At 68.6% G+C, this 54,653-nt stretch carries 56 protein-coding genes and 1 pseudogene (1 of these 57 running past the window's edge); 25 read left to right on the forward strand and 32 right to left on the reverse strand.

All coding sequences use genetic code 11. The annotated features are described in order from the left end of the window. Nucleotides 1–695, reverse strand: a pseudogene (locus AC1D2H_RS19865) (hypothetical protein); the annotation flags it as partial. 147 nt (nucleotides 696–842) lie between these two features. Then, entirely contained in the window at nucleotides 843–1,697 is an 855-nt protein-coding gene (locus AC1D2H_RS19870; RefSeq protein ID WP_478012174.1) for a phytanoyl-CoA dioxygenase family protein, read from the reverse strand. Between the two features lie 84 nt (nucleotides 1,698–1,781). On the opposite strand from AC1D2H_RS19870, the gene AC1D2H_RS19875 reads away from it, so the two are divergent. Then, nucleotides 1,782–2,312 carry an SRPBCC family protein gene (locus tag AC1D2H_RS19875; protein WP_477930833.1) on the forward strand — a complete coding sequence of 177 codons (531 nt, stop codon included), beginning with the start codon at nucleotides 1,782–1,784 and terminating at the stop codon, nucleotides 2,310–2,312. Here AC1D2H_RS19875 and AC1D2H_RS19880 read toward each other — a convergent pair. Beyond that, nucleotides 2,239–3,153 carry a DMT family transporter gene (locus AC1D2H_RS19880; protein ID WP_478012175.1) on the reverse strand — a complete coding sequence of 305 codons (915 nt, stop codon included), beginning with the start codon at nucleotides 3,151–3,153 and terminating at the stop codon, nucleotides 2,239–2,241. The two genes, AC1D2H_RS19875 and AC1D2H_RS19880, sit on opposite strands and share 74 nt — an antisense overlap. A gap of 126 nt (nucleotides 3,154–3,279) precedes the next feature. Between AC1D2H_RS19880 and AC1D2H_RS19885 the strand changes: the two genes are divergently transcribed. Together AC1D2H_RS19885 and AC1D2H_RS19890 are read left to right on the forward strand one after the other, a co-directional pair. Beyond that, nucleotides 3,280–3,726, forward strand: a complete 447-nt coding sequence (locus tag AC1D2H_RS19885) for an Lrp/AsnC family transcriptional regulator (RefSeq protein ID WP_478012176.1) — start codon at nucleotides 3,280–3,282, stop codon at nucleotides 3,724–3,726. 132 nt (nucleotides 3,727–3,858) lie between these two features. After that, nucleotides 3,859–4,467: a hypothetical protein gene (locus AC1D2H_RS19890; protein WP_478012177.1), complete on the forward strand. Its 609-nt coding sequence runs from the start codon at nucleotides 3,859–3,861 to the stop codon at nucleotides 4,465–4,467. A gap of 6 nt (nucleotides 4,468–4,473) precedes the next feature. Here AC1D2H_RS19890 and AC1D2H_RS19895 read toward each other — a convergent pair whose 3' ends face one another. Beyond that, entirely contained in the window at nucleotides 4,474–5,187 is a 714-nt protein-coding gene (locus AC1D2H_RS19895) for a hypothetical protein (RefSeq protein ID WP_478012178.1), read from the reverse strand. 209 nt (nucleotides 5,188–5,396) lie between these two features. On the opposite strand from AC1D2H_RS19895, the gene AC1D2H_RS19900 reads away from it, so the two are divergent. The 6 genes from AC1D2H_RS19900 to AC1D2H_RS19925 all read left to right on the forward strand — a co-directional run bounded on the left by AC1D2H_RS19900 (nucleotide 5,397) and on the right by AC1D2H_RS19925 (nucleotide 8,712). Beyond that, nucleotides 5,397–5,921: a hypothetical protein gene (locus AC1D2H_RS19900; protein ID WP_478012179.1), complete on the forward strand. Its 525-nt coding sequence runs from the start codon at nucleotides 5,397–5,399 to the stop codon at nucleotides 5,919–5,921. Beyond that, complete coding sequence (locus AC1D2H_RS19905) at nucleotides 5,918–6,607, forward strand: DUF4386 domain-containing protein (RefSeq protein WP_478012180.1); 690 nt, start codon at nucleotides 5,918–5,920, stop codon at nucleotides 6,605–6,607. Before AC1D2H_RS19900 ends, AC1D2H_RS19905 begins: the two co-directional genes overlap by 4 nt. Before the next feature lie 9 nt (nucleotides 6,608–6,616). After that, on the forward strand, nucleotides 6,617–7,309 hold the full coding sequence (gene pyrF, locus AC1D2H_RS19910; RefSeq protein ID WP_478012181.1) for an orotidine-5'-phosphate decarboxylase: 693 nt from the start codon (nucleotides 6,617–6,619) through the stop codon (nucleotides 7,307–7,309). 74 nt (nucleotides 7,310–7,383) lie between these two features. Next, nucleotides 7,384–7,854: a group II truncated hemoglobin gene (locus tag AC1D2H_RS19915; protein ID WP_478012182.1), complete on the forward strand. Its 471-nt coding sequence runs from the start codon at nucleotides 7,384–7,386 to the stop codon at nucleotides 7,852–7,854. Nucleotides 7,855–7,889: 35 nt separating this feature from the next. Then, nucleotides 7,890–8,276: a VOC family protein gene (locus tag AC1D2H_RS19920; protein ID WP_477930847.1), complete on the forward strand. Its 387-nt coding sequence runs from the start codon at nucleotides 7,890–7,892 to the stop codon at nucleotides 8,274–8,276. A 16-nt stretch (nucleotides 8,277–8,292) separates the two neighbouring features. Further along, nucleotides 8,293–8,712: a hypothetical protein gene (locus AC1D2H_RS19925; protein ID WP_478012183.1), complete on the forward strand. Its 420-nt coding sequence runs from the start codon at nucleotides 8,293–8,295 to the stop codon at nucleotides 8,710–8,712. 12 nt (nucleotides 8,713–8,724) lie between these two features. Here AC1D2H_RS19925 and AC1D2H_RS19930 read toward each other — a convergent pair whose 3' ends face one another. Both AC1D2H_RS19930 and AC1D2H_RS19935 read right to left on the reverse strand, forming a co-directional pair. Next, nucleotides 8,725–10,968: a penicillin-binding protein 1A gene (locus AC1D2H_RS19930; RefSeq protein WP_478012184.1), complete on the reverse strand. Its 2,244-nt coding sequence runs from the start codon at nucleotides 10,966–10,968 to the stop codon at nucleotides 8,725–8,727. A 51-nt stretch (nucleotides 10,969–11,019) separates the two neighbouring features. Next, entirely contained in the window at nucleotides 11,020–11,463 is a 444-nt protein-coding gene (locus AC1D2H_RS19935) for a tetratricopeptide repeat protein (RefSeq protein ID WP_478012185.1), read from the reverse strand. Nucleotides 11,464–11,688: 225 nt separating this feature from the next. Between AC1D2H_RS19935 and AC1D2H_RS19940 the strand changes: the two genes are divergently transcribed. From AC1D2H_RS19940 to AC1D2H_RS19955, 4 genes are all read left to right on the forward strand, one after another. Continuing rightward, nucleotides 11,689–12,075, forward strand: a complete 387-nt coding sequence (locus tag AC1D2H_RS19940) for a hypothetical protein (RefSeq protein ID WP_477930852.1) — start codon at nucleotides 11,689–11,691, stop codon at nucleotides 12,073–12,075. Continuing rightward, nucleotides 12,075–13,151 carry a sensor histidine kinase gene (locus AC1D2H_RS19945; protein WP_478012186.1) on the forward strand — a complete coding sequence of 359 codons (1,077 nt, stop codon included), beginning with the start codon at nucleotides 12,075–12,077 and terminating at the stop codon, nucleotides 13,149–13,151. The genes AC1D2H_RS19940 and AC1D2H_RS19945 overlap by 1 nt, the downstream gene beginning before the upstream one ends. Further along, nucleotides 13,151–14,173: a LytS family sensor histidine kinase gene (locus tag AC1D2H_RS19950; protein ID WP_478012187.1), complete on the forward strand. Its 1,023-nt coding sequence runs from the start codon at nucleotides 13,151–13,153 to the stop codon at nucleotides 14,171–14,173. The genes AC1D2H_RS19945 and AC1D2H_RS19950 overlap by 1 nt, the downstream gene beginning before the upstream one ends. A gap of 78 nt (nucleotides 14,174–14,251) precedes the next feature. Further along, the gene (locus AC1D2H_RS19955; protein WP_477930858.1) at nucleotides 14,252–14,992 is read left to right on the forward strand and encodes a LytR/AlgR family response regulator transcription factor; all 741 of its coding nucleotides are present in this window, start codon (nucleotides 14,252–14,254) and stop codon (nucleotides 14,990–14,992) included. Here AC1D2H_RS19955 and AC1D2H_RS19960 read toward each other — a convergent pair. After that, nucleotides 14,979–15,812: an amidohydrolase family protein gene (locus AC1D2H_RS19960; protein ID WP_478012188.1), complete on the reverse strand. Its 834-nt coding sequence runs from the start codon at nucleotides 15,810–15,812 to the stop codon at nucleotides 14,979–14,981. The genes AC1D2H_RS19955 and AC1D2H_RS19960 overlap by 14 nt on opposite strands. Beyond that, nucleotides 15,809–16,654: a transposase gene (locus AC1D2H_RS19965; RefSeq protein WP_477930861.1), complete on the reverse strand. Its 846-nt coding sequence runs from the start codon at nucleotides 16,652–16,654 to the stop codon at nucleotides 15,809–15,811. The genes AC1D2H_RS19960 and AC1D2H_RS19965 overlap by 4 nt, the downstream gene beginning before the upstream one ends. A gap of 75 nt (nucleotides 16,655–16,729) precedes the next feature. On the opposite strand from AC1D2H_RS19965, the gene AC1D2H_RS19970 reads away from it, so the two are divergent. The 3 genes from AC1D2H_RS19970 (at nucleotide 16,730) to AC1D2H_RS19980 (ending at nucleotide 17,990) form a co-directional block, all read left to right on the forward strand. Next, nucleotides 16,730–16,969 carry a hypothetical protein gene (locus tag AC1D2H_RS19970; protein WP_477930863.1) on the forward strand — a complete coding sequence of 80 codons (240 nt, stop codon included), beginning with the start codon at nucleotides 16,730–16,732 and terminating at the stop codon, nucleotides 16,967–16,969. A gap of 24 nt (nucleotides 16,970–16,993) precedes the next feature. Next, nucleotides 16,994–17,602 carry a UPF0149 family protein gene (locus tag AC1D2H_RS19975; RefSeq protein WP_477930865.1) on the forward strand — a complete coding sequence of 203 codons (609 nt, stop codon included), beginning with the start codon at nucleotides 16,994–16,996 and terminating at the stop codon, nucleotides 17,600–17,602. Nucleotides 17,603–17,666: 64 nt separating this feature from the next. Next, on the forward strand, nucleotides 17,667–17,990 hold the full coding sequence (locus AC1D2H_RS19980; protein WP_477930867.1) for a hypothetical protein: 324 nt from the start codon (nucleotides 17,667–17,669) through the stop codon (nucleotides 17,988–17,990). Here the strand turns inward: AC1D2H_RS19980 and AC1D2H_RS19985 are convergent. After that, nucleotides 17,987–19,771, reverse strand: coding sequence for an ABCB family ABC transporter ATP-binding protein/permease (locus AC1D2H_RS19985; RefSeq protein WP_478012189.1), 1,785 nt, complete (start codon nucleotides 19,769–19,771; stop codon nucleotides 17,987–17,989). The genes AC1D2H_RS19980 and AC1D2H_RS19985 overlap by 4 nt on opposite strands. A gap of 74 nt (nucleotides 19,772–19,845) precedes the next feature. Here AC1D2H_RS19985 and AC1D2H_RS19990 point away from each other — a divergent pair, with 74 nt between their 5' ends. Next, nucleotides 19,846–20,250, forward strand: a complete 405-nt coding sequence (locus tag AC1D2H_RS19990; RefSeq protein ID WP_477930870.1) for an acyl-CoA thioesterase — start codon at nucleotides 19,846–19,848, stop codon at nucleotides 20,248–20,250. Between the two features lie 21 nt (nucleotides 20,251–20,271). Here the strand turns inward: AC1D2H_RS19990 and AC1D2H_RS19995 are convergent, their stop codons facing one another. The 10 genes from AC1D2H_RS19995 to AC1D2H_RS20040 form a co-directional block, all read right to left on the reverse strand. Continuing rightward, complete coding sequence (locus tag AC1D2H_RS19995; protein WP_478012267.1) at nucleotides 20,272–22,041, reverse strand: rhamnogalacturonan lyase B N-terminal domain-containing protein; 1,770 nt, start codon at nucleotides 22,039–22,041, stop codon at nucleotides 20,272–20,274. Between the two features lie 168 nt (nucleotides 22,042–22,209). Next, a complete protein-coding gene (locus AC1D2H_RS20000) occupies nucleotides 22,210–22,869 on the reverse strand; it encodes an SGNH/GDSL hydrolase family protein (protein WP_478012190.1) in 660 nt (219 codons plus the stop codon). Nucleotides 22,870–22,934: 65 nt separating this feature from the next. Next, entirely contained in the window at nucleotides 22,935–23,699 is a 765-nt protein-coding gene (locus tag AC1D2H_RS20005; protein ID WP_478012191.1) for an enoyl-CoA hydratase, read from the reverse strand. Between the two features lie 10 nt (nucleotides 23,700–23,709). Next, nucleotides 23,710–24,243, reverse strand: coding sequence for a DUF1569 domain-containing protein (locus AC1D2H_RS20010; protein WP_478012192.1), 534 nt, complete (start codon nucleotides 24,241–24,243; stop codon nucleotides 23,710–23,712). Nucleotides 24,244–24,246: 3 nt separating this feature from the next. Then, complete coding sequence (locus tag AC1D2H_RS20015; protein WP_478012193.1) at nucleotides 24,247–25,461, reverse strand: acetyl-CoA C-acyltransferase; 1,215 nt, start codon at nucleotides 25,459–25,461, stop codon at nucleotides 24,247–24,249. 14 nt (nucleotides 25,462–25,475) lie between these two features. Beyond that, on the reverse strand, nucleotides 25,476–25,967 hold the full coding sequence (locus AC1D2H_RS20020) for a DUF4442 domain-containing protein (protein WP_477930880.1): 492 nt from the start codon (nucleotides 25,965–25,967) through the stop codon (nucleotides 25,476–25,478). Nucleotides 25,968–25,975: 8 nt separating this feature from the next. Next, nucleotides 25,976–28,372, reverse strand: coding sequence for a 3-hydroxyacyl-CoA dehydrogenase/enoyl-CoA hydratase family protein (locus AC1D2H_RS20025; protein ID WP_478012194.1), 2,397 nt, complete (start codon nucleotides 28,370–28,372; stop codon nucleotides 25,976–25,978). Nucleotides 28,373–28,403: 31 nt separating this feature from the next. After that, the gene (locus AC1D2H_RS20030; RefSeq protein ID WP_477930884.1) at nucleotides 28,404–28,829 is read right to left on the reverse strand and encodes a DUF2147 domain-containing protein; all 426 of its coding nucleotides are present in this window, start codon (nucleotides 28,827–28,829) and stop codon (nucleotides 28,404–28,406) included. Nucleotides 28,830–28,867: 38 nt separating this feature from the next. Continuing rightward, on the reverse strand, nucleotides 28,868–30,658 hold the full coding sequence (locus AC1D2H_RS20035) for an acyl-CoA dehydrogenase C-terminal domain-containing protein (protein WP_478012195.1): 1,791 nt from the start codon (nucleotides 30,656–30,658) through the stop codon (nucleotides 28,868–28,870). A 38-nt stretch (nucleotides 30,659–30,696) separates the two neighbouring features. Continuing rightward, on the reverse strand, nucleotides 30,697–31,410 hold the full coding sequence (locus AC1D2H_RS20040) for a TetR/AcrR family transcriptional regulator (RefSeq protein WP_477931078.1): 714 nt from the start codon (nucleotides 31,408–31,410) through the stop codon (nucleotides 30,697–30,699). 364 nt (nucleotides 31,411–31,774) lie between these two features. Here AC1D2H_RS20040 and AC1D2H_RS20045 point away from each other — a divergent pair, with 364 nt between their 5' ends. From AC1D2H_RS20045 to AC1D2H_RS20070, 6 genes are all read left to right on the forward strand, one after another. Continuing rightward, nucleotides 31,775–32,332 carry an HNH endonuclease gene (locus tag AC1D2H_RS20045; RefSeq protein WP_477930887.1) on the forward strand — a complete coding sequence of 186 codons (558 nt, stop codon included), beginning with the start codon at nucleotides 31,775–31,777 and terminating at the stop codon, nucleotides 32,330–32,332. 126 nt (nucleotides 32,333–32,458) lie between these two features. Further along, a complete protein-coding gene (locus tag AC1D2H_RS20050) occupies nucleotides 32,459–32,938 on the forward strand; it encodes an outer membrane lipoprotein (RefSeq protein ID WP_477930889.1) in 480 nt (159 codons plus the stop codon). A gap of 42 nt (nucleotides 32,939–32,980) precedes the next feature. Continuing rightward, a complete protein-coding gene (locus AC1D2H_RS20055) occupies nucleotides 32,981–33,256 on the forward strand; it encodes a hypothetical protein (RefSeq protein WP_477930891.1) in 276 nt (91 codons plus the stop codon). Then, nucleotides 33,253–33,735, forward strand: coding sequence for a hypothetical protein (locus tag AC1D2H_RS20060; RefSeq protein WP_478012196.1), 483 nt, complete (start codon nucleotides 33,253–33,255; stop codon nucleotides 33,733–33,735). Before AC1D2H_RS20055 ends, AC1D2H_RS20060 begins: the two co-directional genes overlap by 4 nt. Before the next feature lie 72 nt (nucleotides 33,736–33,807). Then, on the forward strand, nucleotides 33,808–34,266 hold the full coding sequence (locus AC1D2H_RS20065; RefSeq protein ID WP_477930895.1) for a DUF1203 domain-containing protein: 459 nt from the start codon (nucleotides 33,808–33,810) through the stop codon (nucleotides 34,264–34,266). A 96-nt stretch (nucleotides 34,267–34,362) separates the two neighbouring features. Beyond that, entirely contained in the window at nucleotides 34,363–34,956 is a 594-nt protein-coding gene (locus AC1D2H_RS20070) for a PEP-CTERM sorting domain-containing protein (RefSeq protein ID WP_478012197.1), read from the forward strand. Here AC1D2H_RS20070 and AC1D2H_RS20075 read toward each other — a convergent pair. From AC1D2H_RS20075 to AC1D2H_RS20100, 6 genes are all read right to left on the reverse strand, one after another. Next, a complete protein-coding gene (locus tag AC1D2H_RS20075; protein ID WP_478012198.1) occupies nucleotides 34,953–35,708 on the reverse strand; it encodes a nitrilase-related carbon-nitrogen hydrolase in 756 nt (251 codons plus the stop codon). The genes AC1D2H_RS20070 and AC1D2H_RS20075 overlap by 4 nt on opposite strands. Then, nucleotides 35,705–36,934: a saccharopine dehydrogenase family protein gene (locus AC1D2H_RS20080; RefSeq protein WP_478012199.1), complete on the reverse strand. Its 1,230-nt coding sequence runs from the start codon at nucleotides 36,932–36,934 to the stop codon at nucleotides 35,705–35,707. The genes AC1D2H_RS20075 and AC1D2H_RS20080 overlap by 4 nt, the downstream gene beginning before the upstream one ends. Beyond that, nucleotides 36,931–37,476 carry a GNAT family N-acetyltransferase gene (locus tag AC1D2H_RS20085; RefSeq protein ID WP_477930902.1) on the reverse strand — a complete coding sequence of 182 codons (546 nt, stop codon included), beginning with the start codon at nucleotides 37,474–37,476 and terminating at the stop codon, nucleotides 36,931–36,933. Before AC1D2H_RS20085 ends, AC1D2H_RS20080 begins: the two co-directional genes overlap by 4 nt. A 63-nt stretch (nucleotides 37,477–37,539) precedes the next feature. Then, nucleotides 37,540–37,899, reverse strand: coding sequence for a hypothetical protein (locus AC1D2H_RS20090; RefSeq protein WP_477930904.1), 360 nt, complete (start codon nucleotides 37,897–37,899; stop codon nucleotides 37,540–37,542). Between the two features lie 12 nt (nucleotides 37,900–37,911). Continuing rightward, on the reverse strand, nucleotides 37,912–41,586 hold the full coding sequence (locus tag AC1D2H_RS20095) for a M48 family metalloprotease (protein WP_478012200.1): 3,675 nt from the start codon (nucleotides 41,584–41,586) through the stop codon (nucleotides 37,912–37,914). 55 nt (nucleotides 41,587–41,641) lie between these two features. Continuing rightward, complete coding sequence (locus tag AC1D2H_RS20100; RefSeq protein WP_477930907.1) at nucleotides 41,642–43,636, reverse strand: SDR family oxidoreductase; 1,995 nt, start codon at nucleotides 43,634–43,636, stop codon at nucleotides 41,642–41,644. A gap of 191 nt (nucleotides 43,637–43,827) precedes the next feature. Here AC1D2H_RS20100 and AC1D2H_RS20105 point away from each other — a divergent pair, with 191 nt between their 5' ends. After that, nucleotides 43,828–44,538, forward strand: coding sequence for a phasin family protein (locus AC1D2H_RS20105; RefSeq protein WP_478012201.1), 711 nt, complete (start codon nucleotides 43,828–43,830; stop codon nucleotides 44,536–44,538). A gap of 21 nt (nucleotides 44,539–44,559) precedes the next feature. Beyond that, nucleotides 44,560–45,801 carry a patatin-like phospholipase family protein gene (locus AC1D2H_RS20110; RefSeq protein WP_478012202.1) on the forward strand — a complete coding sequence of 414 codons (1,242 nt, stop codon included), beginning with the start codon at nucleotides 44,560–44,562 and terminating at the stop codon, nucleotides 45,799–45,801. A 4-nt stretch (nucleotides 45,802–45,805) separates the two neighbouring features. Here AC1D2H_RS20110 and AC1D2H_RS20115 read toward each other — a convergent pair whose 3' ends face one another. The 7 genes from AC1D2H_RS20115 to AC1D2H_RS20145 form a co-directional block, all read right to left on the reverse strand. Next, nucleotides 45,806–47,374 (reverse strand): M20/M25/M40 family metallo-hydrolase, encoded by a 1,569-nt coding sequence (locus AC1D2H_RS20115; protein ID WP_478012203.1) that lies wholly within the window; start codon nucleotides 47,372–47,374, stop codon nucleotides 45,806–45,808. 206 nt (nucleotides 47,375–47,580) lie between these two features. Further along, nucleotides 47,581–49,419: an ABC transporter ATP-binding protein gene (locus AC1D2H_RS20120; RefSeq protein ID WP_478012204.1), complete on the reverse strand. Its 1,839-nt coding sequence runs from the start codon at nucleotides 49,417–49,419 to the stop codon at nucleotides 47,581–47,583. Further along, nucleotides 49,367–51,103 (reverse strand): ABC transporter ATP-binding protein, encoded by a 1,737-nt coding sequence (locus AC1D2H_RS20125; protein WP_478012268.1) that lies wholly within the window; start codon nucleotides 51,101–51,103, stop codon nucleotides 49,367–49,369. The genes AC1D2H_RS20120 and AC1D2H_RS20125 overlap by 53 nt, the downstream gene beginning before the upstream one ends. 92 nt (nucleotides 51,104–51,195) lie before the next feature. Next, nucleotides 51,196–51,789, reverse strand: coding sequence for a GNAT family N-acetyltransferase (locus tag AC1D2H_RS20130; RefSeq protein WP_478012205.1), 594 nt, complete (start codon nucleotides 51,787–51,789; stop codon nucleotides 51,196–51,198). 2 nt (nucleotides 51,790–51,791) lie between these two features. Next, nucleotides 51,792–52,106, reverse strand: a complete 315-nt coding sequence (locus AC1D2H_RS20135; RefSeq protein ID WP_477930920.1) for a hypothetical protein — start codon at nucleotides 52,104–52,106, stop codon at nucleotides 51,792–51,794. An 8-nt stretch (nucleotides 52,107–52,114) separates the two neighbouring features. Next, nucleotides 52,115–53,533 carry a sodium:solute symporter gene (locus AC1D2H_RS20140; RefSeq protein ID WP_478012206.1) on the reverse strand — a complete coding sequence of 473 codons (1,419 nt, stop codon included), beginning with the start codon at nucleotides 53,531–53,533 and terminating at the stop codon, nucleotides 52,115–52,117. 169 nt (nucleotides 53,534–53,702) lie between these two features. Continuing rightward, on the reverse strand, nucleotides 53,703–54,653 hold the final stretch of the coding sequence (locus AC1D2H_RS20145; protein WP_477930923.1) for a CehA/McbA family metallohydrolase. Its footprint extends 1,431 nt past the window's final position; only the last 951 of its 2,382 coding nucleotides appear in the window; its start codon lies off the right edge, out of view; it ends in the stop codon at nucleotides 53,703–53,705.

A 54,653-nucleotide genomic window follows, 5' to 3' on the forward strand; every position in this document is an offset into this window, starting at 1 on the left:
CTGAGCGGCTGGGCGTCGACCGGCGCGGCGGCGACGGTGGTCGGCGGCGGCAGCGTGGCGACCGGGGTCGCCGGCGCGGAGCGCAGCACCATGTCGGGTCGCGCGGCTGGCACCGGGGCCTGGGCCACCACCGGGCGCGGTTCGACGGCCGGGCGGCTCGTCGTCACAGGCAGGCCAACGCTCGGCGTCGCAGGCTCGATGGGCGCCGGCGCGGCAGCGACCGTGGTCGTCGCGCTGTCCGGGGCTTGCGAAGCTGCAGGCGTCTCGACCGCCGGCGTGGCCGCGGCCACTTCGGTCTGCGGCTCGGCACTGCCCACCACCATGGCAGGCGGCGTGACGGGTGCGCTGCTCGGCCGGTTCATGGCCCAGATGGCCACGGCCGCGATGATGGCGGCGCCGGCACCGGCGGGGATCATCCAGCTCATCTGGCGATCCCGCTGGATGGCAGCCGCCGAGGCGACGCTCGGCTGGGGCCGGGCGAAAACGGGGTCGACGCGCGGCGTGTCGGTCGCTGCCGTTGCCTGCAGCGGCGCGTGGATGGAAATCTTGGCGCCCGCCCCTGTCGGCTTGAATCGCGCCGGACCCACGGCGGGCCTGGCTTGGCCGGTCTTCAGGGCATCGGGCAGATGCTCGGGCTTGGTCTCTTCCAGGTGGCTGGCCCAACCCTCGGCGTGCATCGATTTCGGGAATTTCATATCTGCCTCCAGATCGTCGTGGTCGACGTTTGCGGTGGAGACAACTTTGAGGTGACCCGACGGCGCGCCCTGCCGGTGCAGGCACCTTCGCCTTGTAGGACAAAGGGCCCGGGATGTATGCGCTTGTGAGCGTTGTGAGCAGAGGGGCTAGAAACCCCGCACCGGCAACCTCTCGTCACGCTGCAACCAGTTGCGCGGCGAGTAGCGGCTGGCGGCGTCCGTCACGTGCAAGGTGTAGGCGTGGCGCGACTGGGCGGAGCGGTTGGCCGCGGAGTAATGCGGCAGCAGGCCGTGGAAGACGACGAGGGAACCGGCCTCGACTTCCAGCGGGATGGCCTGCTTCGAGTCCGCCGCCGGCCAGGGCGTGGCGTCGATCTGCTCCATCCAGGCCTTGCGACCCTCGCGCACAAAGCGCTCGCGCAGCACGCCACGCTGGCCCTTGTGGCCGCCGGGCTCGGTCCACAGACAGCCGTTCTGCAGCGTCGCGTCTTCCAGCGCGAACCAGAAGGTCGTCACCGTGACGGGGTCGCTCTCGAAGAAGCTGGCGTCCTGGTGCCAGCGCACCTCGCCGCCGATGCCGGGCTGCTTGAAGATGAACATCGACTGCCAGACCTGCGGCCTGGCCAGGCCCAACTCGGCCGCCACGCCGCGCAACGCCTCGCCTTTGGAGAAGGCGCTGAAGACCGGGTCGAGGTCGTGCATGGCATGGCCGATCTTGTTGATGGCCAGCTCCTTGGGCACGCGCAGCCGGCCCTGCGCGTCGAAGGCCTCCTCTTCGAAGAAGCAGCGCATCTGGTCGCCGCTGTCGAGGAAGTAGTCGTCGACATGGCGCTGCTGCTCCTCGGTCGTGAAGACGGGGCGCTGCTCGCCCGGGTCGAAGGCGTCGACGAGGTCCAGCGCGCGCTGGCGCAGCGCGGCGATGTCGGCGGCGTTCTTGAAGCCAGGGATGACGAGATAGCCCTGTTCGGCGTAGGTGGCGGCGAGGTTGGCGTCAACAGTCATGAGGAAGCGTCCGAAGTTGTGCGGATTGTGTGGCCGGCGCAGGCCCCCCACAGTCCGCCCATCTCAATTCCCGGGAGACTCCCAATGAAAGCGCTCAAGGTCCTGCTGATCGCGGTGGTCGCGCTGTGCCTGCTGCTGGGCGTGGGCGGCCTGCTGCTGTCGCCCAAATACACGCTCTCGCGCACGGTGAAGATCAACGCCGCGCCGGACAAGATCTACGCCCTCATCGCCGACCCGCGCGGCTGGAAGCAGTGGAGCGCCTGGAACCAGCGCGACCCGGCCATGGCCATCGAATACAGCGGCCCGGCCTCGGGCGCCGGCGCCGTCTGGGCCTGGAAGAGCAAGAGCCAGGGCGACGGCCGCATGACCTTCACGACGGCCGAGGCGCCCAAGCGCCTGGGCTACGAGCTCTACTTCCCCGACTTCAACACCACCTCGACCGGCGACTTCCGCCTCGACACCAACGGCGGCGCCACCCAGGTGACCTGGTCCATGGACGGCGACATGGGCAGCAATCCGATGTACCGCTGGATGGGCCTGTTCATGGACAAGATGGTCGGGCCGGACTTCGACGCGGGGCTGGCAAACCTGAAGGCGCTGGCCGAGAAACCCTGAAGAGGCCCGCAGCACCGAGCAGGATGGCCGCCGCACCCAGCCATTGCAGCGACGCCAGTTCATGCCCCAGGGCCAGCCAGTCGACGAGGATGGCCACCACCGGGTAGAGGAAGGACAGCCCGCCCTGCAGGGCCGTCGGCAGGCGCTGCACGCCGGCATACATCAGCGCATACATCAGGCCGGTGTGCACGACACCCAGCACGACCAGCGGCATCCAGCCCCGCGCCGTCTGTGGCAGCTGGCCGAAGTCGGCAAACGGCGCCAGCATCAGCAGGCCCACCGCCACCTGGATCAGCGCGATCAACGGTGCCGGCATGCCGCTCAGGCGCTTGGCAACCACGGCGGCCACGGCCCACAGCGCCGCCGCACCCAGGGCCATCGCCACGCCCAGCCCGAAGTCGCCGCCGACATAACCGGCGTTGGGCTTGGCCTGCACGATCAGCACCATGCCCGCAAAGGCCAGGGCCACCCAGGCCAGCCGCGCCGCGCTCAGCCGCTCGCCGAAGAACACCACGCCCAGGCCCATCAACAGGAAGGGCTGCAGGTTGTAGACCGCCGTGGCCACGGCCACCGAGGCCCGGCCATAGGCGCCGAACAGCAGCACCCAGTTCAGCACGATGGCCACGCCGCCCAGCACGGCCAGCCCCAATTCCCGCGCGCTCGGCCGGCGCCACAGGCCCAGCACCGTGCAGAGCAGCGCCAGCGTCAGCAGGCCGAAGCCGCAACGCCAGAACACCACGTCCAGTGGCGCCAGGCCGGACAACAGCACGAAATAGCCGATGGAGCCCAGCAGGCTCATCGCGCTGCCCATCTCGAGGGCGCCACGGGTGGTGGGGGACATGACGTTGGATTGCAATGACGAAGGACGCCATTGTTTCAAGGTCAACCCGATCGATACATGCATTCGAGACGGCGGATTGATGACTTGGCAGAATCGACAACGGCATTTATTTATCACCACCGAATAATGATCAACGACACCGACCGCCTGCTGCTGGCCGCCCTGGCCGCCGACGCCCGCGCGCCGCTGAAGGACCTGGCCGAGGCGATTGGCCTGTCACCGCCCGCCACCTCGGAGCGGCTGACGCGGCTCAAGGAGCGCGGCGTGATCCGCGCCTTCACCATCGACATCGACCCGCTGGCCCTGGGCTTCACGCTGCAGGCCATCGTGCGCGTGCGGCCCATGCCCGGTGCACTGGCCCAGGTGCAGCAGCGCATCGAGGACATGCCCGAGGCCTTGGAGTGCGACAAGGTGACCGGCGACGACTGCTTCGTGCTGCGCCTGGCCCTGCGCTCCATCGAGCATCTCGACCAGGCCCTGGACCGCCTGGCCGACTGCGCCCAGACCAGTTCCAGCATCGTTAAGGCCCAGCCCCTGCGCCGCCGCGTGCCGACGCTGAAACTGGCCGGCTGACGCCAGCCCGATCCTCAATTGGCAGCCACCTCCCCCCTGAAAGCGGTGGAAGCTGGCGCTGCCCCGATTGACCCTGAGCCGGCAGCGGCGCAACGTCCGATGGCTCGTTCCTGCCTCCCGGAAAGGATTGCCATGACGTCCCTCCTCCTCCGCGCACGCCTCTGGCTCGCTGCGCTGCTGTTCGCCCCCACGCTGCTGCTGGCCGCGCCCTATGAGGTGATCGGCTCCATCGGTACCAACCAGACCGGCGGCCCCTTCATCACCAATCTCGGCAATGGCACGTCGCGCTGGGTCACGCCGCTCGACTGGACCAACAACAACGCCTTCGCGACCGGGCCGCTGTTCTTCATCGTGACCTCGCAATGGGTCAACGGCTCGCCGGTCAATGCCAACGCCATGCAATGGGACAACGCCGCCGGCCTGTTCCGCCAGGGCAATCTGACGGCCGAGGCCGACAACGAGGACCGCTTCATCAAGCTCAGCGACACCGACATCAGCTTCGCAGCGCTCAACCCGGTGTTCGGTGTCGGCGCCGGTGACAGCCTCGCGGCCTTCGCCCTCGGCTCGTTTGCGCCCGGCCAGACCCTCAGCGCCGCCATCAACTTCGTGCTGACCGACTCCATCAGCCAGATGTGGTTCAACGGCGTCTTCGTCCAGCAGCGGCTGCCCCTGCCGGGCAGCCTGCCGCTGGTGCTGGCCGGTTTCCTCGCGCTGTCGATGGCGCGCCGCGCCAGGCGCTGAAACCCGTCAGCTCGGCTCCCAGGCCAGCGCCAGCGCCAGGGCGGCCTCGGTGACGGCCCGTCCCAGCGGCGTGGCCGGGTCGGGGCGGCGCAGTCGCGGCTGGCTGCCGCTCAGGTCCAGGCTGCCGACGACGGTGCCCTGATAAAGCATCTCGTAGCCCGTGGCGGCCGTCTGCGGCTGCACATTGCCATCGAGCAGATGGACCGAGCGCAGCCCCACCGTCAGCTCGCCGCGGCGGTAGGCGCCTTCGCGGCTGAGCTTGCCGCGGCGCATCTGGCCCTCGCCGATCTGCAGCATGGCGGCCGGGGCGCTGCCCCAGCGGCAGCTCAGCACCCAGGGCTTGCTGTCGGTCAGGCGGCCGTTGGCGCTGGCCTCGGGCGTCCAGGCCTCGCAGACGGCCGCGCTGTCGCCCGCCGGGCCCTGCCAGCTGAAGTTCAGCGGCGCACGCAGATTGCCCGGCAGGGGTTCGAACAAGGCCAGCCGGTCGGCGCCCCGCTCGTAGCGCACGCGCTGGCCGCTCAGCGAGAAGTCGCCCTTGCGCGCCCAGCCCGGCTTGCCAAAGCTCTCCACCGCCACGCCTGCCACCGACGCCGCCTGGGCCATGTGGGCGTCGCGCCCTTCCCGCCCACGCGTCTCACGCCCCTCCCGCACCGTGGCGCAACCGGCAAGCAGCAGGGCCAGCAGGGTCGGGACGGCAACGATCAAGAGGCGATGGCGCATGGGCGAGGACCAGGGTCGTGGCGAATGCCCCGACTCTAGGGCCGCGCCCGCTGGACAGCTGTTACCCGGCGTTGCTTCCGTTAAACGCCACACCGGCTGTCGGCCCTCGCTGCGGCTGGTCACCACGCCGCAACCGCCCGTCGCAGCGGCGTCGTGACCCGGCGCCGGCACCGGCAAGCTGCGCCGCTGCTTCGTCACACTCCACCACCATGCAAGCATCGACCGCTGCCCCACCGCGCCTGACCCTCGCCGCCCTGGCCTTGCTGGCCGAGACTGTTCACCTCAGCTGGGAGGCCCTGCACGGCGGCATCGTCACCCACCATCTGCTGCAGCGCCCCGACCTGCCCGGCCTGTCCAACGCCTGGGGCCTGCTGTTGCTGCCCGCCCTCGCCGCCTGGGCGGCCGGCCGCCTGCCCCGTGCCGGCGCCACTCGACGCGAATGGGGGCCCGTCGTCATCGGCTTCGCCCTGCCCTTGCTGCTGGGTGCCTCGCTGGCCCTGAGCTTCGCGCTGCATCTGCAGGAGCTGACCGCGATCATCTTCATGGGCCTGCTGCCGCTGCTGGCCCTGCTGCTTCCCGCCCATCGAGCCGAGAGCCTGTTCGGCTTCGTGCTCGGCATGAGCTGGACCTTCGGCGCCGTGCTGCCCACCGTGATCGGCGGCGTCATCGCCGGCCTGTCGTGGCTGGTGCGCGGTGTCGCCCGCCGCGCCTGGCATGCAGCGAGGCCCGCATGAGCAACAACGTCAGCGCGCGCGAACTGCGCATCTCCGGGCTGTGCTATCTCGCCATCATTGCGCTGGGCCTGTACAGCGAAGCCTGGGTACGCGGCAGCCTCGTCGTGGCCGGCGACGCCGCCGCGACGGCCCAGCGCATCGCGGCCAACCCGCTGCTGTGGCGCAGCGGTCTGGTCGCCGACCTGCTGATGCAGGTGCTGGACCTGCCCATCATCGTCATGATGTGGCGGCTGCTGAAGCCGGTGAACGAACCGCTGGCGCTGACGGCCACCGGCCTCAACCTCGTGCAGACCTGCGTGCTGGTGGCCAACCGCGTGCAGGCGCTGGCCGCGCTGGAGGTGCTGACCAGCCCTTCCATGGCCGCGGCCTTTCTGCCGGGCCAGCGCGATGCCCTTTCTCTGTTTGCCGTGAACCTGCACAGCCAGGGCTTTGGCATCGGCCTGATCTTCTTCGGCTTTGCCTGCGTGCTGCGTGGCTGGCTGATCGCCCGCAGCGGCGTGCTGCCGCGCGTGCTCGGTGTGCTGATCGGCGTGGCCGGCGTCTGCTATCTGGTCAACAGCTTCGCGCTGCTGCTGTCGCCTGCCTTTGCCAAGTTGCTGTTTCCGGCCATCCTGCTGCCGGCCCTCGTGGGCGAGCTGGCGTTCGCGCTTTGGCTGGCGCTGAAGGGGCAACCGCGTTTGGCATAGTTGCGCCGCATGTCCAATTCCGTCATCGTTGCCCTCGACTTCGAATCCGCCGCCGAGGCACGCGACATGGTGCGGCGGCTCGGCCCCGCGGCCGATCACTACAAGATCGGCCTGCAGTTGCTGACCGAGGCGGGGCCCGAGCTCGCCCGCGAGCTTGCGGCGGCCGGCAAGCAGGTTTTTCTCGACCTCAAGCTGCATGAGATTCCCAACTCGGTCGCCGGCGCCGTGAAGGCCGCCGGCCGCATGGGCGCCACGCTGGTGACGGTCCATGCCTCGGCCGGCTCGGCCGCGCTGCGGGCGGCGGTGGCCGCGGCCCAGCCCTATCCGCAGTTGCGTGTGCTGGCCCTGACGGTCATCACCAGCCTGTCGGACACCGATCTGCCGGAGCTCGGCCTCGCGCCTTCGGTGCAGGACCAGGTGCTGCGCCTGGCCCGGCTGGCGGCGCAAGCCGGCTGCCACGGCGTCGTCGCGTCGGCCCGCGAGGCGGCCTGGCTGCGCGAGGCCTTGCCCGTGGGCATGCTCATCGTCTGCCCCGGCATCCAGATGCCCGCATCCACGGCCAACGACCAGGTGCGCACCGCGACGCCGGACGCCGCGGCACGCGCGGGAGCCACCCATGTCGTCATCGGCCGCGGCATCACGGCCGCAGCCGATCCCGTCCAAGCCCTGCGCCTGGCGCAGCACGCATTCGCGGCCGTCTGATTGCGGGCAAACACCCGCTTGTCATCGCCAGCGCCGTCCCCAAGTCGCGCCCATCTCCAAGACCGAGGCCTTTCATGAACGAGCCCCAAGTCCCGACCCTCTACGACTGGCTGGGCGGCCTGCCCGCCCTGCTGCGGCTGACCGAGCGCTTCTACCAGCGCGTCAAGGACGACGCCCTGCTGGCACCCGTCTTCGCCCACATGAACGGCGAGCACCCGGCCCATGTGGCCGCCTTCCTGGCCGAGGTGCTGGGCGGCCCGGCCCATTACTCTGCCGAGCATGGCGGCCACCCGCACATGGTGCGCCAGCACCTGGACCGCCACCTCAGCCAGGCCCAGCGCCGCGCCTGGGTCGCGCTGCTGCTGGACACTGCCGACGAGCTCGGCATGCCCGATGACCCGGAGTTCCGCTCCGCGCTGGTGGGCTATCTCGAATGGGGCTCGCGCCTGGCCGTCCTCAACTCCCAGCCCGGCGTGACGGTGGATGTCGATGCGCCCATGCCCAAGTGGGGCTGGGGCGAAGTCAAGGGGCCTTGGCAGGGCTGAGGCGTGCTGAAATCGCGCGACTTCAAGGAGAACCCATGAAACGCGTGACCGGCATCGGCGGCATCTTCTTCAAATCACCCGACCCCAAGGCCCTGGCCGAGTGGTACGCCAAGCACCTCGGCTTTCCCGTCGAGGCCTGGGGCGGCGTCACCTTCCCCTGGGCCACGCCCGACAACCCGGGTGGCGCGGGCGGCACCAACTGGTGCCCCTTCAAGGCCGACACCGGCTATTTCGCGCCGAGCACGGCCGCCTTCATGCTGAATCTGCGCGTCGCCGACCTGCACGGCCTGCTCGCGGTCCTGCGCGAAGAAGGCTGCAATGTCGTCGGCGAACCGCAGGACTCGGAGTACGGCAAGTTCGGCTGGGTCATGGACCCGGATGGCAACAAGCTCGAGCTGTGGGAGCCGCCGGCCGGGCAGTAGTCCAACGGGAAGATTGATGACCCGCGGCTGGCGCCTGGGTGCACTGCTGCTCGGCCTGGTGGTCACGCCGGCCTGGGCGGGCGGCTCACTGGGCACGGATGACCTCGCGCCGCTGCTGCGCCAGCGGCCCAAGGAGATGGCCGCCATCCGAGCCGAATACGAACTGTCGGACGCCGCCTTTGCCTGGGTGCGCCTGGGACCGCATTTCCCGCACCTCGCCGGCGAACGTGTCGGGCCCTACCAGGTCAAGGTGCATCGCCGCGCGGCGCAGGAGTCGCACGAGCGCATCTTGTGGATCTGCACCAAGGCGCGCTACCTGGACAGCCGCGGCCGCGAGTTGCCCGAACGGGCGATCTTCGATGCCGTGCGCGTCAAGGAAACGATCACCGCCATCCGCGTGCAGGACGCCAACGCGCCCCAGTCCTGCCCGCATTGAAGTGGCCGACCGCTACTGGTTGATCGGCGGCGCCGAAGGCGCCGGCTCCGACGCCGCCTCCTCAACCCGCGGTAGCGGAGGTGGCAGGCCGATGCGCGTGATCGCCAGGTCGCCGGCGAACTCGGAATAGAACCAGTTGCCGTCTTGCTGCACCAAGCCCTCGGCCGGCGGCGCCAGCTGGGTGTTGGGCTGGCCCTTCAAGGCCACCGCCATCGTCGCGGCCCAGACCGGCAGGGCCAGGCCGCCGCCGCTCTCGCGTTCGCCCAGGGACTTGGGCTGCGGATAGCCTATCCACACCGCCCCGGCCCGCGTGGCCTGGAAGCCGCAGAACCAGGCGTCGATGGCATCGTTGGTCGTGCCCGTCTTGCCGTAGAGGTCCCAGCGGCCGAGCAATGAGCTCGCCCGCGCGCCGGTGCCTTCGCGCGCAACGGCGGCCAGCAGCTGCGAGGTCATGAAGGCATTGCGCGCGCTGACGGCCGTCTTGAAGCGCGGCGCCTCGGCCTTCCACAGCACCGCGCCCTGCGCGTCCTGCACGCGATCGATCAGCCAGGCTACCGGCATCTGGCCGGCGTTGGCAAACGCCGCATAGCCTTGCGCCATCTGCAGCGGCGTGACGGAGCCGGTGCCCAGCGCGATGGTCAGGTTCAAAGGCTGCTTGTCCTCGTCGACGCCGAAGCGCGCGGCCCAGGCACGGGCGCGCTGCGGACCCAGCGCCTGCACCAGGTGGATGGTGACCATGTTCTTGGAGCGGGCCAGGCCCTGACGCAGCGTCAACGCCTCCTCGTACTGGCCGTCGTAGTTGCGCGGCGACCAGTCGCCCACTTCCACCTGCTGGTCGCTGACCAGCGTGCCGGCCCAGGCGCCCTGCTCGATGACCGCGGAGTAGATGAAGGGCTTGAAGGCCGAACCTGGCTGGCGCCAGGCCTGGGTGGCGGAGTTGAACTGGTTGCGCGCGAAGTCGAAACCGCCCACCAGCGCGCGGATCGCGCCGGTGCCCGGGTCCAGCGTGACGACGGCACCTTCAGCCTGCGGCGTCTGGCTGAGCTGCCACTGCTTGCCGGACTCCAGCACCCGCAGCACGGCGCCACGCTTGACGTTGGCCAGGGAGCGCAGCGCCTGGCCTTTCAGCGTGATCTTCTCGCCGTCGGCCATCACCAGCTCGGCCGCGCCCTTGTCGACCTTGAGCAGGATGGCGGTGCGCAGTTCGCCTAGATCGGGGTGGGCGTCGAAGCCGGCCTCCAGTGCCTCGTCGAGCTCGTCACCTTTGTCGTCAGGCAGCTCCAGCGTCGCCTCGGGGCCGCGGAAGGGCTGGCGGCGTTCCAGCTCGAACAGCGCATGGCGCAGCGCCTCCTGGGCCGCCGACTGCTCGGCATAGCGCAGCGTCGTGTAGACGGTCAGGCCGCGCGTGTAGGCCTCCTCGCCGTAGCGCGTGACCATCTCGGCGCGCACCTGTTCGGCGGCATGGTCGGCCACGCCGGAGAGGCGCTTGGGCCGGCGCACGTCCAGCGGCTTCTCGCGCGCCGCCTGGGCCTGCTCGGCGGTGATCTGGCCCACCGCGACGAGGCGGCCCAGCACGACGGCCTGGCGGCGCTTGGCACGCTCCGGGTAGAGGGCGGGGTTGAGGCGATTCGGGTCCTTGGGCAAGCCGACGAGCACGGCGATCTCGCCGGTGCTGAGCTTGTCCAGCGACTTGCCGAAATAGCGCTCCGCCGCGGCGCCAAAGCCATAGGCCTTGTTGCCCAGCGAGATCTGGTTCATGTAGATCTCGAGGATCTGATCCTTGGTCAGGTTCCTCTCGATCTTGATGGCCAGCAGCCCCTCCTGGGCCTTGCGCGCAAAGGTCTGGCGGTTGCTCAGGAAGATGTTGCGAGCCAGCTGCTGGGTGATGGTGGAAGCGCCCTGCAGCCGCGTCGGGTGCAGGATGTTGTGCAGCATGGCCCGGCCGATGCCGCTGTAGTCGATGCCGGAGTGCACATAGAAGTCGCTGTCCTCGACGGCYAGCAGCGCGTCCTGCAAGGGCTTGGGGATGTCCTTCAGCGCCACGAAGCGGCGCCGCTCGGCGCCGAACTCGCCGAGCAGCTGGCCTTCCTCGCTGAGCACGCGCAGGGGCTGGTGGGGCTGGTAGTCGGTCAGCGCATCCAGCGCCGGCAACTGGGCCCAGATCAGGGCCGCGACGATGGCGCCCACCAGCAGCAGGGCCAGCGGCGCGCCGACCAGGGCGGCAAGCCAGGGGCGTTGGAGCAGGTACTTCAGCATGGCGCGCATGGTAGGCGCAGCGCGCCTACCCACTGTGTAGGTGGCGAGCTGTTATTTGGTCGCCGCGGCGATGGCCTTCTGCAGGTCCTCGCGCTGCTCGCAGCCGCTCGGGCAGACCTTCTCCAGCACGGCCAGGCGTTCGCGCGCCTTGGGCAGGTCGCCCTTCATCACATAGAGCTCGCCGAGGTATTCGTTGGCGCCGCGGTGGTTCGGGTCGATGCGCAGGGCCTGCAGGTATTCGGCCTCGGACTCGGTCAGCTGCGGCGTGGCCTGCTTGCGCAGCGTGTAGCCCATCAGGTTGTGCCAGTCGGCATTGCCGGCCTGGGGCTGGGCGCGCAAGGCGGCGAGGGCGCCGACCCAGTCCTTGCCCGCGATGAGGCGGCGCGGCGTGGCCAGCGGGTCGGCTGCGGCGGGCTTGATCTCCGGCGGTGGGCTCATGTCGGCGGCCCAGGCGGAAGGGGTCAGCAGCAGGGCGGTCAGGACGAAGCGGCGCATCGGGCGTCTCCGGGCAAGGCAAGGCCGCCAGCTTAGCGCCCTCCGCCGCGCCGCCGGGCTGGCCGCGCGTCTGCACTGACCCGCCTGACGGAAGTCATGGGGGGTTCGCGCCGTCGGCCGGCACGCGCGCTTCGTCGGCTGATTCCCGAGCTTGGTCCGGCGGCTGCTGACCCGGGCCGCGGCGATCTCTAACTTTGCGTCATTGCCCACCCCCGAGGAGTTCCCATGAAAGCCATCCTGCCCCTGCTGCTGCTCGCCGCCGTCACCGCTGCGCCGGCCTGGGCCGCGCCCGCCAATCCGGCAACCTGCCCCGAGGCCGGCGAGCAGTTGGCCGAATACCTGGCCAGCGCCAAGCAGCGCATCGGCCACGACGGCGAGGTGCACGTCGAGTTCGAGGTGGATGCCGAAGGCCGCGCGCAGGTGATCGCGCTGGACGGCTCGCGCCTGTATCGCAGCCCGGTGCGCATCGCGATGACCACGCTGGAATGCCAGCGCGGTACGCCGCAGCGCTACGTCATGAACATCCGCTTTGCCGACGCCGCACCCCGGGCCGTCGCGGCCGCCGCGTCTTCCAGCCTGGCCCAGGCCAAGCCCGGTGACACTCCGCGTTGATGGCCCCTGCTTCTGCCCCTGATCGCGTCGCCCTGCTGCGCTGGCGCGCCGTGCTCGCCGCTGCCGCGCTGAGCGCTGCGCTGGCCATGGCCCTGCTGCTGCCAACTGCCGTGCGCTGCGCGCTGTGGCGCGAGCACGGCTGCGGCGGCGGCGTGGGGCTGAAGGGCGGCCTGGGCCTGGCCGTGCTGCTGTGGGGGCTGTGGCTGGCGGCCGCGTTGACCCAGCCCCTGCTGCCGCGCGCCGGCCGGGCACGGCGCTGGGGGCTGGCCGTGCAGATCGGCGGGCTGACGCTGCTGTTCGCGACGCTGAACGGTTTCCTCCACACCGTCGGCGCGCCGGATGGCCGCCTCAACGCCTACACGCTGCAGATCCTCATCACCTTTGCCGCCTGCGTCTGCCTGGGCCTGGAATACCGCCAGCGCGGCTCGCGCGGCCAGGCCGATGCCGAACGCCTGCAACGCGACGAACAGACCCTGGCCCGCCAGCTCGACGAAGCCCGGGCCACCCTCTTGCAGGCCCAGGTCGAACCGCATTTCCTGTTCAACACCCTCGCCCATCTGCGCCGCCTGGCACGCACCGATGCCCAGGCCGCTCACGCCATGCTGGCCGACCTGCGCCGCTACCTGGCCGCCGCCCTGCCCGAGCTGCGCCAGGCAGAGGCACCGCTGGCGCGCGAGCTGGAACTGGTGGCCGCCTTCCTGGCCCTGCACCAGCGCCGTATCGGGCCGGACCGCCTGGTGCTGCGCTACGAGATCGCGCCGGGGCTGGACGACGTCATCGTGCCCTCCACCTGCCTGCTGACGCTGGCCGAGAACGCCATCAAGCACGGCATCGCCCCGCAAGTGGGCGGCGGCGAGATCTGCGTGCGCGCCGGGCCCGATCCCGACGAACCGGGCATGCTGCGGCTGGAAGTGGCCGACACCGGCGCCGGCATGAGCAGCAGCAGTGGCAGCGGCACGGGCCTGGCCACCTTGCGCGCGCGGCTGGCCGCCGCCCATGGTGCCGAGGCCAGGCTGAGCTTGCACCTCAACCAACCGCGCGGCCTCATCGCCCGCGTGCAACTGCCCTTGCCATGATGAGCAAGTCGCTGCTGCGCCCCAGCGACGCCGGCTGGATGCTGCTCGTCGGCGCCGCCACGCTGGTGGCCAATGGCACGCCGCTGGACAACGGCATGTCGGGCAACGACGCGCTGAGCGCGCTGGCCTACAACGTCATCCAGTTCGGCATCCCCGCCGTGCTGCTGCTGCGCCTGGCCGACGCCCTCGTCGATGCGGGCCGCCTGCCGGCCTGGCCGGCCTATATGGGCGTCGTCGGGCTGACCGTCTTCGGCGGCGTCTGGCTCATCGCGCCGCGGCTGTATCCGCTGCTGGGCAAGGCCGACTGGTGGACCTGGGAAAACGATTTCGCACTGGCCAGCACGACGCTGATCTGGCATGGCCTGGGCGTGGCCGTCTATGTGCAGCTGCGCTTCTCGCAGCGTGCCCAGGCCCGGCTGGCGTCGCTGCAGGATGCGGCGGCCCGGCGCGAACGCCAGCTCGCCGCCACGCAGCTGCTGGCCCTGCAGGCGCGCGTCGACCCGGCCCTGCTGTCGGAGCGCCTGGCCGCCATCGACGAGGAACTGCTGAGCCAACCCTTGCGTGCCCAGGCTCGGCTCGCCGCCCTGATCGAGCTGCTGCGCGCGCTGCAGCCCCACGTCGAAGCGGAGGTGTCGACGCTGGCCCGCGAGATCGTCGCCCTGCGCGCCTATGCGCGGCTGGTGGCCACCGATGCCCAGCACACCGAGAGGCTGCACCTGGCCGGCCTGGCCGAGCCCCCAGACTGGCCGCTGGCACCCATGGTGCTGCTGCCGCTGGTGCGCCCGCTGCTGGACGAAGGCACGACGCTGTGGAGCCTGTCCCTGCATGCCGGTGCCGGCATGGCCGAGCTGCGTCTGCAGGCGCTGGGGCCGGACGCCGAACGCACGCGGCACGCGGCCGAAGCGGTGCCGGTGGCCGAGCTGGCCCAGCGGCTGCGCGCCGTGCATGGCGACGGCGCCGCATTGGAATTGATTGAAGAAGAATTGCCGCTGTTCCGACTGCGCTGGCCCAGCCCGACATGAAGAAGCCCCCACGCTCGCTCCGCTCACTGCCCCCCGAGGGGGCGCGTCAGTGCCTTCGGGCGGCCGGGCGCCACTGACATGACCCGCATCCTGATTGCCGAAGACGAGGCCCTGCTCGCCGCCGAGATCCGCGAGGAGCTGCTGCGGCAGTGGCCCGAGGCCCAGGTCGTCGGCATGGCGCGCGATGGCCACGAGGCGCTGCGCCTGGTCGAGCAGCTGGCGCCCGAGGCCTGCTTCCTGGATGTGCAGATGCCGGGGCTGTCCGGCCTGGAAGTGGCCCAGCTGATCGGCCGCCGCGCCCATGTCGTCTTCATCACGGCCCACGAGCGCTATGCGGTGCAGGCCTTCGACGAAGGCGCCGTCGGCTACCTGCTCAAGCCCCTGGACCCGGTGCGCATGGCCAAGACCCTGCTGCGGCTCAAGGAGAGGCTGACGCTGCCACCTGCCGACCTCGGCGGCCTGGCTGCCCGCACCGCGACGGTGGCCGCCGTGGAGCCGCTGCGCTGGATCACCGTGCAGCGCGGCCGCGAGCTGCAGCTCATCACGGTGGAGGACGTCGCCTATTTCCGCGCCGACCACAAATACGTCGCCGTCGTCACGGCCGACAGCGAGGCGCTGATCTCGGTGCCGCTGAAGGACCTCGTCGCTCGCCTGGACGGCGAGCACTTCTGGCAGGTGCACCGCTCCACCATCGTCAACGCGCGGGCCATCAAGTCGGTGAGCCGATCGCTGAGCGGCAAGCTCAGCATCGCGCTGAAGGACAGGCCGGAGACGCTGGAGGTCAGCCCGGCCTACGCCCATCGTTTCAAGCAACTCTAAGTTTGAAAAGCTCGGCGGCGTTGCCCCAGGCGATGCGCTGAGCGACCTCGATCGGCAACTGGCCCAGCCACGCGCGGTAGTCGGCGAACAGTGCCTCGTAGTGCTGCAGGCGCTGGACGACCCACGTGTCGGAACCGATCAGGAAGCGGCTCGGGTGTTGGACGAACAAGGCGCGCCAGTCGTCGCTGAGACGGCCGTCGAAGGTGATTCCAGGCCGGTAGGACAGCTCGCCGCGCAAGCCCGGATGCTTGGCCAGCAGCTCCCTCACGCGCGGCAGCGGTTCGCCGGAGATGCCGGAATGCGCCCAGATCAGCGATGCGCCCGGCGCATGGCCGAGCAGCTTGTCGACGGCGACGTCGTCCACATGGGCCAGCACCGTCAGGCCACGCTCGCGGGCCAGCTTCATCAACGCGACGGCCGTCGGGCCATCGGCATTGGCACTGTCGTAGAGGTGAAATTCGCCCAGGCCGCGGAAAGGCCCGGCCGGGCTGCCGCGCTTGAGCAGCTCGAGCACCATCAAGCGGATGCTGTCGTCGGCGAACCAGCCGGTGTAGTCGGCGCGGTTGCGGTAGAGGCGGATGAAGGGCACCCATTGCGGCCCGGCCTCGGCCACCAGGCGCAGCGTGCCGTCGTTGGGCCGGCTGTTGACCAGCGCGCCGCGGACGCCGGCGCGGCTCATGCGCGCGAGCACATCAGCCGGTGGATGGGGCGCCTGGGCGTCGTCGTTGTAGTGCAGGTGTGCGTCGAAGAGCGGGCCGGCGTAGTCCGCTGCCCGCGCCGTGATCGGCAGGCCGGCCAGCAGCAGCGCGCGGCGCCTCAAACCGCTCTTTCGGCGGCGGCGATCAGCCGACTGATCCGCGACACCGACAGACCGAGCTGGCCAGCCAGGTCCGTCATCGCCACGCCGCCCTCGGCATGCGCCAGCCACAGCGCCTGTTCGCGGATGCCGCCGGCGCGCTTCAACCACTCGCCGAAGCCCGTGCGTGCGACGCGGCGCGGCGCGATGGCCGCCGCCCGCATGCGGGCGGCGAAGGCGGCATCGCCCAGGAAGATCTGCTCACGCAGCCGCCCTGGCCAGAGCTGCAGGCCGGGGTCGGACGCGACCAGGCGGGCATAGCGCTCGCCGGCCAGGCGGTGCTGGGCCGGCGTCGTGGCGGGCCGGCCCAGCAGATGGCTGTGCAGGCCATCCACATCCAGCCATTCGGGCGCGTCCTCCATGCCCGCCAGGGCGCGAAAGCTGGAGCCCGTCCAGCCTGCCGCGCCGCGGGCCAGCCCCATGCGGACCGGGTTGAGGTCGATGTAGCGGCAGGCATCCAGCAGATAGCGCTCGCGGTCGACGAGCACGGCATGGAAGCGCCCCTGGAACAGCGGCCCGCGAAAACCATGGCGCAGCTGGCTGTGCTGGGTGTAGACGCCGTTGACATGCCGCATCAGCTGCGACAGATTGGCGCGGCGGGTGAACAGCAGCAGGTGGTAGTGGTCGGGCAGCAGGGCGTAGGCCAGGGCCTGGGCGTCGAAGCGGTGCAGGGCCTGGGCCAGCAGCGAACGCATCTCGGCACGGTCGGTGTCATCGACGAAAGCCTGCTGCCCGCTCTCGAACGGGCAGTGGGCGCCGACCAGATAAACGGCGCCGGCAATCTCGAGTCGAGCGGGCCTTGCCATGCGCCACCTTAAGTCTCGCCGCCCGGAATGGCAAGATGGCGGTTTGCCGCACCCCTCATTCGTCCGGCACGCCCCATGAAAACGCACCAAATCGAAATCCAGAAGTTCAAGGCCGCGTCCGCCAACCAGCACGGCCAGATCCTGTTCAAGGTGGACGCCACGGTCGCCCCCAAGACGCCCATCGAGGGCATCGAACCCAGCACCATCATCCTGATGACGGAGCAGAACGCCCGGGTGCTGATGGCCTTGCTGAAGGCCCAGCTCACCGATCTGGACAGCAAGAAACCCAAGAGCCGCCACGGCCGCCACGGTTGAACCCGCGAGCCATAGGACGACCCCATGCAGTATCCCCACTACAACCCTGCCTCCGACAACCGCCCGCTGAGCGACGAGGAACTCGACGATCTGGACGAGTTGCTCTCTGTCCTGCCCAGCGACGGCGCGATGAACATCGAGGCGCTGGACGGCTATTTGACCGGCCTGCTGCTGTCGCCGCAGAAGCTGGCCGAGCTGCCCGGTGAAACCTGGATTCCGGTCGTCTGGGGCGGCGACCAGGAGCCCGACCCCAAACCTTTCGCCAGCGGCAAGCAGCGCAAGAAGGTCGTCATGGCGGTGCTGCGCCATGTGCAATCCATCGCCATGGCCTGGGCGCACGCCCCCAAGGCCTGGGAGCCGATCTTCAGTTTTGCGGACGGCGAGGACGAAAACACCGAATACGCCGACGCCGAGGACTGGGCCACGGGCTTCCTGATGGCCGTCGACCTGGCGCCCGAGGCCTGGGGGCCGTTGTTCGACAGCGCCGAAACAGCCGACCTGCTGGCGCCCATCGCGGCCCTGGGCGGCGAGGAAGGCGGGCTGTCCGAGGGGTCGGCCGCCGAGCGCGACGCAGCCAGCCGGAAGATTCCTGACGCCATGCTGGCGTTGTGGTCCCTCGAACAGAAAGCGTAACCATCCCCCCTAACGCGGGTGGTTGCAGGTGGTCGCAGGCGTCGGTTTAGGTTAAGTTCAGGCCATGTTCCAGACCCTGCTCGCCGCCACCGGCCTTGCCGTCTGTATCGCGCTGGCGGTGCACATGGCCCTGCCCTACCGGCTGCAGGCGCGGGTGGATGCCGGCGTGGCTGCGCTGGTGTCCTGGGTGCAGTTGCAGATGGCCCGGCTCACCGGCTGGCGCCGCCGCCAGCGCCAGACCCGGGCGGCAGCGCTGGAAGCCGAGCGCGTCATCCGCCGCGCCCGCGAGTCGGCCCTGCATGACGCCCGCGACAGCCGCACGGATGGCGAGTGGGACGGCAACGTCTACCGGCCCAAGAGCTTCGAAAAGCCCAAGAAGCCCCACTAGTCGTTTGACTGCTGCAGCCGCCACATTTCGGCGTAGCGGCCCCCTTGCGCCAGCAACTGATCGTGCCGGCCGCGCTCGATGATGCGGCCCTGCTCCAGCACGAGGATCTCGTGCGCATCGACGACGGTGGACAGGCGGTGGGCGATGACCAGCACGGTCTTGTTCTGGCCCACAGCCTCCAGCTCCGCCTGGATGGCGCGCTCGTTGGTCGAGTCCAGCGCCGACGTGGCTTCATCAAAGATGAGGAAGGGCGGGTTCTTCAGCAGCGTGCGCGCAATGGCCACGCGCTGCTTCTCGCCGCCGGACAGCTTCAGGCCGCGCTCGCCGACCATGGTGCCGTAGCCCAGCGGCGTGGCCGCGATGAAGGCGTGGATATGGGCCGCGCGCGCCGCGCCCTCGACCTCGTCCTGACTGGCCCCGGGTCGGCCATAGGCGATGTTGTAGGCCACCGTGTCGTTGAAGAGCACGGTGTCCTGGGGCACGATGCCGATGGCCTTGCGCAGGCTGGACTGCGTCACGGACCGGATGTCCTGGCCGTCGATGCGGATAGAACCCGAATCGATGTCGTAGAAGCGGTAGAGCAGCCGCGCCAGCGTGCTCTTGCCCGAGCCGCTGGGGCCGACGACGGCGACCTTCTTGCCGGCCGGGATCTCGAAGCTGACGCCGTGCAGGATGGGCCGCACCGGGTCGTAGGCAAAGCGGACGTCCTCGAAGACGACACTGCCGCCGCGCACGGCCAGTTCGGTCGCGCCGGGCGTGTCGGCCACCTCGCGGTCACGGTCCAGCAGGCGGAACAGCTTCTCGATGTCGGTCAGGGCCTGCTTGATCTCGCGGTAGATCACGCCGAGGAAGTTCAGCGGGATGTAGAGCTGGATCATGAAGGCGTTGACCATGACGAGGTCGCCCAGGCTCATGCGCCCATCCACGACGCCCTGCGTGGCGCGCCACAGCATCAGCACGAGCGCCGCGGCGATGATGAGCTGCTGGCCGGTGTTCAGCATGGACAGCGTGCGCTGCGACTTGAGCTGGGCCAGGCGCAGCTTCTCCAGGCTCTCGTCGTAGCGGCGGGACTCGAAATCCTCGTTGTTGAAGTACTTGACCGTCTCGTAGTTCAGCAGCGAGTCGATGGCCTTGCTGTGGGCGACCGAATCCAGTTCGTTGAGCACCTTGCGGAACTTGGTGCGCCACTCGGTCACGACGACGGTGAAGCCGATGTAGACGACCAGGGCCGCGATGGTGATGCCGGCGAACCAGACGTCGAACTTGACGCCCAGCAGCGTCAGCACCAGGACCACCTCGATCAGCGTCGGCACGATGCTGTACAGCGAATAGCTGATCAGCGAATGCACGGCCCGCGTGCCGCGCTCGATATCGCGCGTCATGCCACCGGTCTGGCGCTCCAGGTGAAAGCGCAGGGAGAGGTCGTGCAGATGCCGGAACACCTGCAGCGAGATGCTGCGCGCCGTGCCTTCGGTGGCCTTGGCGAAGATCAGCTCGCGCAGTTCGGTGAACAGCGAGGTCGACAGCCGCAGCGCACCATAGGCCAGCAGCACGCCCAGGGGCACGACGAGCAGGGTCTGAGGCGCGCCAGGCTTGAGGTCCAGTGCATCGATGAGGTGCTTGAGCAGCAGGGGCACGCCCACATTGCTGACCTTGGCGCCCACCATGAAGGCCAGCGCCAGGCCGACGCGCCAGCGGTAGCGCCACAGATAGGGCAGCAAGCGGCCGACCGTGCCCCAGTCGCCCGACGTGGCGGGAGCTGAGGTGCCCGTGGCTGGCACGGAGGATGCTGATGTGAGGGATCTCAAGCGCAGGACCGAGAATGTTCGTCGATGAATTGTTGCAAGTGAACGCGATGACCCAGGATTCAAGCCCCGCAAAACCCCAGACCCATGCCCGTGAGCTGGTGCTGCGCGTGATGCCCATGCCCGCCGACTCGAATGCCAACGGCGACATCTTCGGCGGCTGGATCATGGCCCAGGTGGACATTGCCGGCTCCATCATGCCCGCTCGCATCTCGCGCGGGCGCGTGGCCACCGTCGCGGTGAACGAATTCATCTTCAAGCAGCCGGTGTCCATCGGGGACCTGCTGAGCTTCTACGCGACGGTGACGCGCGTCGGTCGCACGTCCATCAGCGTGCACGTGGAGGTGATGGCCGAGCGTGACCCGGAGAACCTGCACGTGGTCAAGGTGACCGAGGCCAACCTGACCTATGTCTCCATCGATCGCGAAGGCAAGCCCAGGCCGATCACGACCTGACTGGTCGGGCCTGCCCAGGCGTCAAGGGGTGACGATCAGATCGACCGCATCGTAGGACAGCGCCGGGCTCAGATAGGCCGTGCCGGAGGTGCCGCTGACGACGTTGATCGTCACCGTGTTGCTGCCGGCAACCAGCGCGGTCGAAGGAATGTCGAAGCTGTACAGCCGGTTCACGCCGCGGTAGGTGCCCACCGTCAGGTTGCGCGAGCCCTTGGGCGGCGCGGTCGGGATGGCCGACGTCCAGCTGTTGTTGACGGTGATCTGCGGGCGGGCGCCGTTGAAGTCGGCCGTCGTGCCGAGGCGCAGCGTCAGGTTCTGCACCTGGGTGCTGGTCAGCGTGAACTGGATGACGCGCGCGTTATTGACGTCCTTCCACTGGTAAGCCGGGAAGCCGCTGACCGCGCTCGACGTGCCAACCACGAAGGTGGCCGGCAACCAACTGCTCATGCGCACGTCCGTCGGATGCATGGTCGTCAGCCTGGCACCGTTCAGGAACTCGGCCGGTGAACCGTCCCAATTGCCGATGCGCCACAGCGCTGTCGTGCTGGATGGGTCGGCGTTGATCGTCAGCGTGTTCAGCGTCGTCGTGTTGCCGGCCGTGACGGTCACGCTGCCGGTGTAGACCGCCAGCTCGTTCTTGTAGACCGTCAGCGTGTAGGTCCCGGGCCGCATGCCGGTGCTCTTGAAGAAGCCGTTGTTGGCCAGGTTGGCCGTGGCCCAGTACTGTGCATTGGCGCTGGAGAAGCCCACCGTGTAGGCGTAGTTGGCATCGGTGCCCGACAGGCCGACGCCGGCCACGGTGCCCCGGCCGGATGCGGCGACGTAGCCGTCCAGCCCCATCACCGCGAACCAGCTCGTGTCGGGCGCAGTGGGCGCGCTGCCGCCGGTGAACATCAACGTGTAGCTGTTGAGCACGCCCATGCGGAAAGCCTCGGTCTGCCCCTCACCGTAGTTGACGATATAGGTCAGCTCGTTGTTGGTGGACGTGATCTGGTTGAGCAGGCTGCGATAGAAGGGCCCGCCGGAGTTGCCTTCGTTGTTGTCCCGGTAGAACCACAGCCCCACGGTGCTGCCACTGTTCAGGCCGCCGAAATACTGCCAGTCCTTCAAGCGCATGTTGGAGTAGTGCTTGGAGCGCGTCTGCCCCGCACTGGCGGTGCTGCTGGAGAAGCCGAACACGTCGCTTGCTTCGACCGTCGCGTCGGTGCCGCGCAGGTCCTGAGGCCAACTGCCATTGCTGGCCAGGCCGCCGGGCAGGCCGGCCGGCCCGCCCTTGGAGAGCGCTGCGATGGGCACGCGCAGGATGAAGCGCACCAGATTCAGCGTGTCGGGCTCCTCGGTGAAATAGGTGCCCATGTAGATGCGCGGCTCGCCGCTCTTGGCCATGTAGTAGTGCTTGAGCACACCACCGTTGGCGCTGTAGACCGTCACCGTGAGCTTCACATAGGCCCCGCCGCTGACCACGCCGCCGTCCGCAGTGGAGGCCGACGTGGCCACGCCGGTGCTGCTGACCATCTGGGCCTGCACGTCGACGGCCGAGACATTGCTGTAGAGGTAGTCGAAGCCGGAGTTCAGCTGCGAGCCGCGGCTGGCATCGGCGTACTGCACGCCGTTGTAGAGGATGCTGGACAGGTCACCCTTGGACTGGGTGCTGACGCCGTTGTCATAGGCCATCACCTTGAAGACCAGCCCGCCGCCGGTGTCCACCTGGTATTGCACTTTCGCGGAGCTGCCGCCGTCGTAGAGGGTGGTGAGGCTCAGGGCCGCTAACGCCGGCGTCGCCGTGACCATCGCCAAGAGCAGGCACGCTGCCGCGCCCAGCCGGCGCAAGCACCGGCGGAGGAAATCGATCCGCATGTTTTGTCTCCTATTGAGCCCGCCGTCTGCAGGTTCGCGCGGCCGGTGCTGCCGCGTTGCTGCGGCGGGGGCAGTCTAGGAAGGGCCCGTGGCCCACAACGCTCAACTTGATGAGTGGATCGATAGCCGAGGTAACGACGCCACGATCTGGTCGGCCAGCGCCTCGGCCCACAGTGCATAGCCACGTGGGCCCGGGTGGAAGCCGTCCTCGGCCATCAATTCGACGGCATTGCGTTGCATGGACTCAGGGAGCAGCACAACCTGGCGGCCCGGCTGGCCAGCGACGGTGCGGGCCAGCGCCGCGTTGAAGCGTGCCGCCTGGCGGCCGAAGAACCAGCGCAGCGGCTGGGGCAGCAGCGGGAACCGCTGCATGGGCGGCGCACCGCAATGCAGCGCCAGGCGCACGCCGGCGCGCGAGACGGCCAGTGCATGGATGCCGTCCAGAGCCGCGAGCGCCTGGCGCGGCGCCACCTGGTCGACAACGTCGTTGACACCCAGCGTGGTGATCAGCACATCGGCCGGTGCGACATCGGCGGCCTGCAGCGCGGCCAGGGCCTGTTCGCTGCAGTGGCCACTGGTCGCGACGAGCTGCCAGCCAACTGGCTGGCCCAGGCGTGTGGCCAACGCCTGCGCGAGACGGCCGGCCAGGGCTTCGTCGTGACGCGAGGCGCCGACGCCGGCGGCCGAGGAGTCGCCGACGATCAACAGCCTGAGCGCCGAGCCTTCGGCCGTTCGCGGGCCGGCGGCTTCAGGCAGGCGCAACGCGGTCGCCCGCACCCGGCGGCCCTGCCAGATCAGCAGCGGGCCGAGCGCGACTTTCGTGACGGTCAGGAAAATTTGCTGAAGTCCGGCGCGCGTTTCTGGAAGAAGGCCTGGAAGGCTTCCATGGCCTCGGGGCTGCGCAGGCGGGCACCGAAGATCTCGGCCTCGCGCGTGATGGCGGCCTTGACGGCGTCGCGCTGGGCGTCGCGGATCAGCTTCTTGCTGTCGCGCACGGCACCAGGGGCCAGCGTGTTGAAGCGCTCGGCGATGCGGCGGGCGTGGTTCAGCACCTCGCTGCCCGGCAGCACGCGGTTGGCGATGCCGCACTCGACGGCCTGCTCACCCGTGAAGGGGTCGCCCAGCAGCAGCTTCTCGGCCGCACGGCGGTTGCCGATCAGCTGAGGCAGCACGACGCTGGAGGCGAACTCCGGCACCAGGCCCAGGGCCACGAAGGGCATGGCCATGCGGGCCTCGTCGGAGACAAAGACGAAATCGCAGTGCAGCAGCATGGTGGTGCCGATGCCGATGGCCGCACCGGTCACGGCAGCGACCACCGGCTTGGTGCTGTCCACCAGCGCGTGCATGAACTGGAAGGTCGGCGCGTCTTCGCCGCGCGTCGGGCCGGCCATGAAGTCTTCCAGGTCGTTGCCCGACGTGAAGATGCCGGGCTGGCCGGTGATCAGCACGGCACGCACGGCCGGGTCGGCGTCCGCCGCGCGCAGCGCATCGGCCATGGCCTGGTACATGGCCTGGGTGATCGCGTTCTTCTTCTCGGGGCGGGCGATCTCGATGGTCGCGACGCCGTTGACGGTGTAGTTCTTGATGGTCATGGGGCTTCCTTCAAGCAGTGGCCGTTTTTGCCTGGAACTGGGTCCAGTGGTTGGCCAGGTGCATCAGATGGGCTCGCTCGTACTGCGGCTTGGTCRGCTCACCGTAGGCGAAATGAGGCCGCAGTGTGCCGTTGAATTGGGCGAAGGCGTCCATGGCCTCGAGCAGCCGGTTCACCGAGGTCTTGAGCGCCTGCGAGGCGTCCAGCGCCGGCGCACCGGGGATGGGCTCGTCCAGGCTGTGGCTCATGGCGCCACGTGCGTTGAAGACGGCAAACGCGGCCGAGCCGATGGAGGAGCGGAACCAGGCGCCCTTGAGCGCCGGGAAGCCCTGCATCGAGAACTCGATGCTCTGGGCCAGATGCTGCATGACCTGGCTGAGGTTCCAGGGGTTGTCCTGCACGACCTTGGGGCTGAACAGCAGCTCCAGCACGGCCTCCTGGGCCTGCTTCCAGCTCGTGAAGGTCGTCAGCCTGCCGGTGCAGGCTGCGAGCGGGGTCGCCGCGAGCAACACCGTGGTGGTCTTGAGCGCGCGGCGACGGTCCATGGTTTACAGCCTTTCGAAGATGCCAGCGGCACCTTGACCGGCGCCGACGCACATTGTGACCATGCCGTACTTGCCACCGGTGCGGCGCAGGTTGTGGATGACCGAGGCCGCGCGGATGGCACCGGTGGCGCCCAGCGGGTGGCCCAGCGCAATCGCGCCGCCGTTGGGGTTGACCTTGCTGCGGTCGAGCACGATGCCCTTGCTGTCGAGGTCGTTCAGCACGGCCAGCGACTGCGCGGCGAAGGCTTCGTTCAGCTCGATCCAGTCCAGGTCGGCGGCGGTGATGCCGGCGGCCTTCAACGCGACCGGGATGGCGGCGATGGGGCCGATGCCCATGATTTCCGGCGGCACGCCGCGCACGGCGAAGGAGACAAAACGGGCCAGCGGCGTCAGGTTGTAGCGCTTGAGCGCGGCTTCGCTGACGATCAGCAGGCCGCCCGAACCGTCGGAGGTCTGCGAGCTGTTGCCGGCGGTGACGCTGCCCTTGGCGGYGAACACGGGCTTGAGCTTGGCCAGACCTTCGAGCGACGTGTCGGGGCGGGCGCCTTCGTCGAGCTTGACGGTGCGGGTCTTGGTGTTGACCGTGCCGTCGGCGAGGTTGGGCGTGCGCTCGACGACGTCGAAGGGCGTCATCTCGGCGTCGAAGTGGCCGGCAGCCATGGCGGCCACGGCACGGCGGTGCGATTCCACCGAGAACTCGTCCTGGGCCTCGCGGCTGATCTTCCACTGCGCGGCGACCTTCTCGGCCGTCAGGCCCATGCCGTAGGCGATGCCGATGTTCTCGTCACGCTCGAAGATCAGCGGCGACAGGCTGGGCTTGTTGCCGCCCATCGGGATCATGGACATGGACTCGACGCCGCCGGCGAACATCACGTCGGCTTCGCCCACGCGGATGCGGTCTGCGGCCATCTGCACGGCGGTGATGCCGGAGGCGCAGTAGCGGTTGATCGTCACGCCGCCAATGGTCGGGCCCAGGCCCGCCAGCACCGAGGCGACGCGGGCGATGTTCATGCCCTGCTCGCCTTCGGGGAAGGAACAGCCGACGATGGCGTCTTCAATGGCGGCCGGGTCCAGGCCCGGGGCCTGCGCCAGCACGGCCTGCATGACCTTGACGAGCATCTCGTCGGGGCGGGTGTTCTTGTAGAAGCCACGGCCGCTCTTGCCAATGGGCAGACGGGTGGCGGAGACGATGTAGGCGTCTTGGACTTGCTTGCTCATGGTCTTTCCTTTACTTAAGCCTGGGGCTTTTCTTTGGGCACCCAGGCCCAGACAAATTCACACTCGATCGGCTCGATGCCGGCTTCGTCGGTCACGGTCACGGCGACGCGCACTTCGCCCTTGGTGTCGCTGGCCATGCTGGCGCGTTGCGCTTCCGTCAGGTGCGCCTTGGCGGTCAGGCCGCCGGTCGCACGCTTCCTGAAATTCACCTGCAGCGACTTGCACAGCGGCAGGCAGTCGTCACGCACATTCATGCCCACCACCATGCCGGTGGCGGTCTCGGCGAGCAGCGACATCGCAGCCGCATGCACGCCCTTGATGTGGTTCTGCACCGGGCGTTTGTTGGCGACGCGGATCTCGCTGCTCTCGGGCGTGAGGGCAATGAAATCGAGCGATGCCGTGCCCGTGAAGGGCACTGCGCGGCGCAACGCGAAGTTGCGCGCGGCGCCCCGCAGCGGGCCAGGCAGGCCGTCCAGCTTGGCGAGGGTGCGTTGAAGCCGGTTCACGATTGATCTCAGTTGCGGACAGGCTTGCCGGTTTGCAACATGCCCATGATTCGCTCTTGAGTCTTCGGGTTGTCGAGCAAGCTGCAGAAGTGCTTGCGCTCCAACGCCATCAGGTATTCCTCGGTGACGAGGGAACCGGCCTCGACCTCACCACCGCAGACCACGTCGGCAATCGCCGCGGCCAGGTGGTAGTCGTGGGCGCTGACGAAGCCGCCGTCGCGCATATTGGCGACCTGGCCCTTGATCGTCGCGATGCCGCTGCGGCCGGCGACCGGGAACAGCGCCTTGTGCGGCGGGCGGTAACCGGCTTCGGACATGCCGATGGCGGTGGCTGTCGCCACGTGCAGCAACTCATCCTTGTGCGGCACGATGATGTCGCTGTCCAGCAGGAAGCCGTTCTTCTTGGCTTCGTGCGCCGAGGTCGCGACCTTGGCCGTGGCTGCGGTCAGGAAGCCGTCTTTCAGGAAGGCCAGGATGTCGGCACCGGCATTGCCAGCGGCGGCCATCTCGGCGGCGCGACGGGCGATATAAGTCAGGCCGCCGCCGCCGGGCACCAGGCCCACGCCGACTTCGACCAGGCCCACATAGCTCTCGACGTGGGCGACACGGCGCGCGCAGTGCACGGCCAGCTCGGCACCACCGCCCAGGGCCAGGCCGCGCATCGCGGCGACGACCGGCACGCTGGCGTAGCGCAGGCGCAGCATCATGTCCTGCAGCTTCTTCTCTTCCGGCGCGATGCCCTTGCTGCCCATCTTCATGAAGACAGGCATCAGGCTTTCGAGGTTGGCGCCAGCGGAGAACACATCGTCCGGGCTCCAGATCACCAGGCCCTTGTAGTCGGCTTCGGCGATCTCGACGGCCTTCAGCAGGCCTTCGGTGACGGCCGGGCTGATCAGGTGCAGCTTGGCGGTGATGGAAGCGATGACGACGTTGCCGTCCAACGTCCAGACGCGCACTTCCTCGTTCTTGAACAGCTCGGTGCCCGACTTCAGCGGGTCGGCGGCGCCGGAGCCCAGCAGGCTCTCCGGGAAGGCCTGGCGCTTGTAGACCGGCAGCTCGCTGCGCGGCTTGAACTTGCCTTCAGCGGCGCTCCACGAACCGGCCGGCGTGTGCACGCCACCGGCTTCAGCCACAGGGCCTTCGGTCACCCAGGCCGGCAGCGGCGCGCTGGACAGCGTCTTGCCGTCGGCGATGTCGGCGGAAATCCATTCAGCCACTTGCTTCCAGCCGGCGGCCTGCCAAAGCTCGAAGGGGCCTTGGGTGGTGCCGAAACCCCAACGCATCGCGAAGTCGATCTCGCGGGCCGTGTCGGCCACCGTGTTCAGGTGCACGGCCGCGTAGTGGAAGCTGTCGCGCAGGATGGCCCACAGGAACTGGGCTTGCGGGTTGGTGCTCTCGCGCAGCAGCTTGAGGCGGTCGGCCGGCGCCTTCTTCAGCATGCGGGCGACGATCTCGTCGGCCTTCTTGCCACCGGCGACGTAGTCACCGGTCGCGAAGTCCAGGCGCTGGATGTCCTTGCCGACCTTCTTGTAGAAGCCGGCGCCAGTCTTCTGGCCCAGGGCGCCCTTTTCGATCAGACCCGCCAGCACCTTGGGCGTGGCGTAGGTCGAGTAGAAGGGGTCGTCCTTCAGGTTGTCCTGCATGGTCTTGACGACGTGGGCCATGGTGTCCAGGCCGACGACGTCCGCGGTGCGGAAGGTGCCGCTGGAGGCGCGGCCCAGCTTCTTGCCGGTCAGGTCGTCGACGACGTCCACGGAGAGGCCGAACTTCTCGGCCTCGATCATCGTGGCCATCATGCCGGCGATGCCAACCCGGTTGGCGACAAAGTTGGGCGTGTCGTGGGCGCGCACGACGCTCTTGCCCAGTGACGTGGTCACGAAGGCTTCGAGCTGGTCGAGGATTTCCGGCTGGGTGGTCGGCGTGTTGATCAGTTCCACCAGCGCCATATAGCGCGGCGGGTTGAAGAAGTGGATGCCGCAGAAGCGCGGCTTGATTTCTTCGGGCAGCACTTCGGAGAGCTTGGTGATGCTCAGCCCCGAGGTGTTGGACGCGACGATGGCGTGCGGCGCCACGAAGGGCGCGATCTTGGTGTACAGGTCGAGCTTCCAGTCCATGCGCTCGGCGATGGCCTCGATGATGAGGTCGCAGCCCTTCAGCACTTCCAGGTGCTCTTCGTAGTTGGCCTGCTGGATCAGCGTCGCTTCAGCGCTGTCGCCCAGAGGTGCGGGCTTGAGCTTCTTCAGGCCGTCGACGGCCTTGGTGACGATGCCGTTCTTGGCACCTTCCTTGGCGGGCAGATCGAACAGCACGACCGGCACCTTGCAGTTGACCAGGTGGGCGGCGATCTGTGCGCCCATCACGCCGGCGCCGAGCACGGCGACCTTGCGGACTTGGAATCGACTCATGTACTTCTCCTGTCTCAATCGTTGATGTCTGTCATTCCACGCGGAGCCAGGTCTGCGTGCGGTAGAAGGGGCCGATGTAGCCGCGCATCTCCAGTTTCTTGCCACCGTCCACCGGCTTCAAGCGGGTGCGGTAGGTCTTGCCGTTGTTGGGGTCGAGGATCTCGCCGCCGCCCCAGATGCCCTCACCCTCGGCCTTCACGCCGCGGATGATCTGCAGGCCCACGACGGGCTTGTCCTTGCGATCGTCGCTGCACTTGTCGCACTTGCCGTCGACAGGGTCTTTCGGGTCCAGCAGCTTGTCGATGCTGCCCACGAGGGTGCCCCCCTGTTCGCTGATGCGGACCAGCGACTTCGCGGTTTTGCCGTCGTCGTCGATGGTCTTCCACAGGCCCACGGGTGAAGTCTGCGCGAAGGCAAACGCGGGCAACAGCAGGGCGGCAGCGAACAGGAGTTTCATCGGGGGCATCCTTGTCGTCGAGCGGGCTCGACCTTGTCTCAGAACAGGGCTTCTTCCATTTCCATCAGCGGCGCCAGGCCCGCACGGCAGGTGCGGATCAGCGTCGCCGTCTCGGGCAGCAGCTTGGCGAAGTAGAAGCGCGCCGTGGCCAGCTTGGCGGTGTAGAACGGGTCGCCGCTGTCCTTCTTGGCCAGCGCGATCTTGGCGGCCTGGGCGAAGAAGAATGCAAAGGTCATGTGGCCGACCACGCGCAGATAGTCCACCGCCGCGGCGCCGACTTCGTCGGGGTTGCCGAAGGCCTTCATGCCGATTTCCTGCGTGAGCTTGTTGACCTTGTCGCCGAGGTCGGCGAGCGGGTTGACGAACTCCTGCATGGCTTCGTTGGTGCCCTCTTCCTCGATGAAGGCGGCGATCTTCTTGCCGAACTTCTTCAGCGTGGCGCCGTTGTTGCCCAGCACCTTGCGGCCCAGCAGGTCCAACGACTGGATGGTGTTGGTGCCCTCATAGATCATGTTGATGCGCGCATCGCGCACGAACTGCTCCATGCCCGACTCATGGATGAAGCCGTGGCCGCCGAACACCTGCATGCAGTGCGACGTGGCCAGCCAGCCGTTGTCGGTGATGAAGGCCTTGATGATGGGCGTCAGCAGCGCGACTTCGGCGTCGGCTTCCTTGCGCTCGTCCTCGTCATCGCTCTTGATGGCCTTGTCGAGCTGCAGCACGGTGTAGCCCTGCAGCATGCGGCCGCCTTCGGCGAAGGCGCGAGCGGTCAGCAGCATCTTGCGCACATCGGGGTGGACGATGATGGGGTCGGCGGGCTTGTCCGGCGCCTTGGGGCCGGAGAGCGCGCGCATCTGCAGGCGATCCTTCGCATAGGCCACGGCGTTCTGGTAGGCCACCTCGGTCAGGCCGAGGGACTGGTTGCCCACGCCCAGGCGGGCCGCGTTCATCATGACGAACATCGCGGCCAGGCCCTTGTTGGGCTGGCCCACCATGGTGCCGACGGCGCCTTCCAGCACGATCTGCGCGGTGGAGTTGCCGTGGATGCCCATCTTGTGCTCGAGGCCGGAGCAGAAGATGCCGTTGCGCGAACCCAGCGAGCCGTCGGCGTTGATGTTGAACTTGGGCACGACGAACAGCGAGATGCCCTTGGAGCCCTGCGGCGCATCCGGCAGGCGCGCGAGCACCAGGTGGATGATGTTGGCGGCCATGTCGTGCTCACCGGCCGAGATGAAGATCTTGGCGCCGGTGATCTTGTACGTGCCGTCCGCCTGCGGTTCGGCCTTGGTGCGCAGCATGCCGAGGTCGGTGCCGCAGTGCGGCTCGGTCAGGCACATGGTGCCGGTCCATTCGCCGCTGGTCAGCTTGGGCAGATAGGTGGCCTGCTGCTCGGGCGTGCCGTGGGCATGCAGGGCCTCGTAGGCGCCGTGACTCAGGCCGGGATACATCGTCCAGGCCTGGTTGGCCGAGTTCAGCATCTCGTAGAAGAACTGGTTCACCAGATACGGCAGGCCCTGGCCGCCGAACTGCGTGTCGCAGGAGAGGGCTGCCCAGCCGCCTTCGACGTACTGCTGGTAGGCGTCCTTGAAGCCCTTGGGCGTGCGCACCTCGTGGGTGGCCTTGTCGAGGGTGCAACCTTCGGAGTCGCCGCTGAGGTTGATCGGGGCGATGACTTCGGCGGCGAACTTGCCACCTTCCTCGAGCACCGCGTTGATCGTGTCGGCGTCGATGTCGGCATGAGCCGGCAACATCTTCAGCTCGTCGACGACGTTCAACAGCTCGTGCATGACGAACTGCATGTCACGCATGGGCGGGGTGTACTGGGGCATCGGGTACTCCTGGAACGGTCAGTGGGTCAAGAAACAGGTCAGCGCTTGGTGGCGCCGGTCTTTGGAAGCTTGCGGCTGCCCTCGATGTCGAGGCCCAGCGGCGTGGCATAGAACTGGATGGTTCGGTCGAAACCGATACCGGCGCGCGCCAGCGCCCCGGGGATGCGCATGAAGCGCGCATCGTGGTGCAGGGACAGGATGAGGCCGTGCAGTTCGAAGCAGATCTGCTCGACGTCGGCATCGGCCTTCAGATGGCCCTCGCTGATGGACAGCTGGATGGCCTTCTGCAGGGCCGCATGCCAGGCCTTGACCATGGCCACCAGCGCGTCGCGCACCGGGCCGGGGCGATCGTCGAACTCGACGGCGCCGCTGATGTAGATGCAGCCGGAATCCACTTCCACCGACACGCGGCGCACCCAGCGCTCGAACATCGCGCGCAGCCGCGGCAGGCCACGGGTCTCGCGGATGGCGGTGAAGAAGACTTCTTCCTCGAACTTGGCGTGATACTCCGTGACGACCGCGATCTGCAGTTCCTCACGCGAGCCGAAGTGGGCAAAGACGCCCGACTTGCTCATGGCCGTCACATCGGCCAGCGCGCCGATGGACAGGCCTTCCAGGCCCATGTGCGAGGCCAGGCCGAGGGCGGCCTCGAGGATGGCAGCGCGGGTCTGCTGGCCTTTTTGCAGCGAGCGCGCAACGCGGGCCGGCTTCGCAACGCGCAGCGGGGCGGTTTTCTTGGCGGGGACGGGCAGCGTGCTCACGGACAGACCAGGCAGGAATAAAACGAACGATCGTTCTATTTTGCAGGTCGCTCCCGCGACAGCGCCAGCCTCGTGCCCCTAAATCCTAGGGTGATGTGTCTAATACTGCCACCAACCTAGCGCAAACCCTAGCCCCTCGTCCGGCCTCACACCACTGAACGCGGGGCGTGTCCGGCCGATCCCCCGAGGGGATGGCGACGCATGCGGCATCGAGCCGCATGCACTTCGCCCTACGGGCCGGCTAGGGGCGGCCCGGCGCTCGGCCCCAAATACAGACACCACCGCCACGTGTCATGGACCAGTGCTTGAGCGCCAGGTCGCTTCTGAAGTAGTCTCCGGCAGGAGGTTGACTTCTGTGGATGTGCTCCAACTCGATGTCTCCGGCCGCCCCCAGGCCTGGATCACGACCCGCGAAGCGGCCGTGATCTACGCCTGCGATGGCGTCGCCTGGACGCTGGGCGACCCCTGCCAGGTGCTGCGCGGGGGCTGGCAGCGCATCACCGGCCGCCAGTCGCGCATCGAAGTCCATCCCATCATTGCCGTGCGCGGTGCCGTGCCCAGCCGAGCCTGGCGCCAGGCGCCGGCCCTGACCAACAGCAAGCTCTTCGTGCGCGACCGCTTCGTCTGCGCCTACTGCGGCCACCACTGCCTGCCGGAAGACCTGACGCGCGAACACATCCACCCGACGTCGCGCGGCGGCTACGACACCTGGATGAACTGCATCACCGCCTGCCGACCCTGCAACGGCCGCAAGGGCAACCGGATGCCGGAAGAGGCGCACATGAGCCTGCTCTACCTGCCCTATGTGCCCAGCCTGCACGAGGACATGATCCTGCGCGGCCGCCGCATCCTGGCCGACCAGATGGAATTCCTGCTCGCCAGCGTGCCGCGCAACTCGCGCCTGCACGGGTGACAGGGTCATTCCCGTTGACCTTCAACGGTAAAGAGTTGTAGTCGAGAGCGTCGAGCCGTCAACGGCAGGACAATTGCCAGCGTTGGGCTGCCGTTTTGCCCAAGGAGTATTCGAATGTCCAAGCTCATGACTTCCCTCACCCTGGCCGCGGCTGTTGCGCTGTCGGCCTGCTCGACGACCAGCCCCGATGTCGTCCAGCGCGGTGACGCGCAGCGCCTGTCGCAGGTCCAGGACGCCACCGTGCTGTCCTCCCGCCCCGTCACCGTGGACGGCTCGCAGAGCGGCGTCGGCGGCGTGGCCGGTGGCGTGACCGGCGCCATTGCCGGCAGCTCGGTCGGCGGCCGCCGTGAAGGCGCGGTCGTCGGCGTCATCGGCGCCGTCGCCGGTGCCGTCATCGGCAACGCCATCGAGCGTTCCGCCACCAAGGAAGACGCGCTGGAAATCATCGTCCAGCTGCGCAACGGCGAACGCCGCGCCATCGTCCAGGCCAAGGGCGCCGAAGCCTTCAACAGCGGCGACCCCGTCGTCCTCGTGACGACCGGCGGCAAGACCCGCGTGCAGCGCGCCCCGGCCGTCGTGCCGGCTGCGCCAGCCGCCAACGGCTGACGCTCACGGGCCGGGTTGTCTCCAAGGGGGACAATCCGCTCCATGAGCATGAAGAAAACCGATCTCGAGCGTCTGGCCGGCCTGAAGCTGGACAGCGCGATGCGCGGCAAGGCGGCCCCCGGCCGCTTCGGCGCCGCAGCCGCTGCGCTGCCCGACCGCAAGGCCCAGCGCAAGCTGGATGCCGCTGCCGGCCTCGTTCCCTTTGCCTGCAAGCTGCCGTCCGAGTTGACCGAGCAGCTGCGCGAGCGCGCCACCAGCCATGAAGGCGGCATCAATGCACTCGTCGCCGAGCTGCTGGCCAAGGGATTGAAGGCATGACTGATCTGGACGAACCCGTCTTCGAAGCCCGCCTGTGGCGCGACAACGGCTGGACGGCCCAGGTCATCAAGAACGAAGACGACGAGGGCTGGGCCGTCGCCATGTTCAAGGCCGGCGAGAGCGAACCGGCCCTGGTCGGCCCGTGGACGATGGGCCGCGACAAGAAGAACCCCAAGCCGCTGGACGTCAACGCCTTCAACACGCTGGTGAAGACGGCCTCCGAGGTGCTCCGCCGCCACGAGCAGCAATTGCACGCCCAGCTGAACAAGGCGCTCTATGTGGCGCGCGATGGCAACTGGCTGAAGATCACGCTGGAGATCGTGCCCGCCGAGGACGACCCCTATGCCTGGCTGGCGGCCTTCGATGCCGCCGGCGACCGTCTGGCCCAGGTCAAGGTCGCTGCCGGCTTCAAGCTCAGCCAGGCGTCCGCCGAAGCTTGGGTGGACAACGGCTTCGAACGCCCCGCCGGCCGCGATTGAAGGTCCGATAGCGGCCAGACGCGGCCCGGTCGCGTCTGAACAATGGCGTCCATCCCCTCAACGGAGCACGCCATGTCCTTTCGCATCACCGGGCTGTCCGCCCAACCCTTTGCCCATCTCTTCGGCCTCAGCGACGCCGAACTGGCCGCCCACGGCGCGCTTCGGTACCAAGGCGAAGGCCTGCCCGACCGCGTCGAGCTGCGCGACACCACGGCAGACGAGTCCGTGCTGCTCATCAACCACGAGCACCAGCCGGCCGACACGCCCTACCGCTCGCGTCATGCCATCTTCGTGCGCGAGCAGGCGGGCCAAGCCTTCGACGCCGTTGACACCGTGCCCGATGCGCTGCGCCGCCGGCTGCTGTCGCTGCGCGCCTTCGATGCGGCCGGCCTGATGGTCGACGCCGACATCACCGACGGCACGGCCATCGAAGCGCTCATCGAGCGCCTGCTGGCCCAGCCCGAGGTCGACTACATCCACGCCCATTTCGCGCGCCGGGGCTGCTATGCGGCGCTGATCCGGCGCGCCTGAGCCCCCGCAGCTTGGGGGCATCTCMCAAGTTCGTGGGACACGGCGCCGCGCGACAAAGGCTAGATTTCGCCGATCGACCATCGAAAGAGCCAAGAAATGATTCTCAAGCCCCGCCTGACGCTGTTGGCCGCCACCACCCTGCTGGCCGCCGCTCCCACTTGGGCCGCCACGCTCTACACCCTGCCGGCCCCCACGGCCGCGCTGGAAACCAACAGCTCGGTGGCGCTGAACTTCGCCGCCGGCGCGGGGGCCGGCCAACTCGCCTTCACGCTGGCCGGCTACACCACGCTGGACGGCGACAACTTCTGGATCGACATCCTGCACGTGACGCTGAACGGCAGCGAGGTGCTCAGCGGGACCTGGGACATCGGTGGCGGCGGCAACAGCCGCGTGCTGGTCGACCCCCATGGCGCCACCGTCGGTATCGTCAACAACGCCACCCACGAATTGCAGATCAGCCTGCCCGTCACGCTGGCCAGCGGCAGCAACCAGCTGGTGTTCAGCTATGAAAGCCCCCTCAACTTCGAAGGCACGGCGCGCGCCGGCTTCCAGGGCCTTGGCGACGAAGGCTGGGGCCTGAACGCCGTGACCGTGAGCGGCAACCTGGCCCCCGTGCCCGAACCGGCCAGCGGCGCCCTGCTGCTGGGTGGCCTGGGCGCCCTGGCCTGGCTGGCCAAGCGCCGCCGCTAAGCCAGGTCCACGACGACCAGCGCGGCCGCGTCACGCGGCAGTGTCTGGACGCGGCTTCCGCCGGGCGCGATGACGACGCCCGCACCGAAGCCGCGCTGCCCGGGCGCGTTCAGCGACTCCGGCCAGTTGCTCTGCAGCACCCAGGTGTCCAGTTCGCGGGCGAGGACTTCGGCGCCGGCCCGATAGGCCTGGCAGAGCGCCGTCTGCTCGGGGTCGGATTCGGCGATATAGCTGGGCCAGAAGATGACACGCGGCCGCTCGTCCGCGGCTGGCGCGCGCAGTTCGGGCAGCAGCGCCTCGACGTCCAGCATCTCGCGGCACAGCACCGAGGTGGCGAGCACGCCGGCTATGGCCGTCCAGCCCCGCGCACCGCCGCGCGCGAAAAAGGTCGCCTCGCTGTCGGTCAGGCCACGCTTGTGCACGCGACCCAGGTCCCGGCCCGCGGCGTCGATGTAGAGATGGCTGTTGAACACCGCCCCACCCTCACCCAGGCTCGGCAGGCCGACAACGGCCGCGATGCCCAGCCGCTCGCAGGCCGCGCGCAACTGCGCCTCGGCATCGGCCAAGGCCGCCGGGTCCAGCAGTTCGGGCAAGCGACGGTGAAAGCCCGTCAGCGCCAGCTCCGTGCAGAGGCAGCCCTCGGCACCGGCCGCCGCGGCCGCCTCCAGCGCCGCCAGCGTCTGCGCCAGATTGGCCGCCAGCGTCCAGTGCATGCGCGGCTGGCTGACGGCCCAGCGCGGCGCGTCCGTCAAGCCGCGATCTCGAAGCTCAGGCCGGCGCGCTCCTGCAGGCGGCGCACCAGGGCCAGGCCCATGGCCGCACCGGGCGTCCAGACGCCACCCGCCGTCGCGTCGCGGTTCACGTCCTGCACGAGGCACAAGGCCGTCTCGCTGATGAGCTTGCAGGTCGAGCCATAGCCGGGGTCGCGGTCGCCCTTGACGACGGCGCGCAGCAGCTCGCCGCCGGCCGACTTGCCGGTGAACCAGCACTCGTAGTGGCCCGCCTCCCGGGCGGCCTTGTCCGGGCCCTCACCGGGCTTGGCCAGCACGAAGCGGCGCAGCAGCGCACGCGTCGGCGTGAAGCCCAGGGCCAGGTTCTGCAGCTTGTTGAAGCGGGCCAGCGCGACGGCCTTCTTGCGGCCCTTGTCGGCCTGGCCGGGCTTGCCGGTCAGCAGCTTCTCGCTGTAGATGAAATCGGTGCCCCAGGGGTGGCCGCGCAGGGCATTGCTGCGGTGCACGTTCTTGGTGTTGATGGTGGCCATGAAGAAGGGGCCGCTCCAGCGATCGGCCCAGTCGTCGTAGTCGGCGCCCTGGCCACCAGGTTGGCGCGGGCCCTTGAAGCCCGGCGTCAACGCAAAGGGGTTGGCCATCACCTTGATCAGCGCGGGCTCACGGCGCACGGCCTCGATGGTCTCCATCATGCTGGCCAGGGTGCCGCCCGAGGCCGTGCCCTTGACGCGGGCGACGCGGCCGCGCACCTCGGGCAGGGGCGCGCCGAAGCGCTTCTGCGCCTCGGCCTGCAGGTAGACGACGCCGAGGTCGAAGGGGATGGAATCGAAACCGCAGGAGAAGACGATGCGCGCACCGCTCTTCTGCGCCGCAGGGGTCAGCTTGTCGATCATGCGGGCCATCCACAGCGGCTCGCCGCAGAGGTCGACGTAATCGGTGCCCCCTGAAGCGCAGGCGGTGGCCAGCGGCTCGCCGTAGAGCTGGTAGGGACCGACCGTCGTGATGACACAGCGGGTCCGTGCGACCAGGGACTTCAACGAAGCGGCGTCCTGCGCATCGGCCTTCAGCAGCGCGACGGACGCCGGCAGATGCAGCTCATCGCGCACCTTGCCGAGCTTGTCGAGGCTGCGCCCCGCGATCGCCCAGCGCGCGCCGCCGGCGCCGCTGAGGTGCAGGTATTCCGCCACGAGGCGGCCCGTGAAGCCGGTCGCGCCGAAGACGATCAGATCGAATTCCCTGGAATCTTTCACTCGCTCTTGCCCTTCATTGCCACCCACTCGCCGCGCAGCAGCGACAGCGAATGGCAGTCCACATACTCACCCGCCACGAAGACGACGCCGCGCTGGATGCCCTCATGCGTGAAGCCGCACTTCTCGGCCACGCGCCGCGACGCGTGGTTGTGCACCGACATGCCGCAGGACAGCCGGTTCACCGGCCAGTTCTCGAACAGATAGTCCACCAGCAGCGCGGCCGCCTCTGAAGCCAGCCCCTGGCCGCGCATCGCGACGTCGGCCAGCGTCCAGCCAATCTCGCGCGCCGTCGTGTAGCGGGCCGCGGCGAAGTGCACCACGTCGCCAATGACGCTACCGTCGTGCAGGTGACAGATCAGCAGGCGCTCGGCGTCCTCGTTGGCGAAGCCGTTGTCCTTCCAGCGCTGGTCCACGGCATGCGGCGTCATCATCCGCGTGCCCAGAAAGTCGCCGTAGATCTGCGGGTCGCCGCGCGTGCGCTTGAACCAGGGCAGATCGTCCTCGGTCAGGTAACGCAGGCCGACACGTTGTCCTCTCAACATGGATGGAGTTCCTTCAATGAAGAAGCCCGGCCAAGGCCGGGCTCGGGCTGCGGTGATTGTGGGTCAGAGTGCCGCGCCGGCCTCCGCAGCCGTGGGCATGGCCTCCGGCGCGGAAAGTGCCGACAACAGCTCGGCGCTGACATTGCGCCCGCCGCCCAGGTTGCTGAAGATGGTGCTGATCGTCCAGATCGGCCCCCAGGGGATGCCCCAGGGCCCGGCCACCAGGGACAGCACCGAGAAGCCGATGCGCCGCCCCCAATCGGCCTCGCCGGCGCGCAGCAGGCGCAGGCCCGAGCTGCGCTTGAAGGACATCACGAGGATGGAGATGCAGAAGCCGTAGGCGACGCAGCGCGCGCCGTTCTGCAACTCGTGGCGGATCTGTGCCGGGCTCATGCCCTCGGTGCCATGGATCTCAAAGCTCATCGGCAGTCTCTTTCAGTTGAAGTAAGGGCGCTCGTGGCTGAGCAGCAGGCGTTTGGCGGCTTCGCGCCAGGCGGGAGGCGTGCGGTTGCCCAGCAGCACGGTGGCCATGCTGTAGGCCTGGCCGCGCAATTCGAGCGACAGGCCCTGCAGATGCTTCTCGGCGCCGGCCAGCGTGGCGGGGCTGCGCAGCGCCGCATGGAAGGCTTCGAGCTTGCGCAGCTCCTGGGCATCCACCCCTGGCAATCCGGCCTGCGGCAAGGCTGGCGCTGCCCAGTGCTCACGCTCGGCCAGCGCCAACGCCGTCCAATAGGTGTCCCTGTCCAGGCCCTGGCCGGCCGGCAGGGCCGAGGCGCGCCCGCGCAGTTCGACGGAAGCCCCGTCGGAAGCTGCAGCCAGGCGCAGCAGGTGCGGGCTGGGAGCAAGCGCGGCCACCTGGTTGGGTTGGCCGGCGCCCAGCTTGGCGTAGGCCTCGGGCTCCGTGATCAGCGTGCCGGCGGTGGCCTGCAGGCCCAGCGCAGTCTGCAAGCGGCTGGGCGGGCCGATGCGCTCGGCCTCGGCATCCAGCAGCTGCTCGCCCAGCAGGCGCCTCAGGCGGTTGGCCTCGATGGTGGCAAACGGCGCCAGCGTGGGCTCGGCGCGGGCCCGCTCGTAGTCGCGCAGCGCGACGCGCCAGTCGGCGTTGCCGGCTTCGACCCAGGCGGCGCCATAGGCCAGCCAGGCGTGCTGAGGGAAGCGCGCCAGGCCGGCCAGCAGCGCGGCGTCACGCAGCGGGCCGTCAGGCAGGCAGCGCGCGGCCAGATAGACCGCGTTGCCATCGGCATCCGCCGCGGCCGCCCGGCGGCCGAGCTCGTCACACAAGGGCTTCAACTCGTCGGCGGGCAGGGTGTCGAAGCGCTCGCGCTGCAGTTCGATGCTGGCCGGCTCGCGCGCCAGGGCGGCAGCCATCAGCCTGGCGTGTGCCGGCTGGCCGCGCAGCTGGCCCAGCCAGAGGAAGCGCGTCGGCGCGTCGCGGCGGTCCCACTGCAGATGCAGCGCGCCCAGCCGCTCGGCGGCGGCCGCATCGCCCTGCAACAGATTGAGTTGCAGGCCGGGCATCGCATCGGCGGCGCTGTAGAGCACGCGCCGCACCTCGGTCTGGCCCCGCTTGACCGAGACGCTGTGCGGCGGGTCGCCGAAAAAGACATCGGCAGGGCTGGACGACCAGCGCGCGGCGCCCACCACCTTGAGCGGCACGGAACCGGCGTCCTGGCCATAGGTGTAGGTCAGCTCGACCAGCGGCGCGGCGCCGGCGACGTTGTAGACCGGCAGGCCTGGGCCGTGCTCCAGCGCCACCTCGAAACGCTCGATGAGTTCACCCTGCTCGGTCTCCGCGACGATGGGCAGGTGCGCGTCCGGCGCCTGGCCGACGCTGGCCGAGCCGAAGGCGGGCAGCGTGATGGCGCCGGCGCCGCCGACGCGCACGCGCACCGGGCGGTCCAGGCCGTTGAGCACCTGCACGCTGATGTCGCCATAGCCGCCGCCAAAGCCGAGCACGCCGACGACGATGCCGCCGGCCACGGCGACGCGTGCCGCTGCCGCGCCGCGCCCCTCGGCGGCCAGGAAGCGCGCCCACAGGCTGGGGGTGAGGTTGCGCGGGCGCTCGGCGCCGTCCAGCAGCGTGGCATAGCTGCGCGGGACCGCCGGCTGGGTCGCGCCGGCATCGGGTTGCTGGCTGGCCACGCGGCTTTCAACGGCAAGCAGTTCGGCCAGCACCGCGCCGCGCAGGCCATTGAGGGCCCGCTCGGCCAGATCCATCCAGCTGTCGACGACGCCGAGCCAGTCGCCCAGGTGGCTGATGTCGGGCGGGCCCAGCTTGAGTTCGCCCAGACCGGCAGCCCAGCTGTCCACTTCCAGCCGCTTGCGCGTGCCTTCGTCCAGCACGACATCCGGGGCGTCGGCATACAGCTGGCTCAGCGCGTGCTGCAGCAGGCCGCCGGCATCCCGCACGCGCATGCGGCCGGCCTCGCTGACGCGGCCGGTGCTCTCGACGCGCACCGTGTGGGCCAGCACGCCGCGCAGGTCGCGCAGGTTGGCAGCGGTGTGTTCGGCGTAATGCAATTGCGCCAGCAGGCCGCGCAGCCTTGCTTCGCTGCCATCGCCCAGGGCGCGCGCCAGCGCGAGGTGGGTGGCACGGGCGACCTCGTCGTGGCGGCGCAGCTCCGCCAGCAGCTCGGCGTGCTCGGCGGGCTCCTTGTCGGCGTCCACCCGGCGCCAGCGGCGCACGGCTTCGCCCAGGCTGGCCGGGTAGAGGGCCGCCAGGCGCTGGATGCCGTCGGCCGCTTCGGGCAAGGCGCCGACGAGCTGACCGGGCTCGGCCACATGGCGGGTCAGCGCGCGGCCGAGGTAGGCGCCGCGATAGCGCGGCTGCAGCAGCTCGCCGCCGAAGCGCTCGTCCAGTTCGGTCTGCAAGCCTGCCTCATCCATGGGCTTGGCACCGTCGGGCGCCTCGATCAGCCGGCGCGTGACCTGCTCGCGCAGCGCGACGGCGTTCTCGAACAGCGACCAGGCGCTGCGCCCGTCGACTTCGCTGGGCCGGTAGTCGGCCTTGGCGCGCGCCTCGCGCTCGTGGTTGAGGGGGTGGGTGCGCCACATCTGCGGCACGGCGCTGTCGGCGGTGTCGAACAGGCGGTTGGGGCCGCCGGGCTGCGTGGGCACCCGGCCGTAGTCGCCGTCGTCCAGCATGCGGCCGGTGCGCTCGGAGATGGCAGCCTGCAGCGCGAACAGGTCGCCCACCCACTGTTCCTTGGCGCGCAGTTCACTCGCCACGCCGGCGGCACGGTCCCAGTCGATGTCGGCCGTCTGCAGCTTGTAGAGGGCATGCACGAGGGCGTCGCTGCCGGTCAGCGCGACGGCCACCGCGTCGGCGCCGTATTCCATCTCGCGCCCCAGGCTGCGCTGCAGCAGCTGCACACCGGTGAAGACGCTGTCCACCAGGCTGCGGATGGCCCAGACGATGACGCTCAGCACCCAGCCGACCCAGGCGATGCGGAAGTCGAAGCGGCTCAGGGCCTGCAGGAAGTTGTCCAGCATGTCGCGCTGGGCCACCAGCCGCGCGGCGATCTGCTGGGCCACATAGACCCAGCGGCCCACGGCCATGGCGCGCTGCGCGAAGTGGCCGAACTCATGGGCCAGCACCGCACGCAACTCGCTGCGGTTCAGCACATTGACCAGGCCCAGGCCGATCTCGAGGTTCTTCTTCGTCGGCCACAGCAGGTTCAGCGGCGACAGGTCGTAGAACACCGCCGCATTGACGCGCGCCGACACCAGCACGCGGTGCGGGCGCGGGGCGCCCACGGCATCGGCAATCGCATTCAGCTCGACGAACAGCGCGGGCTGGTCGCTCGACTGGATCTCCACGCTGTGGTCTTCACCGCGGCGCTGGCGGAAGAACAGCGCCTTCAGCATGAAGACGGCCAGCAGCGCCGCGCACAGGGCCACCAGAAAGGCCCAGAAGGCATCGCTGCGGCCGGCAAAGACACTCTGGCCCAGGCGCCAGGCCGTCCAGGCGAACCAGCCAGCGAGGCCGAAATAGACGCCCAGGAAGGCGATCAGCGAGGCGACGGCACCCCAGGCGCGCAACTTGTAGCTGCGCGGCGTGGGCGCCGGCTTGACGGACGGCAGCGGCCCGACAGGGTGTGAGTGTTGCAAGAGATCCTCCCTTCACGCGCCGGGGCTCTGTGGCCCCTGGGCGCTCATCGATGGCTTAGAAGTGGATGCCTCGCATCATCTGCTGCATGGCAATCGCTTCCGGCGACAGCCCCGACTTGCCTGACTTGTCGCCCTTGGCGGCCGAGCTGTCGGGGAACATGCGGAAGGTCGTGTTCATGACGATCTGCGCGATGCGCGGCGCGGCGGCATGCAGCATCTCGCCCGAGATGCCCAGACGCGTGGCGATGCGCACCGGCTTGTTGATGCAGGCCTGGGCAATCATGTCGCCGGCCTCCTCGGGCGCCAGCGTCGGCACGTTCTTGTAGATCGCCGTCGGCGCGATCATCGGCGTGCGCACCAGCGGCATGTTGATCGTCGTGAAGGTCACGCCGGTGTCGGCGAACTCGCTGGAGGCGCAGCGCGTCCAGGCGTCCAGCGCGGCCTTGCTGGCCACGTAGGCGCTGAAGCGCGGCGCGTTCGTCAGCACGCCGATGGAGCTGATGTTGACGACATGGCCCTTCTTCTTGGCCACCATGCCGGGCAGCAGGCCCATGGTCACGCGCAGGCAGCCGAAGTAGTTCAGGTCCATCGTGCGCTGGAAGTCGTGGAAGCGGTCGTAGCTGCTCTCGATGGCGCGGCGGATGGAACGGCCCGCGTTGTTGATGAGGAAGTCGACGCCGCCGAAGTTGTCGTTGCACCATTCGATCAGCCCGGCGCAGCCCGCCTCATCGGCGATGTCGCAGGCGAAGGCGTGGATCTGGGCCTGCTTGCCGGCCTTCTCCTTGATCTCGGCCACCGCTTCGTCGAGCTTGACCTGGTCACGCGCGCAGATCAGCGTGATGGCGCCGGCCTCGGCGAACTTGATGGCGGCGGCCAGGCCGATGCCCGAGGAACCGCCCGTCACCAGCACCACCTTGCCGCCGGTCGCGCCGCGCAAGGACCGGTCGATGAAGAGGGCCGGGTCGAGATGACGCTCCCAGTAGTCCCACAGTCGCCAGGCGTAGTCGTTGAGGTCGGGGCAGGCAATGCCCGAACCCTTCAGCGCGGCCTCGGTGTCGCGGCAGTCGAAGCGGGTCGGGTAGTTGATGAAGGTGAACATGTCCTCGGGAATGCCGAGGTCCTTCATGACGGCATTGCGGATGCGACGCACCGGCGCCAGCGCCATCAGGCCCTTCTTGACGCTCTTGGGAATGAAGCCCATCAACGCGGCATTGATGAACAGATTCATCTTGGGCGCATGCGCGGCCTTGCTGAAGATGTCCAGCACGTCACCGACGCGGTAGCCCTTGGGGTCGACGAGGTGGTAGCAGCCGTGGCCCTTGCTGACCTTGTGCGAGATGTGGTCGAGCGCTTCGACGACGAAGTCCACCGGCACGATGTTGATGCGGCCGCCTTCCAGGCCGACGCTGGGCATCCACGGCGGCAGGATCTGGCGCATGCGCTGGATCAGCTTGAAGAAGTAGTAAGGCCCGTCGATCTTGTCCATCTCGCCGGACTTGGAGTCGCCCACCACCAGCGCCGGGCGGTAGACCGTCCAGGGACGCTTGCACTCCTTGCGCACGATCTTCTCGCTCTCGTGCTTGGTCATGAAGTAGGGGTGATCGAGGTTCTCGGCTTCCTCGAACATGTCCTCGCGGAACACGCCTTCGTACAGGCCTGCCGCCGCAATCGAGCTGACGTGGTGCACATGGCCGGCATCGATGGCCTGCGCGAACTCCACCATGCTGCGGGTGCCCTCGATGTTGACGGCGACCTGCGACTCCTCGTCGGCGCCCAGGTCATAGACCGCAGCCAGGTGATACAGATGATCGATCTGGCCTTTCAGGCTCTTGATGACGTCGCTGGCGACGCCGAGCTTCTTGCCCGTCAGGTCGCCGAAGACGGGAATCGCGCGGGTCTTGCTGACGCCCCAGTAGGCGAGCAGGTCGGGCAGCTTGGCTGCGCTCTCCTCGCGCATCAGGAAGTGGACCGTGCTGCCGCGGCGCGCCAGCAGCTTCTTGACGAGCCGCTTGCCGATGAAGCCTGTGGCGCCAGTGACGAAATACTGCATGGGGGGTCTCCTGCTTGTGGATTTGGACGTGTCGCGCTGATTCTTGACCAGGGTTTGCGGTGGCCCGCTGGGCACTTTCCCCAGGAAACGGCCTGCTCCATCGTAGAGCGCACTCACTAGGATTGGCCGTGCTGACGCGGGGTCGCGCCGCTACAGTCCCGCTGCAATTCGCTAACTCGCAAGGAACCACCATGGTCAAGAAGCTCCAGAAGATGGCTGACAAGAAGAAGGCCTCGGCCGCCACCGGCTTCCCGGCTGGCCTGCTCGATGGCGACATGGCCAAGAACGTCAAGGACAGCGCACAGCAGATCTGGGCCGCCGGCCTGGCCTCTTTCGCCAAGGCCCAGGGCGAAGGCGGCAAGGTTTTCGAGGCCCTCGTCTCGGAAGGACTGAAATTGCAAAAGAAGACCCAATCCGCCGCTGAGGAAAAGCTCAGCGCCGTGGCCACCAAGGTCAGCGGCATGGCCGGTGATGTCGGCGCCAAGGCCGGCCAGCACTGGGACAAGCTCGAAACCATCTTCGAGCAACGCGTCGCCAAGGCCCTCAAGACCCTGAACGTGCCCTCCGCCGGCGACGTGCAGAGCCTGATCAAGCGCATCGACGACCTGGCCGTGTCGGCTGGCCTGAAGAAGGCTTCGCCCGCTGCCAAGGCCAAGAAGGCCGTCGTCAAGAAGGCTGCCGCCGTGAAGAAGGCCGTCGTCGCCAAGGCTGCACCGGCCAAGAAGGCTGCCGTCAAGGCCGTCGCCAAGAAGGCCGCGCCCGTGAAGGCCGCCGTCAAGGCTGTGGCCAAGAAGGCTGCTGCTCCCAAGGCTCCGGCCGCCAAGAAGGCCGCTCCGGCCAAGCGTGCTCCGGCTGCCAAGAAGGCTGCCGCTCCGGCCGCCACGCCTGCAGCGCAAGCCTAAGCAAGTTAACTCTCTCCGACCATGAGCCAACCGAAGATCGGTTTGGCCTTGGCGGGCGGAGGCCCACTGGGCGCCATCTATGAAGTTGGCGCCCTTTGTGCTTTGGAGGAGGCCGTGGGTGGCCTCGACTTCACCGCCTGCGACGGCTATATCGGCGTCAGCGCGGGCGGCTTCATCGCCGCCGGCCTGGCCAACGGCATGACGCCGCGCCAGCTCTGCGCCGCCTTCATCGAGAACACCGCCGAAGCGCCCGACCGCTTCGACCCCGCCGAGCTGCTGCAGCCAGCCTGGGCCGAGTTCGGCGAGCGCCTGCGCCTGCTGCCCGGCCTGCTGGCCGATGCGGCACGCGAGGTGCTGCTGGAAGGCCGCTCCGTGCTGGGCGCCATCGAGCGCCTGGGCCGCGTGCTGCCGACCGGCCTGCTGTCCAGCGAGCGCTTTGGCGAGGCCTTGACCCAGGTCTTCGCCCTGCCCGGCCGCACGAACGACTTCCGCGAGCTGCGTCACCGCCTCGTGCTGGTGGCGACCGACCTGGACAGCGGCGACGCCATCCCCTTCGGCACCGAGGGCTGGGATCATGTGCCCATCTCCCAGGCCGTGCAGGCCAGCGCGGCCTTGCCGGGGCTGTTTCCGCCGGTCGAAATCGATGGCCGGCACTATGTGGACGGCGCCTTGAAGAAGACGCTGCACGCCTCGGTGCTGCTGGACCGTGGCCTGGACCTGCTGATCTGCCTGAACCCGCTGGTGCCCTACGAAAGCAACCGCATGTCGCCCCGCGACGCGCGCTCGCGCCGGGCCAAAAAGCTGGCCAGCAAGCTCGGCCGCCCGGCCGTGAAGGCGCTGCAACCGCGCATCCACCGCCTGGTGGACGGCGGCCTGCCGCTGGTGCTGTCGCAGACCTTCCGCTCGCTCATCCATTCGCGCCTGGCCCTCGGCCTGAAGGGCTATGAGCTGACGCATCCGCAGACCGACATCGTGCTGTTCGAGCCCGACCCGCGCGATGCCGAGCTCTTCATGGCCAACACCTTCAGCTACAGCCAGCGCCGCCACCTCGCCGAGCACGCCTACCAGGCCACGCGCGAACTGCTGCGCGAGCGTGCGGCCGTGCTGAAGCCGCAGTTCGCGCGCGCCGGCCTGACACTGCGCGAAGACATGCTGGCCAGCCGCGAGGCGCGCCTGCTGGCGGCGCCCGGCGAAACGCGCATGGAAGAAGCCCTGCGCAAGCTGCGCGGCTCCCTGACCGTGCTCGAAGCCCGGGCACGTTGAGCGTTTATTGCGGCTTGTAGGTCACCGTCAGGTTGTAGTTGCCGGCGGTGTAGCCCTTGAGCAGCACATAGACATCGCCGTTGGCGGTGACGTTGATGCTGCAGCTTTCGGTGGCGGTGCTGCCGTCGGACTTGCAGTCGTAGCTGCTGGTGGTCGGGACGGTGGTGCGCCTGGCATACAGGTCGATGTCGCCGGTGCCCGTGGTGCTGGCCTTGAACGTGCCCACGCCGGCCTTGAAAGGACCGAAGCTGCGCGTCTGGTTCTTCGTCAGGCTGCCGCTGAAGGTCTCGGTCTTGTCGGGGATGCCGCTGCTGCCGTCGCTGCCCAGCTCCACCATATAGGCCAGCGCCATGCGGGCGAACTTCAGCGAGTTGTCGGCCTGGCTGCCGGTGTTGGCATAGGTGTCGTTGGCGGTGTGGATATAGGGGTCGTCCTCGCCCATGGCCGCTTCGAAGGGCATGGTGGCGTAGTAACCCTTGGCCGTCCATGAGGCATGGTCGGAGCAGGCATAGCCGCAGCGGTCGGTGCCTATCTTCAGCGTCGGAAGATACGTCTTGATGAGGTTGGTGACGAAGGTGTTCTGCGCGCTGTCCGTGTAGTCGGTGTAGATGTAGATGTCATTCACCGACCCCTTGTAGTTGGTCATGTCCAGCTGCATCACGCCCACCACGTTGGTGCCGGCATTGGCGAAGCTGGTGGCGATCTCCTGCGAGCCGCGCAGGCCCACTTCCTCGGCGGCGTAGGCCATGAACTTCAGCGTGCGGCGCGGCTTGTAGCCGGTGGCGACCATGGTGCGGAACACCTCGGTGAGGCTGGCCACGCCGGACGCATCGTCATCGGCGCCCGGCGCACGGCCGGTTTCGCTGGTGTTCGACTGGTTGATCGAATCGAGGTGGCCGCCCAGCACCACCACTTCGTTCGCGTTGTCGCTGCCCTGGATGGTGGCAATCACCGACTTCTGCTTCCAGCTCGCGTGGGTGAACTGCGCCACCGTGATGTCGCTGCGGCCGGCGGCCAGCGTGGTCCAGCGCTGCTTCAGCCAGTCCGACGCGGCGACGCCGCCGCTGGTCTGGTAGTAGCGGTTGACGTTGGCGGACAGGTCGATGATGGTCTGGCCGATGTTGCTCGCCTGCATCTGGTTGAGCATCGGCGTGACGACGGCCTGCTGGTCGATGACGTAGCTCGGCCGCGTGACGGCGGCCGCCGCGGCCAGCTTGGCGGCGCCCGAATGGCGCTGYAGCGTGGCCAGGCCTTCCGCCTGGCTGGGGTGGAACATGAAGCCGCCGCAGCGGTGCAGCTCGCGGTGCACTGCGGCCGACAGGTGCAGCAAGTCGTCCTCGTCCACCTGCACCAGGTGGATGCCTTCCGTACGGCGGCTGGCGGCGGCCGTGCTTTCAACGCCGGCCAGCTGCGCGGTGGGCGTCGCACTGGCGCTCAAGGTCACGGTCGTGTGTTTCTGCAATTGGGCGAGGGCCGCATCGCCGAGGCTGATCCAGACTTTGTCGCCGGCATGGGCGAAGGAGCACAGCGCCAGGAGGCCGGCAAGGGCCAGCGGCTTGGTTTGAAAACGCATCATGGGGTTCCCTGATCGGGGTGGATGAACTCGGGATCACGGCCCGGCCAGCTCATGGCCGCCAGGCGCATGGAAAGCGGTCCCGAACGCGTGCTCGCGACGGCATGGCAGCAACGAGCGCGTGCATGCTCGGGCCGCGCCGCGCAGGCAACAACCGGGGTTGGCCTGTCCCTGGATCAGGGGCCTTCAAAAGAGGGAAGCCCCGCCTACGGCGCGATCCCGTCCTGGAGGTCTTCGCCCACCTCTTCCAGCGTCTGCAGCTCCACGAGGCGGCGGTACAGGCCACCCTCGATGGCCATCAGCGCCTCGTGCGGCCCGCGCTCCTGCAGGTGGCCATGATTGAGCACCAGGATCTGGTCGGCCGCACGGATGGTGGACAGGCGGTGCGCGATGGCCACCACCGTCACGCGGCCATGCAGGGCCGTCAGCGCCTCGCCGACGCGCTGCTCGGTCGCGCTGTCGATATTGCTGGTGGCTTCGTCCAGGAACAGGATGCGCGGCGCGCCAGCCAAAGCTCGCGCCATCGCCAGCAGCTGCTTCTGGCCGGTGGACACGCGCGCCCCGCCCTCGCCCAGCTTGGTGTCGTAACCCTGTGGCAGCGCCGTGATGAAGTCGTGCGCGCGGGCGGCCTTGGCGGCGTCCTCGACGTCTTCGTCCGTGATGCCGGGCCGGCCCATCGCGATGTTGTCGCGCACGCTGGCCGACATCAGATAGGGCTCCTGCGGCACCAGGCCCACCGCGTCGCGGAAGGCGGCATCGGGCACCGCCGCCAGCGGCTGGCCGTCGACCGTGATGCGCCCCTGCTGCGCCGTGTAGAAGCGCAGCAGCAGCGACAGCAGCGTGCTCTTGCCGCTGCCCGTGTGGCCGACGATGCCGACAAAGCTGCCGGCCGGGATGTCGACGTCGACGCCATGCAGCACCGGCCGCGCCGGGTCGTAGCCGAACGTCAGCCCCTCGATGCGGATGCCACCCTGGGCGATGTCGCGGCCGTCCTGGGCTGGCCCGCGGTGCTCATCCTCCTCCAGCAGCGTGCGCACGCGTGAGGCGGCCACCATGGCCTGTTGCAGTTGGCCGAACTGCATGGTGATCTGGATCAGCGGCTCGACGACGCGGGCGATATAGCTCAGGAAGGCATACAGCAGGCCCACTTCCAGCCCCGACATCTCACGCCGGCCGAAGCTGTAGATGACGGTGACCAGCAGCAGCACGTTCATCAGGTCCAGCGCCGGGCGCAGCAGCCAGGCGTTGGCGCGCAGCTCGGCGATGCGCGACAGCCGGTGCTCGGCATTCGTCGTCTCGAAGCGCGCACCGAAGCGGCCCGCCGCGCCGCTGGCCTGCAGCACCGCCATGCCGGCCATGCTCTCGGCCATCTGCGCATTGATGTCGCTGCGCAGCTGGCGGGTGCGCGCCACGGCCGGAGCCGACAGCTTCTGGTAGCCGAGGATGATGACCACCATGGCCGGCACCAGCGTCGCGACGATGAGCATCAGCCGCCAGTCCAGAAAGGCCATGGCCACCAGCGAGCCGAAGACGACGATGGTCGAATCCAGCATCACATAGAGCACCTGGCGATAGAGCTGGTTGACGGCCTCGGTGTCGTTGGTGACGCGGCTGACGAGCTGGCCGGTGATGGCCTTGTCGAAGAAGGCCATGGGCAGGGCCAGCACATGGGCATAGACACGCTCACGCAGCCTCAGCACCGAGCGCCGCGCCACGCCGGCCATGCGCGACAGCTGGGCATAGCGTATCCAGCTCGCCGCCCAGCCGGTCAGCAGCATCAGCGCCAGCAGCGTCGCCATCTCGAAGATGTCGAACTGGCGCGGCAGCAGGTGGTGGTCGATATAGCGCTTGCCGAGGATGGGGGCGAGCACTTCGAGGCCGGCGGCCAGGATGAGCCAGGTGCCGCCGCGGATCAGGTGCGCGCGCTCAGGACGCGCCGAGTCCAGCAGCAGCCCGACGCTCTTCCAGGGTTTCTCTTTGGGCTTCACGGGCTCAAGCGGCTTCAAGGCTGGCCTCGATCTGTTGATAGCGCCACTGGGCCGCATACCAGCCGCCCAGTTCCAGCAGCTGTTGATGCGTGCCGCGCTCGATGACATGGCCCTGCTTGAGCACGATGACCTCGTCGGCGTCCATCACCGCCGACAGCCGGTGCGCGATGACGATGACGCTGCGGTCCGGCCGCGCGGTGCGCAGCTCGCGCAGGTGGTCGAGGATGTCCGTCTCCGTGCCGGTGTCGACGGCCGACAGCGCGTCGTCCAGCACCAGCAGCGGTGCGTCTGACAGCAGCGCCCGCGCGATGGCGACGCGCTGGCGCTGGCCGCCGGACAGTGTCACGCCGCGCTCACCGACCTCGGTCGCATAGCCTTCGGGAAGCCGCGCGATGTCGTCATGCACCGAGGCCAGACGCGCTGCGGCCTCGATCTCTGCGCGCGTCGCGCCGGGCCTGGCCAGGGCGATGTTGTCGGCCACCGAGGCCGAAAACAGGAAGGGCTCCTGGGGCACCCAGGCGATGTGGGCGCGCAAGGTCGCGAGGGGCAGATCGGGCAGCGCGACGCCGCCCAGCGTCAGCTGGCCGGCATCGGGTTCGGACTGGCGCAGCAGCAGGCGCACGAAGGTGGACTTGCCCGCGCCGGTGGCGCCGACGATGCCCAGCGTCTTGCCGGGTGCGATGGCGAGGTCGACGTTCTCCAGCGCCGGGCGCTTCGCGCCGGGAAAGGCGAAGGTCAGGCCTTGGGCGCGAAGCGTCGTGTCAACGGGCAGCGCCGCCCTGCCCTCGTCGGCCAGCGTCAGCGGTGCGTCCAGCACCGGCGCCAAGCGCGTCCACGCCGCCCGGCCGCGTTCCAGCAGGGCCAGCACCCAGCCGGCCGCGAACATCGGCCAGATCAGCTGGCCGAGGTACATCGTGAAAGCGGTCAGCTGGCCAATGCTGAGCTCGCCACGCGAGACCAGCCAGCCGCCCATGGCCAGCGCGATGGCGGTGGCGGCGCCCAGCGTCATGCCGACAGCCGGCTCATAGGCGGCCTCCCAGCGCTGCGAGCGAAAGCTGGCCTCGGCCGCCTTCTCGGCGAGCTCGGTGAACTGCGCCTCGCTGCGAGCGACGAGGCCGAGGGCGCGCACGGTACGCACGCCGGTGAGGCTTTCCTGCACCTGCTGGTTCAGGCCGCTGAAGGCACCCAGCGAATCCTGGGCAGCCTGGTGCAGATGGCCCGAGATCCACCAGAAAGCCAGCGCCATCAGCGGGAAGGGCACGAGGGCGGCCAGGCCCAGGCGCCAGTCGATGCCGATGGTCATCATGGCCAGCACGAGCACCAGCGTCTGCGTGCCGTCAAAGCCCGCCAGCATGGCCTCGCCGGCGGCCTGCTCGACGGTGTCGATGTCGTTGGTGGCCAGGGCCATCAGGTCGCCGGTGCGCTGACGCTGGAAGTAGGCCGGGCCTTGCAACGCAAGGCGACCGTAGAGCCGTGTGCGCAGACGCGCGCCGAGGCGGAAGGACGCCTTGAAGAGCGTCAGCCGCCAACCGGCGCGCAGCAGGTAGATGAGGAGGCCGGCAACGACCAGCAGCGCCAGTTGCTCGAGCAGCGCCGAGCCCTTGAGCCCGCCGGCCACCAACGCATCCACGACATGGCCGACCTGGCGCGGAATCCATACCGTCATGGCCGCGATGCAGCTCAGCATCGCGCCGGCCGCGGCGTAGGCGCGCCAGTGCTCGCGCACAAAGCCGGCGAGCATGCGGGACAGACTGGAGGAGGACAAGGAAACGGCAGGAACGGACATGCAGGGATGGGAGTGTCGCCGGGCCATGCGGCGGGCGGCTCGGAGATCTAGGGTGCGGGCTCCGGCAGGTCTCTCGGCACCAATGCCAGATATTCGGCCAGCGAGCCACCGCACAAGGGCTTGCACATGACGCGCAGTTCGTTGATCTGATCGCCGATCTGAAAGCCGCTGCGCACGCGCGTCTCGGCATAGCCCAGCGAAGCCCAGAAGCGTTCGGCCCTCGCGTTGCCGATTACCACGCCCAACCGCAGCCAGCAGGCGCCCGATCCGCGCGCCCAGGCTTCGACGCCGTCGTACAGGCGCCGCGCATCGCCCGAGCCATGGCGGGCGGTCTCGACGATGAAGGTGCTGACGTTCCAGACCGACGGCGCAAAGATGTCCGAGACGAGGTTGACGAGAGCGGCGATCTCGCCATCAGGTCTGACATAGCCGATGACCCATTTCTTCGTATGAGGAATGCCTTCCGGCAGCGGCTCCTCGATCTCCTCCCGCGCATCGTCGGGCCGCGCCGGCTCGCCCTGCACGGCGAGGAAGTAGGCCGGGTTGGCCGCAAAGAAACGCGCCAGTGCCGGGACGTGCGACGACGTCAGTTCGAGGGCAGCAATGCCGGCCAGGGGCGATGCAGGCAGCCCGGATGTCATGCCTAGACCTGCCAGTAGATGTCTTCGCGGATCTCCACGACCGCGCATTCCTCGATCAGCTCGAACTCCAGATAGCCCGCATGCTCCGAGAACACCGCGGCCAGCCGCGCCTGCGGCCTCACCACGACGAAGGCCGAGTCGATCTTGTGCGTGCAACCAAAGGGGTAGCGGATCTCGACATAGCGCTCCGGGCTGAAGTCGTAGGCGCTCAGGCCGCGCGCCAGCAACTCGGCCTCCGGTCGCCCCACCTTCATGGACACCTCGGCGACCCAGTCGCGCAGCACTTCCTTCCAGGGCCGCAAGGGCTTCAAGGTCATTTCAGGACTCATGCGATGTTCTCCCTTCGCCCCGGCCGCCGCGCCACCAGCCACAAACCTGTCCAGGTCAGCACGCCGTTCAGCAAGAGCAATTCCAAGCCGATCTGATAGCCGCCCCAAGGCTGCCCGAAATCCAGCAGCGCACACAGCAGCGGCGCGGCCACGCAAACGCCGACCAGCGCGCCACCCGACGCCGCCCTCGGCGTGAACAGCGCAAACGCGAACAGTCCCAGCAGCGGCCCATAGGTATAGCCCGCCAGCTTCAGGATCAGGAAGATCATGCTGCTGCTGTCCAGCGCCTTGAAACCCAGCACCAGAGCCAGGAACAGCGCCGCGAAGCCGAGATGCACGCGCCGCCGCGTGCTCACGTCCTCGCGCGGGATGCGCAGCAGGTCCAGGCAGGTGCTGGCCGTCAGCGCCGTCAGCGCGCCGTCGGCGCTGGGCAGCAGGGCCGACACAAGGGCCAGCACGAAGACGACCTGCACCCAGGCCGGCAGGTATTGCATGACGACGGTGGGGAAGAGGGTGTCGCCGCTGACGGCCAGCCCATGTTCGCGCGCGAACAGCGTCAGCAAGCCGCCCAGCAGCAGAAAGGCCGTGACGACGACGAGCATCAGCACGGCCAGCACGAAGAGGTTCTTCTGCGCGTCGCGCAGCCTTGCCACCGACAGGCTCTTCTGCATCATTTCCTGGTCCAGCCCCGTCATCGCGATGGCGATAAACATGCCGGCCAGCAGGGCCTTGGCGGAGAAGTCGCGGCTCATCGGGTCGCCGACCCAGACGCGGCTCAGCCCCGCCGCGTCGAGCTGGGCCAGCGCACCGGTCTGCCACAGCAGGGCCACGCAGACGAACAGGCCGGCCAGCATGCCGGCCGTCTGCAGCGTATCGGTCCACACCAGCGCCTTCACGCCGCCCTCGACCGTGTACAGCAGGATCATCACCAGCACGACGGCCGCGCCCAGCGCGAAGGGCACGCCCAGCGGCTGCAGGATCAGCGTGTGCAGCACCTGCACGACGAGATAGAGCCGCGCCGTCGCGCCCAGCGTGCGGCTCAGCACGAAGAAGGCCGAGCCCAGGCGCTGGGCCGCGGGGCCGAGGCGGTCGCCCAGCAGGCCGTAGATCGAGGCCAGCTTGAGGCGGTGATAGGCCGGCAGCAGCAGCACGGCGATGACGACATAGCCGACGACCTGGCCGAGGGCGATCTGCAGATAGGTGAAGCCGTTGGCCCCGACCGAGCCCGGCACGCTGATGAAAGTGACGCCGGACAGCGACGTGCCGACCATTCCGAAGGCGACGACCGGCCAGGGACTTTCCCTGCCGCCGACATAGAACCCCTCGGCCCCCGAACCACGCGCGACGCTTCGCGCGATCAGCAGCAGCAGCGCGAAATAGGCGAGGACGCCGGTCAGGAGGAGTGCGGGCGACATGGGTCGCGATCATGCCTGACGGCGCCCTCTGAACCACGCACCGGCAGAGCCGCGGCTAGCTGCCGCGGCGGTTGTACCAGCCCTCGGCGCAACAAAGAAATAGGGGCCCGGAGGCCCCTACGTTTTGACGCGACGGCGCTATCTCGCCGCGTGATGCAGCATCCCTAACTCAGGGATAGCTGATCGTCAGCGTATAGCCCGAGGCCGCATTGAAGCCGCTGTAGCTCTGCACCTTGATGTAGACGGTGCGAGCGCTGGTGCCGTTGGTGTACGTCAGTGACTCGGAGGCCGTTGTGCCTTCGGAAGACGCCAGACCGGCACCCGAGGAACTCACAAGATAGAGGTCATAGTCAACACCGCTAGGGCCGGTCATGTCAACGCGGATCTTCTTATTGGCCGGCAGATCGACCTTGAAGTAATCCTTGTCGGTGGCGCTACTGACGAAGCCCGTGACCGTTGTCGCTGTGCCCAAAGCGTTGGCGGTTGCGATGGTGTTGTTCGACTCAGTCTCACTGGCCGAGGCTCCGGCGTTGGTGATATTGAAATTCACCGCTGTGGATGAAGCGCTGTTCGCTGCGGCATCGAAAGCCTTGGCGACCAACGAGTGCGCACCATTCGGCAGTGTGGACGAGTTCAGCGTCATCTGGTACGGCTGAGTCGTGACCGTGCCCTTCAGCGCGCTATCAACCCAGAACTCAACCTTAGTCACACCCACGTTGTCACTGGCCACGGCCGACAACGTGATGGTGCCGCTGTTGCCAGTTTCGCTTGCACTGACGGTGGGCGGCGTGGTGTCGCCGTTGTTGGCGGCGCCTTGGTTCACCCAAATAGGGGCGGACCAGAGGACCTTTCCGTCATTCTGTGTGACGCGAGCGTAGTAGACATGCAAGCCATCGGTCGGGGTGTGGCTGTAGGTGGCGCTATTGCTGAGCACCGTCATCGTGCCGTTGCGGCCAGGGACACCTTGCCAGATCTCGATCAACGACACGGTCTTACCAGTTGTGTTGGCGAAGCCGATGTTCAGGTTGAGTGCGCCCTGATTGTTGATGCGCGAGCCCATGATGGCGCCGTTAGCACTGAACACAAGCTGCGAGTTCTTGTCGTGGGTGGCGAACACACG

The sequence above is a fragment of the Roseateles sp. P1_C1_2 genome (genome assembly GCF_056406535.1).

Bases quoted from the DNA above. Each gene is read 5' to 3' on its own strand.
- AC1D2H_RS19870 (WP_478012174.1), bottom strand. From the start codon at position 1,697: ATGACTGTTGACGCCAACCTCGCCGCCACCTACGCCGAACAGGGCTAT.
- AC1D2H_RS19875 (WP_477930833.1), top strand. From the start codon at position 1,782: ATGAAAGCGCTCAAGGTCCTGCTGATCGCGGTGGTCGCGCTGTGCCTG.
- AC1D2H_RS19880 (WP_478012175.1), bottom strand. From the start codon at position 3,153: ATGTCCCCCACCACCCGTGGCGCCCTCGAGATGGGCAGCGCGATGAGC.
- AC1D2H_RS19885 (WP_478012176.1), top strand. From the start codon at position 3,280: ATGATCAACGACACCGACCGCCTGCTGCTGGCCGCCCTGGCCGCCGAC.
- AC1D2H_RS19890 (WP_478012177.1), top strand. From the start codon at position 3,859: ATGACGTCCCTCCTCCTCCGCGCACGCCTCTGGCTCGCTGCGCTGCTG.
- AC1D2H_RS19895 (WP_478012178.1), bottom strand. From the start codon at position 5,187: ATGCGCCATCGCCTCTTGATCGTTGCCGTCCCGACCCTGCTGGCCCTG.
- AC1D2H_RS19900 (WP_478012179.1), top strand. From the start codon at position 5,397: ATGCAAGCATCGACCGCTGCCCCACCGCGCCTGACCCTCGCCGCCCTG.
- AC1D2H_RS19905 (WP_478012180.1), top strand. From the start codon at position 5,918: ATGAGCAACAACGTCAGCGCGCGCGAACTGCGCATCTCCGGGCTGTGC.
- pyrF (WP_478012181.1), top strand. From the start codon at position 6,617: ATGTCCAATTCCGTCATCGTTGCCCTCGACTTCGAATCCGCCGCCGAG.
- AC1D2H_RS19915 (WP_478012182.1), top strand. From the start codon at position 7,384: ATGAACGAGCCCCAAGTCCCGACCCTCTACGACTGGCTGGGCGGCCTG.
- AC1D2H_RS19920 (WP_477930847.1), top strand. From the start codon at position 7,890: ATGAAACGCGTGACCGGCATCGGCGGCATCTTCTTCAAATCACCCGAC.
- AC1D2H_RS19925 (WP_478012183.1), top strand. From the start codon at position 8,293: ATGACCCGCGGCTGGCGCCTGGGTGCACTGCTGCTCGGCCTGGTGGTC.
- AC1D2H_RS19935 (WP_478012185.1), bottom strand. From the start codon at position 11,463: ATGCGCCGCTTCGTCCTGACCGCCCTGCTGCTGACCCCTTCCGCCTGG.
- AC1D2H_RS19940 (WP_477930852.1), top strand. From the start codon at position 11,689: ATGAAAGCCATCCTGCCCCTGCTGCTGCTCGCCGCCGTCACCGCTGCG.
- AC1D2H_RS19945 (WP_478012186.1), top strand. From the start codon at position 12,075: ATGGCCCCTGCTTCTGCCCCTGATCGCGTCGCCCTGCTGCGCTGGCGC.
- AC1D2H_RS19950 (WP_478012187.1), top strand. From the start codon at position 13,151: ATGAGCAAGTCGCTGCTGCGCCCCAGCGACGCCGGCTGGATGCTGCTC.
- AC1D2H_RS19955 (WP_477930858.1), top strand. From the start codon at position 14,252: ATGACCCGCATCCTGATTGCCGAAGACGAGGCCCTGCTCGCCGCCGAG.
- AC1D2H_RS19965 (WP_477930861.1), bottom strand. From the start codon at position 16,654: ATGGCAAGGCCCGCTCGACTCGAGATTGCCGGCGCCGTTTATCTGGTC.
- AC1D2H_RS19970 (WP_477930863.1), top strand. From the start codon at position 16,730: ATGAAAACGCACCAAATCGAAATCCAGAAGTTCAAGGCCGCGTCCGCC.
- AC1D2H_RS19975 (WP_477930865.1), top strand. From the start codon at position 16,994: ATGCAGTATCCCCACTACAACCCTGCCTCCGACAACCGCCCGCTGAGC.
- AC1D2H_RS19980 (WP_477930867.1), top strand. From the start codon at position 17,667: ATGTTCCAGACCCTGCTCGCCGCCACCGGCCTTGCCGTCTGTATCGCG.
- AC1D2H_RS19990 (WP_477930870.1), top strand. From the start codon at position 19,846: ATGACCCAGGATTCAAGCCCCGCAAAACCCCAGACCCATGCCCGTGAG.
- AC1D2H_RS19995 (WP_478012267.1), bottom strand. From the start codon at position 22,041: ATGGTCACGGCGACGCCGGCGTTAGCGGCCCTGAGCCTCACCACCCTC.
- AC1D2H_RS20005 (WP_478012191.1), bottom strand. From the start codon at position 23,699: ATGACCATCAAGAACTACACCGTCAACGGCGTCGCGACCATCGAGATC.
- AC1D2H_RS20025 (WP_478012194.1), bottom strand. From the start codon at position 28,372: ATGAGTCGATTCCAAGTCCGCAAGGTCGCCGTGCTCGGCGCCGGCGTG.
- AC1D2H_RS20030 (WP_477930884.1), bottom strand. From the start codon at position 28,829: ATGAAACTCCTGTTCGCTGCCGCCCTGCTGTTGCCCGCGTTTGCCTTC.
- AC1D2H_RS20035 (WP_478012195.1), bottom strand. From the start codon at position 30,658: ATGCCCCAGTACACCCCGCCCATGCGTGACATGCAGTTCGTCATGCAC.
- AC1D2H_RS20050 (WP_477930889.1), top strand. From the start codon at position 32,459: ATGACTTCCCTCACCCTGGCCGCGGCTGTTGCGCTGTCGGCCTGCTCG.
- AC1D2H_RS20055 (WP_477930891.1), top strand. From the start codon at position 32,981: ATGAGCATGAAGAAAACCGATCTCGAGCGTCTGGCCGGCCTGAAGCTG.
- AC1D2H_RS20060 (WP_478012196.1), top strand. From the start codon at position 33,253: ATGACTGATCTGGACGAACCCGTCTTCGAAGCCCGCCTGTGGCGCGAC.
- AC1D2H_RS20065 (WP_477930895.1), top strand. From the start codon at position 33,808: ATGTCCTTTCGCATCACCGGGCTGTCCGCCCAACCCTTTGCCCATCTC.
- AC1D2H_RS20070 (WP_478012197.1), top strand. From the start codon at position 34,363: ATGATTCTCAAGCCCCGCCTGACGCTGTTGGCCGCCACCACCCTGCTG.
- AC1D2H_RS20085 (WP_477930902.1), bottom strand. From the start codon at position 37,476: ATGTTGAGAGGACAACGTGTCGGCCTGCGTTACCTGACCGAGGACGAT.
- AC1D2H_RS20090 (WP_477930904.1), bottom strand. From the start codon at position 37,899: ATGAGCTTTGAGATCCATGGCACCGAGGGCATGAGCCCGGCACAGATC.
- AC1D2H_RS20100 (WP_477930907.1), bottom strand. From the start codon at position 43,636: ATGCAGTATTTCGTCACTGGCGCCACAGGCTTCATCGGCAAGCGGCTC.
- AC1D2H_RS20105 (WP_478012201.1), top strand. From the start codon at position 43,828: ATGGTCAAGAAGCTCCAGAAGATGGCTGACAAGAAGAAGGCCTCGGCC.
- AC1D2H_RS20110 (WP_478012202.1), top strand. From the start codon at position 44,560: ATGAGCCAACCGAAGATCGGTTTGGCCTTGGCGGGCGGAGGCCCACTG.
- AC1D2H_RS20120 (WP_478012204.1), bottom strand. From the start codon at position 49,419: ATGCGGCCCAGTGGCGCTATCAACAGATCGAGGCCAGCCTTGAAGCCG.
- AC1D2H_RS20125 (WP_478012268.1), bottom strand. From the start codon at position 51,103: ATGCTCGCCGGCTTTGTGCGCGAGCACTGGCGCGCCTACGCCGCGGCC.
- AC1D2H_RS20130 (WP_478012205.1), bottom strand. From the start codon at position 51,789: ATGACATCCGGGCTGCCTGCATCGCCCCTGGCCGGCATTGCTGCCCTC.
- AC1D2H_RS20135 (WP_477930920.1), bottom strand. From the start codon at position 52,106: ATGACCTTGAAGCCCTTGCGGCCCTGGAAGGAAGTGCTGCGCGACTGG.
- AC1D2H_RS20140 (WP_478012206.1), bottom strand. From the start codon at position 53,533: ATGTCGCCCGCACTCCTCCTGACCGGCGTCCTCGCCTATTTCGCGCTG.